Origin of the sequence: Actinokineospora sp. PR83, assembly GCF_021056305.1 — a bacterium.
Taxonomy (GTDB): domain Bacteria; phylum Actinomycetota; class Actinomycetes; order Mycobacteriales; family Pseudonocardiaceae; genus Actinokineospora; species Actinokineospora spheciospongiae.
This window is the reverse complement of sequence record NZ_JAJCXD010000044.1, coordinates 57,672-102,269: the sequence shown is the minus strand read 5'-3', so window position 1 is coordinate 102,269 and position 44,598 is coordinate 57,672. Positions and strand designations below refer to the sequence as shown.

The 44,598-nt window shown below is 71.9% G+C and carries 47 protein-coding genes and 2 pseudogenes (1 of these 49 cut by a window edge); 22 read left to right on the top strand and 27 right to left on the bottom strand.

The genetic code is table 11. The features are described 5' to 3' along the window. Nucleotides 1-129 precede the first annotated feature (129 nt). Nucleotides 130-1,032: pseudogene (locus L6E12_RS16855) on the bottom strand (ABC transporter ATP-binding protein); the annotation flags it as partial. 180 nt (nucleotides 1,033-1,212) lie between these two features. Between L6E12_RS16855 and L6E12_RS16850 the strand changes: the two are divergent. The 3 genes from L6E12_RS16850 to L6E12_RS16840 are packed head-to-tail and all read left to right on the top strand — an operon-like array spanning nucleotide 1,213 to nucleotide 3,618. Continuing rightward, on the top strand, nucleotides 1,213-1,650 hold the full coding sequence (locus tag L6E12_RS16850; protein WP_236228869.1) for a YbaB/EbfC family nucleoid-associated protein: 438 nt from the start codon (nucleotides 1,213-1,215) through the stop codon (nucleotides 1,648-1,650). Nucleotides 1,651-1,666: 16 nt separating this feature from the next. Next, nucleotides 1,667-1,966, top strand: a complete 300-nt coding sequence (locus tag L6E12_RS16845) for a type VII secretion target (protein ID WP_035288383.1) — start codon at nucleotides 1,667-1,669, stop codon at nucleotides 1,964-1,966. Between the two features lie 8 nt (nucleotides 1,967-1,974). Further along, nucleotides 1,975-3,618, top strand: a complete 1,644-nt coding sequence (locus tag L6E12_RS16840; RefSeq protein WP_236228868.1) for an EspA/EspE family type VII secretion system effector — start codon at nucleotides 1,975-1,977, stop codon at nucleotides 3,616-3,618. Nucleotides 3,619-3,672: 54 nt separating this feature from the next. Here the strand turns inward: L6E12_RS16840 and L6E12_RS16835 are convergent, their stop codons facing one another. Both L6E12_RS16835 and L6E12_RS16830 read right to left on the bottom strand, forming a co-directional pair. Further along, a complete protein-coding gene (locus tag L6E12_RS16835) occupies nucleotides 3,673-5,214 on the bottom strand; it encodes an FAD-dependent oxidoreductase (RefSeq protein WP_236228867.1) in 1,542 nt (513 codons plus the stop codon). 47 nt (nucleotides 5,215-5,261) lie between these two features. Further along, entirely contained in the window at nucleotides 5,262-5,861 is a 600-nt protein-coding gene (locus L6E12_RS16830; RefSeq protein ID WP_236228866.1) for a TetR/AcrR family transcriptional regulator, read from the bottom strand. 29 nt (nucleotides 5,862-5,890) lie between these two features. On the opposite strand from L6E12_RS16830, the gene L6E12_RS16825 reads away from it, so the two are divergent. Continuing rightward, nucleotides 5,891-7,537, top strand: a complete 1,647-nt coding sequence (locus L6E12_RS16825) for an FAD-binding oxidoreductase (RefSeq protein WP_236228876.1) — start codon at nucleotides 5,891-5,893, stop codon at nucleotides 7,535-7,537. Here L6E12_RS16825 and L6E12_RS16820 read toward each other — a convergent pair. Next, the gene (locus L6E12_RS16820) at nucleotides 7,506-7,883 is read right to left on the bottom strand and encodes a hypothetical protein (protein WP_236228865.1); all 378 of its coding nucleotides are present in this window, start codon (nucleotides 7,881-7,883) and stop codon (nucleotides 7,506-7,508) included. The genes L6E12_RS16825 and L6E12_RS16820 overlap by 32 nt on opposite strands. A 243-nt stretch (nucleotides 7,884-8,126) precedes the next feature. Between L6E12_RS16820 and L6E12_RS16815 the strand changes: the two genes are divergently transcribed. Continuing rightward, complete coding sequence (locus L6E12_RS16815; RefSeq protein WP_236228864.1) at nucleotides 8,127-8,408, top strand: type II toxin-antitoxin system HicB family antitoxin; 282 nt, start codon at nucleotides 8,127-8,129, stop codon at nucleotides 8,406-8,408. A 185-nt stretch (nucleotides 8,409-8,593) separates the two neighbouring features. Here L6E12_RS16815 and L6E12_RS16810 read toward each other — a convergent pair whose 3' ends face one another. Then, the gene (locus L6E12_RS16810) at nucleotides 8,594-9,403 is read right to left on the bottom strand and encodes an SDR family oxidoreductase (RefSeq protein ID WP_236228863.1); all 810 of its coding nucleotides are present in this window, start codon (nucleotides 9,401-9,403) and stop codon (nucleotides 8,594-8,596) included. Nucleotides 9,404-9,521: 118 nt separating this feature from the next. Between L6E12_RS16810 and L6E12_RS16805 the strand changes: the two genes are divergently transcribed. The 3 genes from L6E12_RS16805 to L6E12_RS16795 are packed head-to-tail and all read left to right on the top strand — an operon-like array spanning nucleotide 9,522 to nucleotide 11,395. Next, nucleotides 9,522-9,911, top strand: coding sequence for a helix-turn-helix domain-containing protein (locus tag L6E12_RS16805; RefSeq protein WP_236228862.1), 390 nt, complete (start codon nucleotides 9,522-9,524; stop codon nucleotides 9,909-9,911). Continuing rightward, nucleotides 9,912-10,970, top strand: a complete 1,059-nt coding sequence (locus L6E12_RS35435; RefSeq protein WP_236228861.1) for a gamma-glutamylcyclotransferase — start codon at nucleotides 9,912-9,914, stop codon at nucleotides 10,968-10,970. 41 nt (nucleotides 10,971-11,011) lie between these two features. Next, the gene (locus tag L6E12_RS16795) at nucleotides 11,012-11,395 is read left to right on the top strand and encodes a PRC-barrel domain-containing protein (protein WP_236228860.1); all 384 of its coding nucleotides are present in this window, start codon (nucleotides 11,012-11,014) and stop codon (nucleotides 11,393-11,395) included. Here L6E12_RS16795 and L6E12_RS16790 read toward each other — a convergent pair. The 3 genes from L6E12_RS16790 to L6E12_RS16780 all read right to left on the bottom strand — a co-directional run bounded on the left by L6E12_RS16790 (nucleotide 11,385) and on the right by L6E12_RS16780 (nucleotide 15,082). Beyond that, nucleotides 11,385-12,635, bottom strand: a complete 1,251-nt coding sequence (locus L6E12_RS16790; protein WP_236228859.1) for a C39 family peptidase — start codon at nucleotides 12,633-12,635, stop codon at nucleotides 11,385-11,387. The genes L6E12_RS16795 and L6E12_RS16790 overlap by 11 nt on opposite strands. 61 nt (nucleotides 12,636-12,696) lie before the next feature. Further along, nucleotides 12,697-13,305, bottom strand: coding sequence for a helix-turn-helix transcriptional regulator (locus tag L6E12_RS16785; protein ID WP_236228858.1), 609 nt, complete (start codon nucleotides 13,303-13,305; stop codon nucleotides 12,697-12,699). A gap of 118 nt (nucleotides 13,306-13,423) precedes the next feature. After that, nucleotides 13,424-15,082 carry a long-chain fatty acid--CoA ligase gene (locus L6E12_RS16780; protein ID WP_236228857.1) on the bottom strand — a complete coding sequence of 553 codons (1,659 nt, stop codon included), beginning with the start codon at nucleotides 15,080-15,082 and terminating at the stop codon, nucleotides 13,424-13,426. 380 nt (nucleotides 15,083-15,462) lie between these two features. On the opposite strand from L6E12_RS16780, the gene mihF reads away from it, so the two are divergent. From mihF to L6E12_RS16765, 3 genes are all read left to right on the top strand, one after another. Continuing rightward, entirely contained in the window at nucleotides 15,463-15,774 is a 312-nt protein-coding gene (gene mihF, locus L6E12_RS16775) for an integration host factor, actinobacterial type (RefSeq protein WP_181399859.1), read from the top strand. A 69-nt stretch (nucleotides 15,775-15,843) separates the two neighbouring features. Continuing rightward, complete coding sequence (locus L6E12_RS16770) at nucleotides 15,844-17,016, top strand: isochorismate synthase (protein WP_374201891.1); 1,173 nt, start codon at nucleotides 15,844-15,846, stop codon at nucleotides 17,014-17,016. 847 nt (nucleotides 17,017-17,863) lie between these two features. Next, the gene (locus L6E12_RS16765) at nucleotides 17,864-18,679 is read left to right on the top strand and encodes a CdaR family transcriptional regulator (RefSeq protein ID WP_236228855.1); all 816 of its coding nucleotides are present in this window, start codon (nucleotides 17,864-17,866) and stop codon (nucleotides 18,677-18,679) included. 4 nt (nucleotides 18,680-18,683) lie between these two features. Here L6E12_RS16765 and L6E12_RS16760 read toward each other — a convergent pair whose 3' ends face one another. The 10 genes and pseudogenes from L6E12_RS16760 to L6E12_RS16715 form a co-directional block, all read right to left on the bottom strand. Further along, nucleotides 18,684-19,763 (bottom strand): hypothetical protein, encoded by a 1,080-nt coding sequence (locus L6E12_RS16760; protein ID WP_236228854.1) that lies wholly within the window; start codon nucleotides 19,761-19,763, stop codon nucleotides 18,684-18,686. A gap of 33 nt (nucleotides 19,764-19,796) precedes the next feature. Then, complete coding sequence (locus L6E12_RS16755; RefSeq protein ID WP_236228853.1) at nucleotides 19,797-20,936, bottom strand: hypothetical protein; 1,140 nt, start codon at nucleotides 20,934-20,936, stop codon at nucleotides 19,797-19,799. Between the two features lie 253 nt (nucleotides 20,937-21,189). Then, nucleotides 21,190-22,125, bottom strand: coding sequence for a prolyl aminopeptidase (gene pip / locus L6E12_RS16750; RefSeq protein WP_308074925.1), 936 nt, complete (start codon nucleotides 22,123-22,125; stop codon nucleotides 21,190-21,192). Between the two features lies 1 nt (nucleotide 22,126). Beyond that, nucleotides 22,127-23,779, bottom strand: coding sequence for a substrate-binding domain-containing protein (locus L6E12_RS16745; RefSeq protein WP_236228852.1), 1,653 nt, complete (start codon nucleotides 23,777-23,779; stop codon nucleotides 22,127-22,129). A 145-nt stretch (nucleotides 23,780-23,924) separates the two neighbouring features. After that, nucleotides 23,925-25,724, bottom strand: coding sequence for a long-chain fatty acid--CoA ligase (locus L6E12_RS16740; protein ID WP_236228874.1), 1,800 nt, complete (start codon nucleotides 25,722-25,724; stop codon nucleotides 23,925-23,927). Between the two features lie 239 nt (nucleotides 25,725-25,963). Further along, the gene (locus L6E12_RS35430) at nucleotides 25,964-26,194 is read right to left on the bottom strand and encodes a proprotein convertase P-domain-containing protein (protein ID WP_308074926.1); all 231 of its coding nucleotides are present in this window, start codon (nucleotides 26,192-26,194) and stop codon (nucleotides 25,964-25,966) included. Nucleotides 26,195-26,341: 147 nt separating this feature from the next. Next, nucleotides 26,342-27,139: pseudogene (locus L6E12_RS16730) on the bottom strand (trypsin-like serine protease); the annotation flags it as partial. A 177-nt stretch (nucleotides 27,140-27,316) separates the two neighbouring features. Next, entirely contained in the window at nucleotides 27,317-28,126 is an 810-nt protein-coding gene (locus L6E12_RS16725) for a trypsin-like serine protease (protein WP_236228851.1), read from the bottom strand. Between the two features lie 134 nt (nucleotides 28,127-28,260). Next, entirely contained in the window at nucleotides 28,261-29,916 is a 1,656-nt protein-coding gene (locus L6E12_RS16720; protein ID WP_236228850.1) for a M14 family zinc carboxypeptidase, read from the bottom strand. A gap of 477 nt (nucleotides 29,917-30,393) precedes the next feature. Next, the gene (locus tag L6E12_RS16715; RefSeq protein WP_236228849.1) at nucleotides 30,394-31,179 is read right to left on the bottom strand and encodes a Scr1 family TA system antitoxin-like transcriptional regulator; all 786 of its coding nucleotides are present in this window, start codon (nucleotides 31,177-31,179) and stop codon (nucleotides 30,394-30,396) included. A 369-nt stretch (nucleotides 31,180-31,548) separates the two neighbouring features. Between L6E12_RS16715 and L6E12_RS16710 the strand changes: the two genes are divergently transcribed. The 7 genes from L6E12_RS16710 to L6E12_RS16680 all read left to right on the top strand — a co-directional run bounded on the left by L6E12_RS16710 (nucleotide 31,549) and on the right by L6E12_RS16680 (nucleotide 34,850). Further along, entirely contained in the window at nucleotides 31,549-32,379 is an 831-nt protein-coding gene (locus tag L6E12_RS16710) for a helix-turn-helix transcriptional regulator (protein WP_308074924.1), read from the top strand. 2 nt (nucleotides 32,380-32,381) lie between these two features. Continuing rightward, on the top strand, nucleotides 32,382-32,537 hold the full coding sequence (locus tag L6E12_RS16705; RefSeq protein ID WP_236228847.1) for a DUF397 domain-containing protein: 156 nt from the start codon (nucleotides 32,382-32,384) through the stop codon (nucleotides 32,535-32,537). A 149-nt stretch (nucleotides 32,538-32,686) separates the two neighbouring features. Next, nucleotides 32,687-33,205 carry a hypothetical protein gene (locus L6E12_RS16700; RefSeq protein WP_236228846.1) on the top strand — a complete coding sequence of 173 codons (519 nt, stop codon included), beginning with the start codon at nucleotides 32,687-32,689 and terminating at the stop codon, nucleotides 33,203-33,205. A 26-nt stretch (nucleotides 33,206-33,231) separates the two neighbouring features. Further along, the gene (locus tag L6E12_RS16695) at nucleotides 33,232-33,387 is read left to right on the top strand and encodes a DUF397 domain-containing protein (RefSeq protein WP_236228845.1); all 156 of its coding nucleotides are present in this window, start codon (nucleotides 33,232-33,234) and stop codon (nucleotides 33,385-33,387) included. Nucleotides 33,388-33,476: 89 nt separating this feature from the next. Then, entirely contained in the window at nucleotides 33,477-34,091 is a 615-nt protein-coding gene (locus tag L6E12_RS16690) for a NucA/NucB deoxyribonuclease domain-containing protein (protein ID WP_236228844.1), read from the top strand. Continuing rightward, the gene (locus L6E12_RS16685; protein ID WP_236228843.1) at nucleotides 34,085-34,708 is read left to right on the top strand and encodes a DUF6461 domain-containing protein; all 624 of its coding nucleotides are present in this window, start codon (nucleotides 34,085-34,087) and stop codon (nucleotides 34,706-34,708) included. The genes L6E12_RS16690 and L6E12_RS16685 overlap by 7 nt, the downstream gene beginning before the upstream one ends. Continuing rightward, entirely contained in the window at nucleotides 34,695-34,850 is a 156-nt protein-coding gene (locus L6E12_RS16680) for a DUF397 domain-containing protein (RefSeq protein WP_236228842.1), read from the top strand. The genes L6E12_RS16685 and L6E12_RS16680 overlap by 14 nt, the downstream gene beginning before the upstream one ends. A 33-nt stretch (nucleotides 34,851-34,883) precedes the next feature. Here L6E12_RS16680 and L6E12_RS16675 read toward each other — a convergent pair whose 3' ends face one another. From L6E12_RS16675 to L6E12_RS16665, 3 genes are read right to left on the bottom strand one after another with little or no spacing between them, the layout of a single operon-like run. Then, nucleotides 34,884-35,354, bottom strand: a complete 471-nt coding sequence (locus L6E12_RS16675) for a hypothetical protein (RefSeq protein ID WP_236228841.1) — start codon at nucleotides 35,352-35,354, stop codon at nucleotides 34,884-34,886. Then, nucleotides 35,351-36,628 carry a hypothetical protein gene (locus L6E12_RS16670; RefSeq protein ID WP_236228840.1) on the bottom strand — a complete coding sequence of 426 codons (1,278 nt, stop codon included), beginning with the start codon at nucleotides 36,626-36,628 and terminating at the stop codon, nucleotides 35,351-35,353. The genes L6E12_RS16675 and L6E12_RS16670 overlap by 4 nt, the downstream gene beginning before the upstream one ends. Continuing rightward, nucleotides 36,625-36,954 carry a hypothetical protein gene (locus tag L6E12_RS16665; protein WP_236228839.1) on the bottom strand — a complete coding sequence of 110 codons (330 nt, stop codon included), beginning with the start codon at nucleotides 36,952-36,954 and terminating at the stop codon, nucleotides 36,625-36,627. Before L6E12_RS16665 ends, L6E12_RS16670 begins: the two co-directional genes overlap by 4 nt. Before the next feature lie 367 nt (nucleotides 36,955-37,321). Between L6E12_RS16665 and L6E12_RS16660 the strand changes: the two genes are divergently transcribed. Continuing rightward, nucleotides 37,322-37,696, top strand: a complete 375-nt coding sequence (locus L6E12_RS16660) for a very short patch repair endonuclease (RefSeq protein WP_236228872.1) — start codon at nucleotides 37,322-37,324, stop codon at nucleotides 37,694-37,696. Here L6E12_RS16660 and L6E12_RS16655 read toward each other — a convergent pair. Beyond that, complete coding sequence (locus L6E12_RS16655) at nucleotides 37,650-38,819, bottom strand: MFS transporter (RefSeq protein WP_236228838.1); 1,170 nt, start codon at nucleotides 38,817-38,819, stop codon at nucleotides 37,650-37,652. The genes L6E12_RS16660 and L6E12_RS16655 overlap by 47 nt on opposite strands. A 142-nt stretch (nucleotides 38,820-38,961) precedes the next feature. On the opposite strand from L6E12_RS16655, the gene L6E12_RS16650 reads away from it, so the two are divergent. From L6E12_RS16650 to L6E12_RS16640, 3 genes are all read left to right on the top strand, one after another. Further along, nucleotides 38,962-39,468, top strand: coding sequence for a SigE family RNA polymerase sigma factor (locus tag L6E12_RS16650; RefSeq protein ID WP_236228837.1), 507 nt, complete (start codon nucleotides 38,962-38,964; stop codon nucleotides 39,466-39,468). Then, nucleotides 39,465-40,538, top strand: coding sequence for an LCP family protein (locus L6E12_RS16645; protein ID WP_236228836.1), 1,074 nt, complete (start codon nucleotides 39,465-39,467; stop codon nucleotides 40,536-40,538). The genes L6E12_RS16650 and L6E12_RS16645 overlap by 4 nt, the downstream gene beginning before the upstream one ends. A gap of 149 nt (nucleotides 40,539-40,687) precedes the next feature. After that, a complete protein-coding gene (locus tag L6E12_RS16640; protein ID WP_236228835.1) occupies nucleotides 40,688-40,942 on the top strand; it encodes a hypothetical protein in 255 nt (84 codons plus the stop codon). On the opposite strand, the gene L6E12_RS16635 is transcribed toward L6E12_RS16640, so the two are convergent. The 5 genes from L6E12_RS16635 to urtC all read right to left on the bottom strand — a co-directional run. After that, on the bottom strand, nucleotides 40,939-41,388 hold the full coding sequence (locus L6E12_RS16635) for a helix-turn-helix transcriptional regulator (protein ID WP_236228834.1): 450 nt from the start codon (nucleotides 41,386-41,388) through the stop codon (nucleotides 40,939-40,941). The two genes, L6E12_RS16640 and L6E12_RS16635, sit on opposite strands and share 4 nt — an antisense overlap. 476 nt (nucleotides 41,389-41,864) lie before the next feature. After that, nucleotides 41,865-42,536, bottom strand: coding sequence for a GntR family transcriptional regulator (locus L6E12_RS16630; protein WP_236228833.1), 672 nt, complete (start codon nucleotides 42,534-42,536; stop codon nucleotides 41,865-41,867). Nucleotides 42,537-42,539: 3 nt separating this feature from the next. Continuing rightward, nucleotides 42,540-43,232, bottom strand: a complete 693-nt coding sequence (urtE, locus tag L6E12_RS16625; RefSeq protein WP_236228832.1) for an urea ABC transporter ATP-binding subunit UrtE — start codon at nucleotides 43,230-43,232, stop codon at nucleotides 42,540-42,542. Further along, nucleotides 43,233-43,994, bottom strand: a complete 762-nt coding sequence (urtD, locus tag L6E12_RS16620; protein WP_236228831.1) for an urea ABC transporter ATP-binding protein UrtD — start codon at nucleotides 43,992-43,994, stop codon at nucleotides 43,233-43,235. Next, a protein-coding gene (urtC, locus tag L6E12_RS16615; protein ID WP_236228830.1) for an urea ABC transporter permease subunit UrtC crosses the window boundary here: on the bottom strand, nucleotides 43,991-44,598 show its 3' portion. It continues 484 nt past the right edge of the window; the window shows 608 of its 1,092 coding nt (coding positions 485-1,092); its start codon lies beyond the right edge, outside the window — the gene reads right to left on this strand; the stop codon is at nucleotides 43,991-43,993. The genes urtD and urtC overlap by 4 nt, the downstream gene beginning before the upstream one ends.

Genomic DNA, 44,598 nt, shown 5'->3' with positions numbered 1-44,598 from the left:
TGTCGCGCCGCCGGCGCCTGCCGCGCTCGCCACGCGGCCCGCGCCCATTCCGGCACCCGCGCCCGCGCCGCCTGCTGCGCTGCCCGCGCCCACCGACCCGGCGAGCGCGCCCGCCGGGTCGGTTCGCTCCAGCACGTCCCGGTACAGCTCCGCCAGGCCCGGGCGGTCCCGGCGAAACTCGCGGACCGGTCCGGTGGCCAGTGCCGCGGCCAGGACCGGCTGCTCGTCGGCCCCCTCAGCCAGCCGCAGCGTCGTCCGGCTGCCCGCCACCGCCAGCACCCGCACCCCCGGCAGCCGGTCGGCCCAGCCCGCCGCCGCGCCGGGGGCGTCCACGACCAGGGTGGTGCCGCTGCCCGCGCGCAGTTCCCCGACCGCCCCCGCGGCCACCAGCCTGCCCGCGCGGATGATGCCCACCCGGTCGCACAGCCGCTCCACCAGGTCGAGCTGGTGGCTGGAGAACAGCACCGCCACCCCGCGCGCCGCCTGGTCGCGCAGCACCCCCGCCAGGACGTCCACCGCGGCCGGGTCCAGGCCGGAGAACGGTTCGTCGAGGACCAGCAGCTCCGGGCCGTGCACCAGCGCGGCGGCCAGTTGCACGCGCTGCTGGTTGCCCAGGCTCAGCCGCTGGACCTCCTGCTCGCGGTGCTGGCGCAGGCCGAGGCGGGCGATCCAGTACTCGGCGGCGCGGTGGGCGTCGTCGACCGGCAGTCCGTGCAGTTCGGCCAGGTAGACGAGGTGGTCGAGGACGCGCATGCGCGGGTAGAGGCCGCGCTCCTCCGGGAGGTAGCCGAAGCGGGCGCGGCGGGCCGGGGTGACCGGTTCGCCCGCCCAGGTGACCCGGCCGGAGTCGGCGGGCAGCACGCCCAGCACGATCCGCATGGCGGTGGTCTTGCCCGCGCCGTTGCCGCCGACGAAGCCGAACACCTCGCCGCGGTCGACCCGGAGGCTGAGGTCGTCGCAGGCGGTGCGGGTGCCGAAGCGCTTGCGCACGCGGTCGACCACGAGGCCGGTGGCGCCGTCGGCTGCGAGCACTGGCGACCCCTTCCCACCCGGTCCGTCCTGCTCCAGTATCCCCGTTGCGGGCGGGTGGGCACCGGTCGGCCGGTGCGACCGCAAACGAGTTGGGCGTTTCCCTCCCGGCCGGGAACCGATCAGAGGATGCTCCGTCAAAGATGGGCGGATGATCCGGGTAGGACCATTGGAGAGATCAGGATGAATCCTGAACAGTGGCTCGCGCAGTACAACGACGAGCTGCAGGAGGTGGCGGCGCGGGCGGCCAAGACCGAGAAGGCGCTGCGCGAGGTGGGCGGTGCGGCCACCTCCTCGGACGGGGAGATCTCCGTGCGGGTCAGCGCCAACGGGGTCACCACCGGCCTCGTCCTGCGCCAGGGGGTCCGCGAGCTGGAGCCCGAGCACCTCGCCAGGCAGATCCTGGAGGTCACCCGGCAGGCGCAGCGCGACGCGAGCGCGCAGGTGCTGGCGGCCATGGAGGGCCTGGTGGGCGACAGCCCGGCGCTCGACGTCGTGAAGGCGAGCATGCCCGAGGGCTACGCCGGGGACGCCGAGGACACCGGTCGGCCGGTCCGCCGCAGGCGCGACGACCGGTCCGACGACGAGTACTTCGACAACCCACCCGAAGTCGTCAACTAGAACGGGGCGGAATCCGATGGGCACAGGTTTCAACGTCAACGTGCAGGAGCTGGTGAAGCACGCCGCGACCGTGGCGACCATCTCCTCCCAGGTGAACGCCGCCACCGGGTCGGCGCAGGCCGTCTCCGGGGACGCCTTCGGGATGATCGGGCAGTTCTTCGCCCAGGCCATCCTCGGTGCCTGCGGTGACGTGGTGCAGGGCATCACCAAGGTCGCCACCGCGGTCGACGACGTCCGCAAGGGCATCGAGGCCGTCGCCAAGGAGTACCAGGACATCGACTCGGCGAACGCGAACACGTTCGCCGGAAGGCTGTGAGGCGCGCGATGACCACGACCAGCACCACCCCGACCGCCTCCGGCCCGCGCACCGCCGAGCAGGGCGCGCAGAACATCACCAACGACATCACCAGCGTGAAGTCGGCCATCGAGCGCGGGGACTGGCTTGAGGCGGGCATGTCCATCACCAACGTGGCGATGGACGTCATCGGCATCGCGGGCGACCCGCTCTCGGCCGCGGGCAGCGCCGGGTTCGGCTGGATCATCCAGCACATCTCGTTCCTGCGGAAGCCGTTCGAGGCGCTGTTCGGCAGCGCCGAGTCGATCCTGGGCAGCTCGTCGGGCTGGGGCAAAACCGGCTCGCAGCTCACCCAGACCGCCGAGCAGCTCCGGCAGGCGTCGGTGAAGGAGACCGGCAACTGGACCGGTGTCGCCGCTGACGGCTACCGCAAGGCCGCCGCCACCCAGGCGCAGGGGCTCGACGCGCTCGCCGAGGTCAGCAAGGCCATCGGCGAGACCATCAAGGGCGCGGGCCAACTGCTCGCCGAGGTCCGCAAGACGGTGCTGGACTTCATCAACAAGTGCGTCACGAAGGTCATCCAGATCATCATCGAGGCGCTGGCCAAGGCGTGGCTGAGCTTCGGCGCCAGCATCGCCGAGGGCATCGCCCGCTCGGTCGCCGAGGCCGTGCAGACCGCGCAGAAGATCGCCTCGAAGATCCAGAAGTTCGTCTCCTCGCTGCAGAAGATCATGCAGGCCGTGCAGAAGATCGTGCAGCTCGCCAAGGCGGTCAAGCAGCTCCTGGCGACCATCGGCGGCAAGGCGGCGGGCACCGCCCCGGCCACCACCACGCAGGCGCCGCAGGTCAACCCCGGTCAGCTCGACACCGCGGCGAACACCCAGTACAGCAACAACGGGCAGACCAACCAGGCCAACTACAACCAGGGCCAGGTCCCCGGCTACGGCGGCTACCAGCCGCTGCCGGGTGGTCAGCAGAACACCGCGAACTACGGCCGGCGGCCCGCCCCGGGCTACGGCGGGTACCAGCAGCCGGGGGGCGGGCAGACCAACGCCGCCAACTACGGCCAGGCCCCCGCGCCCTCGTACGGCGGCTACCAGCAGCCCACCGGCGGCGGCTCCCACCAGCAGCCGAGCTACGGGCAGCAGCCGAACACCCCGTCCTACGGCGGTTACCAGCAGCCGACCGGTGGTTCGCCGTACACCAACCCGGGCGTGCCGACCACCGGTGTCCCCGGCCAGGTGTCGCAGGTGACCCCGCCCGGCGGCTGGGGCCCGTCCGGCCCGCCGCCCACCCCTGGCGCCCCGGCGTCCATGGTGGACCGGGCCCGCTGGATCGGCTCGGCGGTGGAGATCCTGATCAACCACGGCGTCGACCCGTCGAAGATCGACGCGGGTCAGATCGCGCAGATCGTCGACCGCACCTCCGGCGGCAACCCGCACGCGGTCGACCTGTCCGGCCCCGGCGCCACCGACGGCAACCCGCCCAAGGGGATGCTCCAGGTGACCGACTCGCAGTTCCAGCAGCACCGGGTCCCCGGCTACGACAACATCTGGGAGCCGATCGACAACATGCTGGCGGGTGTCCGGCACATCCTCCAGGAGTGGGGCTCGATCATGGTCCTGCTGGAGGCGCTGAACCCCGGCGACGACAAGATGACCATCCAGGCCTGAGGGCCGCAGCACGCCGAAGGGGCCGCTTCCGCTGGGGGGCGGCCCCTTCTGCGTTCAGACCGCGGTGGTGAGGCCCGCCAGGGCGCGGTCGACGAGCGAGGTGACCGCGGGGGCGGCGGCCTCGGCGTCGGCGGGGACGAGGGCCAGGCGGGTGCGGCGTTCCAGGACGTCGGCGGCGGTGAGGGCGCCCTCGTTGCGGACGGCCCAGACGACCTCGGCGGCGGTGGTGCGGTGCGCGATCGGCGCGGCCAGGTCGGGGTCCAGCTCACCCAGGGCGTGCACGACCGGGGCCTCGGTGCCGTACCGCTCGACCAGGTGCCTCGGTGCGTCCAGTGTGGACAGCACGGGGCGCGGGGCGGCGCCGACCAGCGGGAGGGTCGCGGTGGTGCTGGGACCGGCGTTGAGGCCCGCGTGCGCGATCGCGCGGTCGACCGCGTCGGCGGCCATCCTGCGGTAGGTGGTCAGCTTGCCGCCCACCACCGTGATCACCCCGCCGCGGGAGGTCAGCACGGCGTGGTGGCGCGACAGGTCGGCGCTGCGGCCGGTGGCGGGCAGCAGCGGGCGCAGCCCGGCGAACGACCCGAGGACGTCGGCGCGGCTCAACGGGGTGGCCAGGGCGGAGCCTGCGACGTCGAGCAGGAGGTCCACATCGGACTCGGGGACCGTCGGCACGTCCGGGATCGGGCCGTCCACCGGCTCGTCGGTCAGCCCCAGGTAGGCGCGGCCGTCGGGCTGGGGCAGCAGCAGCGCGTACCGGCCCAGGGAGATCGGCACCATCAGCGCCGACCCGGTCAGGCCCGCCGCCCGCGCGTCGAGCACCAGGTGGGTGCCGCGCGAGGGGCGCAGGGTGACCTCGTCGACGAGCGTGCCCGCCCAGACGCCCGTCGCGTTGACCACCGCGCGGGCGCGCACCTCGAACGGCGAATCGGTGAGCGCGTCGGTCACCGCGGCGCCGGTGCCGGTCAGCGCGCTCACCCGCGCCCGGGTGAGCACCCGCGCGCCCAGGCCCGCCGCGGTCCTGGCCAGCGCCACCACCAGCCGGGCGTCGTCGACGAGCTGCCCGTCGAACAACAGCAGCCCGCCGCGCAGGCCGTCGCGGCGCAGGCCCGGCACCAGGGCCAGCGCCTCCGGGGCCGACACCCGGCGCGGGCGGGGCAGCAGCGCCGACGGGGTGCGCGCCGAGCGGCGCAGCGCGTCGCCCGCCAGCAGGCCGGACAGGGTCAGCGCCGCGTCCCGGCCGGTGGTGCAGCGGTGCAGCGGGATGAGCTGCGGCAGCGCCCTGGTCAGGTGCGGGGCGGTGGTGGTCATCAGCACCCCGCGCTCGACCGCGCTCTCCCTGGCCAGCCCGACGTCGCCCTTCGCCAGGTAGCGCAGGCCGCCGTGGACGAGCTTGCTCGACCAGCGGGAGGTCCCGTGCGCGAGGTCCTGGGCCTCCAGCAGGGCCACGCTCAGCCCGCGCGCCGCCGCGTCCAGCGCCACCCCGGCCCCGGTGACCCCGCCGCCGACCACCAGCAGGTCGACCACCTCGCCCCCGGCGAGCGCGGCCAGGTCGGCGGCGCGGCGGGCGGCGTTGAGGGCGGTGCGGGGCTCGGGCACGGGAACTCCCTGGTCGGGGTCGGGGGCTGGTCGGGTGCGGAGGCCGGTCAGGGGCGCAGGGCGGTCTCCAGCAGGTGGGCCAGTTCGGCGAGCAGGTCCTCGGGGTCGAGGTCGGCGGTGGCCGGGATGTGCGAGAGCACGAACGACTGCACCACCAGCAGCAGCGCCCTGGCCTGCACCAGCGGGTCGGCCCGGCGCACGGTGCCGTCGGCGTGGCCCGCTTCGAGCTGCGCGCGCAGGAACCGCTCGGCGATCTGCTGCGTGCTGCCCAGCCGGGACACCACGTAGGGCAGCACCAGTTCGCCGTCGCGGTCGAGCACGGTCCGCATCAGCGGGTCGTTGGCGATGGCCCGGACCCCCGCGACCGCGCCGCTCACCAGCCGGTCCCTGGCCGAGGGCCGGTCGGCGACCGAGTCCTGGGTGCGGGCCAGCGCCTGGCCGAACTCCCTGGTCATCAGGGCTGCCAGCAGGCTGCGCACGTCCGGGAACCGCCGGTAGAGCGTCATCCGGCTGACCTCGGCCCGGCGGGCGACGTCGGTCAGCGTCGTGCGCCGCACGCCGGTGGCCAGCACGCAGTCGCGGGCGGCGTCGAGCAGGACGTCGTCCGCCACCCGCGTCGGCGCGTTGCTGTGACGTTTAGACGTCATATGTCACACTCTATCCCGTGAGCGCTGAGATGGACCACCTCGACCACCTGGTGCGGAGCGGTTGGACGCCGGGCGGAGCGGCGGACGCGGACCTGCCCGCCCACGCGAGCAGGTGGCTGGCCGCCCGCACCGGCCTGCGACCGGCGAGCACGCCGGTCGCCCCGGACTCGCCGGCCCCGGTGCCCGACTCCACCCTGCCCGCCGCGGTGCGGGCCGTCCTGGGGTCCATTGTCGGGGCCGAGCACGTCCTGGTCGAATCGCCCGACCGGCTCGGCCGCGCGGGCGGACTGTCCTACTTGGACCTGCTGCGCCGCCGGGGCGCCGGGGACCTCGCCGTCCCGGACGCCGTGGTCGTCCCCGCCGACCCGGCCGAGGTGCTCCGGGTGCTCGCCGCCTGCGCCGAGCACGGGGTCGCGGTGGTCCCCTTCGGCGGCGGCACGTCCGTGGTCGGCGGGGTGTCGGCGCTGCGCGGCGGCTTCGACTCGGTGATCGCCCTCGACCTGGCCCGCCTCGACCGGCTGGTCACCGTCGACCCGGTGTCGCGGCTCGCGGTCTTCCAGGCGGGCGTCCCCGCCCCGGTCGCGGAGCGGCTGCTGGCCCGGCACGGGTTCACCCTCGGGCACTTCCCGCAGTCCTACGAGCGCGCCACCATCGGCGGCTTCGCCGCCACCCGCTCCTCCGGCCAGGCCTCCGCGGGCTACGGCCGCTTCGAGGACATGGTGGCGGGCGTGCGCGTCGCCACCCCGCGCGGCGACTGGCGGCTGGGCGCCGCCCCGGCCAGCGCCGCGGGCCCGGACCTGCGCCAGCTCGTGGTCGGCAGCGAGGGCGCGTTCGGCGTGATCACCGAGGTCACCCTGCGGGTGCGGCCCAAACCGGTGGTCTCCCGGCACGAGGGCTTTGTCCTCGACGGCTGGGAGGCGGGCGCCGAGGCGGTGCGCGCGCTCACCCAGGAGGACGTGCGCGGCGCGGTCACCCGCCTGTCGGACCCGGAGGAGACCGAGGTCGGCTTCACCATGAGGGGCGGCTGGAAGACCCGGGCCGTCCGCGCGTACCTGCGCGCGCGCGGCGTGCGCGAACCGTGCCTGCTGGTCGTCGGCTGGGAGGCGTCGTCGTCGGCGGCGCTGCGGGCCAAGCGCGCGGCCACGCTGCGGGCGCTGCGGGGCGCGGTCCGCCTCGGCCGCCCGGTCGGCGAAGCCTGGCGCCGCGGCCGCTTCGCCGGACCCCGCCAACGCGACGCCCTGATGGACGCGGGCGTGTGCGTCGAGACCCTGGAGACCGCCGCCCACTGGTCCGGGCTGTCCGCCCTGCGCACGGCGGTGACGGCGGCGCTGACCGGGTCGCTGACCCGCGACGGCCGCCGCCCCGTCGTCGCCTGCCACATCTCCCACACCTACGAGACGGGCGCGTCGCTCTACTTCACCGTCCTGGTCCCCCGCGACCCCGCCGACCCGGTCGGGCAGTGGCAGCGCGCCAAGCACGCCGCCAGCACCGCCATCGCCACCCTCGGCACCATCACCCACCACCACGCCGTGGGCGTCGACCACGCCCCCTACCTGCGCGCCGAGATCGGCGACCTGGGCGTGGACGTGCTGCGCGCGGTGAAAGCGGAACTGGACCCGGCGGGCGTGCTGAACCCCGGCAAGCTCATCCCCGGACCCGCCACCGGACAACGGTGAGCGCCAAGCCCCCGACCACCCCGGCGGCGAGCAGGGGGAAGGTCATCGCCGCGCGGTCGCCGATCGCCTCCTCGCAGATCCCGACGTAAGCGACCACGGTCGACCGGTCGGTGGACCGCAGGTCGTCGGTCACCCACCGCGTCTCCACCCCACCGACGACGTTCCCGCAGTTCACCGACCCGGCACTCGGATCGGTGTTCGCGACGTGCACGGGGACCAGCAGGAGGGTCAGGCCGAGCAGCAGCGCGGCCACCGCCAGCACGGCCGCGAAGCGGCGCGGGGTCAGCGTGATCTGCGCGAGCGGGTCCGCCGCCGGACGGGGTTCGCGGGGGTCCTCAGCGGTCATGCCACGAGCGTGGCCCATCGGCGGCGGAAAAGCCCGGGGTTTCGCGGAGAAGAGAGCGCTCGGAGGGACTGGCCACAGCGCCGCGCACGGCGGCGGGGGCGTACCCCGGGCTGAAAGTGGCACGGACCGGTCGAGTCGCAACCGCCACCCGGGCGAGTGCTACCGGATGCTGCCGCACTTCGTGGACGTGTTGCGACGGTGAGGTGAGACCATTCTCAGGTCGTTTCGATCGAAGGTGAACGCATGCGCCATTTCCTGGAATCCACGAGTTCGTCCAAGGTTGAAGTGGTGAATGAGGGTGGTGGTTGGTCGGTCTTCATCCCGGGGCTTCCCGTCGCCGCGGATGGGGCCACTTTCGATGATGCGATCGACGAGATGATCGATGCTCTGCGAGAGTATGCCGAAGATTGGCAGGAGCGGCTTTCGGTTGCGCCCGACCACCAGGAGAACTGGATGCTCGTGCAGTTGGTCAGCCGCAACGACGACCTCGGGCTCCGGGACTGGCTGGTGGGATCTCCTCGGTGAATCGGTCCCGGGTGATTTGGCGAGATCATGAACTTCCTGCCGCATCGGAGGTTGGCAATGCGAGGTTGCGTCGATGGCAGACGGGAGGTGGCGGCTCGGGTGAACCGCCACCGGGCAGAGGTGGCTGACCGGGTCGACCGGTTATTCGGTGGCCGGGTTGATCCAGAGCTGCAGTGAACGGGGGATCAGGCCAGGGTGGTCTTGACCGCGTCCTCGATGGGGGTCGGGGTGCGGCCGAGGAGGGTGGCCAGGTCGGGGCGGACCTCGGCGAAGACGCCGGTGGCGATGTTGGCCTCGATGTCGGTCAGCAGGTCCGCGACCGGCTCGGGGAGGCCGAAGCCGATCAGGGCCGCCCGGCGCTGCGCCGGGGTGACCGCCGTGTGCGTGGTGCCCGCGAGGGCGGCCAGCTCGTCGAAGGTCCAGGCGGTGGGGCCGGTCAGCTCGTAGGTCTTGCCGTGGTGGCCGGGTTCGGTGAGGACGATTGCGGCGGCCTGGGCGAGGTCGTCGCGGGCGGCGGTGGCGATGCGGCCGGTGCCCGCCGCGGTGGTGAGGGGGCCCTGGAGCAGGGCCGGGGTGTAGTTCTCGTGGTACATGCCGTTGCGCAGGAAGGTGTGGGCGACGCCCGTGGCGCGGATGGCTTCCTCGGTGGCCTTGTGGTCGGCGGCGAGGGCGACCGGGGAGGTGTCGGCGTCGGTGACGCTGGTGTAGGCGATGTGCCGGACGCCCGCGGCGACCGCCGCTTCCACGGTGGCCCGCTGCGTCGCCGCGCGGTCGGGGCCGTCGGCGGAGATCAGCAGCAGGGAATCGATGCCGGTGAAGTCGAGGCCCGTGGCGAAGTCGCCCCGGCGGACCTCGATGCCCTGGGCGGCGAGGGGTTCGGCCTTGTGCGGGTCGCGGACGGAGACGGCGATGTCCGCGGCGGGGACGCGGTCGCGGAGGTGGTGGACGACGCGGGTGCCGAGGTGGCCGGTGGCGCCGGTGACCAGGTACTTCACGGTGGACTCCTTCGGGTGGCGGGTGTTGGGATTACCGTAGGGGTGTTACTTTCTCTTCGTAAGTACCTACCTCTGGGTGCTGTACTTACCTCAAGGGAAGAAATGAGGTCAGCGGGGTATGGGCGTGACTGAGACCACATCGTTCCGGGCCAACGTGTTCGACCCGAACTGCCCCGGGCGGGGCGTGATGGAGCACGTCGCCAGCCGGTGGGGGGTGCTCGTGCTCGGCGTGCTGCTCGACGGGACCCTGCGCTTCGGCGAGGTCCGGCAGGCCGTCGGCGGGGTCAGCGAGAAGATGCTGGCGCAGACCCTCCAGGCGCTGGAGCGCGACGGGCTCGTGCACCGGGAGGTGCGGCCGGTGATCCCGCCGCACGTCGACTACTCCCTGACCGACCTCGGGCGGCCGATCGCGGAGGGCGTGCGCGAGCTCTACCGGCTCATCGAGGAGTCCACGGCGTCCGTGCTGGTGGCGCAGGCCGCCTTCGACGAGCGCAAGGCCGCCCGCTAGGTGTTCGTCGACGCCGAGTTCCCCGCCGTCCCCTACCCGGGCGCCCGGCCGCCGTACTCCTACGCGCACGACGGCGGGCGCGGTGTCCGGCTCACCGCCGACCCCGCCGCGCTGTCCGGGTGGCGGGCGGGCGGTGTCGACCTCGACGAGTGGCTGGGTGCGCGCGGGGGTGCGCCGATGGCCGGGCGGGTACCCGTGCTGTCCTACGGCTCGAACCCGTGCCCGTCGAAGCTGACCTGGTTGCGGGACGCGCTCGGGCTGGTGGGGCCGGTGGTGGTGCTGCGGGCCCGGTGCACCGGGCTGGCCGCGGTGTGGGCGGCCGGGTTGCGCGTGGTCGACGACCAGCGGCCGGTGGTGCTCGCCGCGCTGGGCGGGGTGGAGGACCACGCGGTGCTGATGCTGGCACCGGAGCAGGTGGCGGTGCTCGACGTGTGCGAGGGGCGCGGCCACCGGTACGCCCTGGCCCGGGTGCGCACCGGCACCGTGGAACTCTTGGACAGCACCGACGACGGCACCTCGATCGACGGCGTGCTCGCCTACGTGGGTGCCGCGGTGATCCGCAGGCCGCTGCTGGTGTCCGGCGCCCCGGTGCGCTGCGCGGACGTCCCGCAGGCCGAGGCGGTGGGGCTGATCGGCGAACCCGCGGCGGGCGACGGGCTCGACGTCGAGGTCGTCAGCGGTCCGCCCGCCCCGGAGGCGTTCCCCGGCAGGCTCTTCGTCTACGGCACGCTGCAACCCGGCGCCCCGATGTGGCCCCTGTTGGCCGGGGTGGCCTGCGGTGAGCCCCGGCCCGGCAGGCTGGCGGGGTCGCTGTACGACACCGGTTTGGGCTACCCGGCGCTGCGCCTCGGCGACGGGCCGGGGGTGTCGGGCTGGACGGTGCCGCTGCGCGCGGGGGTGTCGCTGGCGGCGCTCGACGAGTACGAGGGGCCGGAGTACGCGCGGGTCCGGGTGGTCGTCGACGGGGCGTGGGCGTGGACCTACGTGTGGCTGGAACCGGTCGAGGGGATGTCGGTGCTGTCCGCGCCCTGGCCCGTGCACGGCCACACGGACGGGTGAACTCCGGGTTGGGGCGGGCGGGCGCCGGGAACGGTTGGGGTGTGGAACTGTCCGGACTCGACGCCTACGACCCCGCGGGCAACAGGATCGGCCGCATCGGCGGCGTCTACCTCAACCGGGGCACCGGGGAACCCGAGTGGGCCGTCGTCCACACCGGACTGCTCGGCCTCCGGGAGAGCTACCTGCCGCTGGTGGGTGCCCGCCCCGTCGGCGACGGTGTGCAGGTGGGTGTGGGCAAGGGTGCCGTCCGGGGCGCCCCGCGCGCAGACGGGCCGCTGACCGACACCGCGCCGCTGTGCGCCCACTACGGCCTCCCGCCCGGTGCCGTGCCGATCCCGGCGCCGCGCCCGCCCTCGGACGTGCCGCGGCGCCGGTACGTCGTGGCGCCCGACCTCACCGTGACCGCGGAGTGCTCTACCGCGTGATGACGTAGGCGATCCCACCCGAACCGCTCGCGACCGCGCCGGAGGCGGTGTACCGCTTGGTGCGCAACCAGATGTTCTCGAACTGCGCCCGCTTGTACACGTGCCGCACCGCGGCGTTGTTCGGCGACGCCGGGTCGTTGGCGATCACGTCGCCCTCGGCGGTGAAGCCGACGACGACCATCAGGTGCCCCGCGGTGCCGTAGCCCGCGCCGTCGAGTTCGTCCGCGCGGAAGGACTGCGAGGTGATCACCGGGATGCCGCGGGCGATGTGGGCCTCCAGCTCGGTCAGCGACCGCAGCCGGGTCACGTGCGCCGACAGGCCGTAGGACGCGGCGTAGGCGGTGTTGAACGGCCAGTTGCCGGTGCCGTCGTAGTCGTGGTCGTAGGTGGCGCGGGCCGCGTGGTCGACCGATCGGTCGGCGTAGGTCGGGTCCACCCAGGCCAGGTCCTCGGCCGAGGGCCGCTTGCCCCAGTACTCGACCACCATCTGCGTCGAGGTGGGGCTGCACCACGCCTCGCCGCCGCCGCCGTACTGCGGGTACTGCCCGATGTGGACGTTCTGCGAGTACGCGGGCACCGGCAGCTCCACCGCCCGCCCGAGCGAAGGCGTGCTGGCCGGGACGGTGAACCGGTCCGGGATGGCCGAGGTCATCGCCCCGATGGTGCGCAGCGTCGGCGTGGCCTGGGTGCCCGTGGCCCGGAACAGGGTGACCCGGAGCTGGTAGGCGCGCAGTGGCCTGCCCTGGGCGGCGACGAAGGTGTCCACGTCGACGTACCCGGTGTCGTCGGACTGGTCGGGGACGCTGCTGCGGATGATGTCCTGGTCGCCCAGGGCCCAGCGGCCCAGGGTGAACCAGGTGGGGCCGTCGCCGCGCACCTCCACCCGCAGCCAGGTGCCCGCGGGGGTGGTGGCGTTCCAGGAGGCGACCAGTTGGGTGGCGTCGAAGCCGGGCCGGTGGACCGGGGAGGTCCAGGTGCCGTAGTCGTAGCGGCGGGTGGTGCCCAGTTCGGGCTCGGTGTGCTCGACGCTGCCCGCGGGCCTGCCGATGCGCAGCCCGCCCGGACCGGGGAGCAGGCCGTCGGAACGACCGCTCGCCAGGTCGCGCGGGAGGGTCCACTGGTGGTAGTCGACCGGTGCGTCACCGGGGCGGTGTGCGGTGGTCGCGGACGCGGGTGGGGTGGCGACCGCGGTGGCGGCCAGTACGGCGACCCCGGCGGTGAGCAGGCGCAACGGTCTCATGTCGAGAATTTTCGCGCCACGCGGCCAGCATGTAAACAGCCGTCACCGGCTTGCCGCGCGGTCAGCCCGCGGGTGGCGCCTGTTCGGTCGGACCGGCGTCGAGTTCGGCGAGGAAGTCCGCCCAGAACTCCTCCACGCAGCGCTCGAACCGGATGCCCAGTTCCAGGGACTTGAGCTGCCACGGGTCCGCCACCCCGGCGACCTGCCCGTACTGCACGACGTAGTTGTCCCCGCGCGCCTTGTGCGACTCGTAGCGGTCCCTGGCCAGGCCGCGCAGGGTCCGCGGGTTGCCGTGCGCGGCGAAGAACAGCTTGAGCAGGCCCAGGTCGCGGACCTCGGTCTCCTCCGGCGTGGGGGCGACCAGCCACTCGCGCAGCGCCTCGCGGCCCGCCTCGGTGATCGAGTAGGTGCGCCTGCGCCTGCCGCCGTCCTCGACCGCGGAGACCACCAGGCCGTCCTCGGCCAGCCTGCTCGGCTCGTCGTAGAGCTGGGAGTGGGCGAAGGCCCAGAAGTGGCCGATGGTGTAGCCGACCCGCTGCTTGAGGTCGTAGCTGGTCGCCGGACCCGCGGAGAGCATTCCCAGGACGACGTAGGACGTCGCGTTGAGCTTGCGACCGCGTGCGCTGGACTCGCCTGACAGCCCGGTCACCTCCCCGTTCGCGCCGCCCACAGTGCGAACCATACCCATCCCGGGAGCGGCCGGGGCGGGCGGACGCGCCTCGCCCCGGCCGGGCCGAGCGGGTCCGCGGGACCGGGGGACCGGTCGCGCGAACCCGCCCGGGCGGTGCTCAGCCCAGGTGCTTGACGTCGAGCCTGCCCTCGGCGTGCGCGGCCCGCAGCACCTTCTTGTCGAACTTGCCGACGCTGGTCTTCGGGACCTCCTCGACGAAGGCCCAGTTCTCCGGGAGCTGCCACTTGGCGACCTTGTCGCCGAGGAAGTCGCGCAGCTCCTCGGGCGCGGCCTCGGCGCCGGGGCGCAGCACGACCGCGACCAGCGGGCGCTCGTCCCACTTCTGGTCCGGGATGCCGATGACCGCGGCCTCGGCCACCGCCGGGTGGCCCATGACGGCGTTCTCCAGGTCGACCGAGGAGATCCACTCGCCACCGGACTTGATGATGTCCTTGGAGCGGTCGGTCAGGGTGAGGAAGCCGTCCGGGGTGAGCGTGCCGACGTCCCCGGTGCGCAGCCAGCCGTCGCGGAACTTCTCCGCGCCTGCTTGATCAATGCCACCGTCCGCTGTTTCGTCGCCCAACCGGTAGTAGGAAGCGGCGATCCACGGTCCGCGGACCTCCAGCTCGCCGACGCTCTCGCCGTCCCACGGCATCTCGGCGCCGTCGTCGTCGATGAGCCGGGCCTGCACGCTCGCCGGGAGGCGGCCCTGCGTGTAGCGGTACTTCCACCCCTGCTCCTCGGTGAGGCCCGCGGGCGGGCGGCACACGGTGCCCAGCGGCGAGGTCTCGGTCATGCCCCAGGCGTGCACGATGTGCACGCCATACTTCTCGGCGAAGGCGTGCATCAGCGCGGGCGGGCAGGACGAGCCGCCCACGACGACCTCGCGCAGCGAGCTGAGGTCGGCCGGGTTCTGCTCCAGGTGGGCCAGCACCGCCTGCCAGATGGTCGGCACCGCCGCGGAGTGCGTCGGCCCCAGCTCGGTGATCATCCGGACCAGCGGCTCCGGCTGCAGGAAGCGGTCCGGCATGATCAGCGACGCGCCGGTCATGAACGCCGCGTAGGGCATGCCCCAGGACATGGCGTGGAACTGCGGCACGATCACCAGCGAGCGGTCGGTGGAGGCCAGTCCGATGCCGTCGGCCATGCAGACCTGCATCGAGTGCAGCCAGATCGAGCGGTGGGAGTAGACGACGCCCTTGGGGTTGCCGGTGGTGCCGGAGGTGTAGCACATGGCCGCGGCGGTGCGCTCGTCCACGTCCGGCCAGTCGAACTCGTCGGACTGCTCGGCGAGCAGCGCGTCCCAGGAGTGCACCCGCACGCCCTCGGGGGCGGTCAGCGCCTCGGCCGGGCCGTTGGCCACGATCACGTGCTTGACCGTGGTGAACGTGGGGAGCTGCCGGGCCAGCAGGGGGGCCACCGTGGCGTCCACGATGACCACGTGGTCCTCGGCGTGGTTGGCGATGTAGGTGAGCTGCTCGGGGAACAGCCGCAGGTTGAGCGTGTGCAGCACGGCCCCCATCGCCGGGACGGCGAGGTAGGCGACCTGGTGCTCGGCGTTGTTCCACATGAACGTGGCGACCCGCTCGTCGCCGGTGACGCCCAGGCCGCGCAGCGCGTTGGCCAGGCGGGCGGCCTGCTTCCCGATCTCGGCGAAGGTGCTGCTGCGGCTGCCGTCACCGGTCCAGGTGATCACTTCGGCGGTCCCGTGCACCTTCGTGCCGTGCCGCAGCAGTGTGCCGATGGACAGGTTGCCGTCCTGCATGGTGCTCAACATGGTCGCTCAAGCTCCCTGGGGTTGACGGCCTCGGCCGTCGGTGGACATCGGCCCCGACCAAACTTACTCGCGGTAGGAAAGCCTAGTGGGCGAACGCCGTCGGCAACACTCCCGAAATGCCCGGTTCGCCGAACTTGATCATGCTGTCACGCTGCGTGCCGCCCCCGGACGTGATGGGCTCCGCAGGAGGTTTGCGCGTGTCGGGGGTATGTTGCCCCCCGAGGTGTCGTTTACTGGTGAAAGGCGTCGGGCGGCCGGGTCGCGCGGTGCGTCCGGGGTGGGTAGCTCTTTCCGCTCCGGTGACTGTCGGTAGTCACGATGCCCCGATGAGGCTGGGCCCGTCGCCACCGCGGCGGGTGATGAAGGAAAGGACAACCACGTTGGCTCTGCCCACGTTGACTCCCGAGCAGCGCGCGGATGCGCTCGCCAAGGCAGCCGAGGCGCGCAAGGCGCGCTCGGAGCTGCTGGCGTCGATCAAGTCCGGTGAGCGGACCATCGCGTCGGTGCTCGGCAAGGCCAAGGACGACAAGACGATCGGCAAGACCAAGGTCGCCGCCCTGCTCAAGGCCGTTCCCGGCCTCGGTGCGGTGAAGGTCGCCGCCCTGCTGGAGCAGGCCGGGATCGACCCCGACCGCCGCGCGGCGGGCCTCGGCGACCGGCAGCGCTCCGCGCTGATCGACGCGCTCGGCTGATCACGACCACGACAGCGGGCGGGTGGCCGGACGGCCACCCGCCCGCTGTCGTCCGTGGGCAAACCCACGATGCTCGTCAGCCCCCGATCGGGTGGCGGTAGGCAGAATGGAGGGGTGGCTGAACACGTGGTGCGGGACTACCGCCCGGGGGCGTTCCTGCTCGCCGGACCGACGTCGACGCTGCTCGCGGAGGGTGAGCGAGCGGTCGTCACCGAGTCCGACCCGGAGGAGCTGTCCGCCAGGGTGGAGAAGGCCCTGGCCGACAGCGGCGCCCAGGTCGCGGTCGGCGCGCTGCCGTTCGCCCCGGGGGCACCCGCCCACGTGGTCGTGCCCGCCGCGGTCAGCCGCGCCGGGTCGGCGCACCCCTCCTCCGTCGCCCCCGCCGCCGGGGCCGCGCCCGTGTCGGTGACGCCGGTGCCGTCCGGGGCGGGGTACGAGGCCGCGGTCGCCGCGGCGGTCGCGCTCCTGCGCGGCCCCGGTGAGCTGCGCAAGGTCGTCCTCGCCCGCACCCTGCGGCTCGGGTTCGCCGCCCCCGTCGACCTCGCCGCCCTGCTGCCCGGCCTGGTCGCGGCCAACCCGCAGGGCCACACCTTCGCCGCGCCGCTGCCCGGCGGGCGCACCCTGCTGGGGGCCACCCCCGAACTGCTGGTCTCGCGCACCGGCACCCGCGTGGTGTCGAACCCGCTGGCCGGGTCGCTGCCGCGCGGGGTGACCCCGGAGCAGGACCGCGCCCTGGCCGACGAGCTGCTGGCCTCGGGCAAGGACCAGGCCGAGCACCGGGTGGTGGTGGAGGCGGTCGAGGAGGTGCTGCGCCCGTTCTGCCGCAGCCTGCACGTGCCCGCCGGTCCGTCGCTGGTGGCCACGCCCACCGTGTGGCACCTGTCCACCCGCATCACCGGCGAACTGGCCGACCCGGGGGTGTCCGCGCTGCGGCTGGCCGCCGCGCTGCACCCGACCCCGGCCGTCTGCGGCGCCCCCGCCGCCGCGGCGGCGGCGGCGATCGCCGAGCTGGAGCCGTTCGAGCGCGGCTTCTACAGCGGGGCCGTCGGCTGGACCGGCGCCGATGGTGACGGTGAGTGGGTGGTGTCGCTGCGCTGCGCGGAGGTCTTCGACCGGGAGATGCTGCTCTACGCGGGCGCGGGGATCATGCCCGCCTCGGTCCCGGCCGCGGAGCTGGCGGAGACCTCGGCGAAGTTCGCCACCCTGCTGCGCGGCCTGGGCATCGACCTGCCGGGCGCGTGACTGGACACCTGCGACGCGTTGCCGAGTGATCCCAGGCGGGCGGGAGGTCGGTACCAGTGCTCGGGGCGTTCGACGCTCAGTCCGCCGGAAAGCTGCACCTTGTCCGGCAGCAGCGATTGGCGGATTCGGGCGTCGGCGATGGTGTAGTACCCGTCCACCGCAGTTCGCAAGTCGAAGGAGAAGCGCTGGGGTGGGAAGGCCGCGATGACCGTCCTGTGTGGCTCCAGCCGCTTCAACACCCGCACCGCGGGACAGAGGTCGCTGTCCGCCGAAACAATGATCGCCACGTCGTAGGTGTCGATCACGACGGCCCCCCACTGGGGGGCCGTTTGTTTTTGGGCCGGGTCTCACCTCTGTGGCGAGATCAGATCCAACACTTCGTGGGCGAACCTTGTCGAGGTCCCGCATGCGGGTCGGAGGCTCGGGTTCCACTGTCTGATCGCAAGTTCACCCAGCGGACCCAAGTGTCGTCGCTGCTTGCGCGGAGTGCGACACGCAACGTGGCTGCTGGTCGAGTTGTCCACACGGTTTGCCCCACAGTTGCACCTGTGCAATTCACCCATATGGTGTATGTAGCACCTCCTGATACGTCCGTTCGATTGTCTTGCCGCTTCCGCTTGTGCAGAGCAGCCTGCACAAGTGATCGCCTGGAACCGCGTAATCGTGCTCGGCGCGCACCGGGAGTCCACGCTGTGGCAGGTATTCGGTGGAGGAACGCTGCGACTCGGCCACGCACGGGCGTGTGGCAACCCCGCCCGGTCCGGTGCGCGGCGGCGCCGGAAGGTGCTGAAAATTTCTCACGGATAGGGGAGTGCCCCGGATCCGCTGCTCGGGTTACCCTCCACCGGTGGTCGATCTGGTATCGGAACCGGGGGTCGCGGACGTGTCGGTGTACCGCGACACCGGGGGTACCGGGGTGCCCCCGGACGAGAAGGTGCGCCGCGAGCTGATCGACCGGCTCCTGGAGGGCCGGTTCACCCGCCGCTCCGAGCTGTCCGACGCCGCCCGCGTGCTGGAGCTGCCCGAGGACGGCCTGTTCGTCGTCCTCTACGGCGACGGCAGCACCGACGAGGCCCGACCGGAGGTCAGCGCCACCGCCGTCGACCCCAGCCGCAGGCGGGTGATCGTCTGGCGCAGCCTGCCGGACGCGGAGATCGGCATCGTGTCGGTGGAGCGGGTGGAGGACTTCGACGGCCTGCGCGCCGCCCTGGCGGCCAGCGGCCAGGTCATCGGCGTCAGCCGCCCGGTGTCCGGCCTGGCCAGGGTCCCCGCCGCGCTGCGCCGCGCCCGCATCGCCCGCCGCTGCCTGCCGCCGGGGGAGACCGGGGTCGCCGTGTTCGGCGAGCGCCCGGTCACCACGCTGGTCGCGGGCGCCCCGAACCTGGCCCGTGAACTCGCCATCGAGGTGCTCGCCGGTCTGGACGTGCTCGGCGTCGAGGAGCGGGCCGAGCTGCTCACCACCCTGCGCCTGTGGTTCGCCCACGGCGGCGCGGTGAAGGCGGTCGCGGAGCTGATGTCGACGCACCCCAACACCGTCCGCTACCGCCTCCGCCGCGCCGCCGAGGTCACCGGCCGGGACATGGAGGACCCGCGCGACGTGGGCGAGCTGTACCTCGCCGTCGAGGCCACCCGCCTCACACCCGACGGGCCGCCTGCGGGGTGAGCGCTCAGCGCCACTCGTAGGCGGCCGACTCCGGCGCGGTGGTGCTCACGATCGTCCCGCCGGTCCACGGCAGGGACGGGTGCAGCGCCGAGCCGAACGGGTTCCCGCCCGTGGGCAGCGGCAGCGCCGTGGTCGTCCCCCGCCGCCAGAGCGACAGCTTCGGCACCGGGGCGAACTCGGTGGCGGTGACCGTGCCGGTGCGGTTCACCGCGAACGCCGCGCCGCTGTCCGCGCCCGGGGTCAGGTCCGTCATCACCCCGCGCTGCCAGGAGAAGGCGTGGCTGCGGCCGTCCGCCGTGCTGGACTGGCCGACGACCTGACCGGAGTCGCTGAGCCACGGCCCCGAACCCTCCTGGCTGACGGGGACGTGGGTCTGGCCGCCGCCGAGGGAACCGATGTCGGTGGTGCTGCCCGCGCTCCACAGCAGCAGCTTGCCGTCGGCGGCGATGAGGACCTGCCCGGAGGCGTTGACGTCCACCGGGGTGCCCGCGCCGATGGCGACCGGCGCCCGGCCGGGGCGGGCCAGGTGGGCGGTGCCGTCGGCGGTGTAGGTGACGTCGCCACCCGCGCCGAGGCTGCCGGAGTGCGCTGACGGGCTCTCCACGACCGTGCGCCAGGTGCCCGCCCGCCACAGCGACAGCCGCCGGTCCTCGTCGGCGTCCACGCTGCTCACCAGGACCTCGCCGCGGTTGTTGACGTCGACCGCCGCGCTGTCGACCGCCCCGGGCGGGGTGAGGTCGACGCGGCGCCCTGCCGACCACAGCACGGCGTGCCGCACCCCGTCGACCTCGCGGTACCCGACGACCTGGTCGAGGTCGTTGCCCTCGTACACCAGGCTGTTCACCCCCGCGGGTTCGAGGTCGACGCGCTCGCCGCCGCGCCAGGTGACGGCCCGCGGGCCCGCATCGGTGAGCACCACGCCGTGGATCAGCCCACTGGCGCTCATGCCGATCCCGGCCGCCTGGAGCGATCCGGCGGGGGCGGGAAGCTGCCGCACCCCGGTGTCCGCGTCCGCTTCCGCGGTGGCGCCGACCAGGATGACCAGGGCGGCGGCGGTGGCCGAAACGGTTGTCCTGACACGCATCGGTGTGTGTCCTTCCTTCGGGAGTGGATCGTCCTATTGGGACGTGAAGAGGGAGGTGGCGGAATTGCCCGGGGCCGCGTCCGTGCCCGCGACCTGCGGCAGGCGGGGGTGCAGGGCGGTCGGCATGGTCAGGTTGCCCGGGGTCGCGGCGCCCAGGTCGGTGGTGCTGCGGCGCTTCCAGAGCAGCGCGTGCGTGCCCGCCGTCCCGGGGACGGGCACTTCTCCTGCGATGTCGCCGCGTTCGTTGATGGCGTAGCTGGTGCTGTACGGGGCGTGCGGGGTCAGGTCGGTCATCACCCCGCGCCGCCAGCGGAAGGCGTGGTAGCGGCCGTCGCGGGTCTCCGAGAGGCCGGTGACCTCGCCGGAGGCATTGAGCCACGGGCCGTGGCGCGGGCCGGTGCCGACGAAGCGGGTGTCGCCGCCGCCCAGCGAACCGAGGTCGGTCAGGCCCCCGTCGCGCCACAGCGCCGCCCGGCCGCGGCCGTCGTCCTCGCAGGCCAGCAGGACGGCGCCACCGGCGTTGATGCCCATCGGCACCGGCGGGCCGCCGCCGAGGCCCACCAGCCGGATGCCCGGGCCCCGGCCGCGCGGGAACAGCAGCGCCCGGTCGTCGACCAGGACCGCGACGTCACCGGCCGCGCCCAGCACCGGGTCGTGGAACCGGCCGCCCTCCAGCAGGGTGCGCCACCCGCCCGGCCGCCACAGCGACAGCCGCCGCGCGGTGCCGAGGGTGTCCTGGCTGATGTGGTGGCTCACCACCAGCACCTCGGCGCGGTTGGTGATCCCCACCGCGGCGCTGCGGAAGGCCCCGCGCGGGTGCAGGTCGACCCGGCGCCCCCCGGTCCACAGCACCGCCCGCTCCTCCTCGCCGGGGCGGCGGGTGTAGGAGCCGACGACCTGGTCGTGGTCGTTCGCCGCGGTCGGGGTGCTCGGCCCGGTCCGCTCCAGCGGGGTCAGCTTCCCGTCGCGCCACACCGCGGCCCGCGCGGGCTCGCCGCGCCCGCGCACGAACCCGTGCACCATGCCGGTCGCGGTCATCCCGGTCAGCCCGGCCTCGGTGTCGGGGCCGGGCAGCGGCAGCGGGCGCAGCCGGGGGGTTCCGGATCCGGTCTCGGTGGCCGCGGCGACGGTCACGGTCGCCAGGAGGGCGGCGGTCAGCACCAGGGCGCGCATGACGCACCTTCCGGTCGGGAGCGGTGAGCGGTACGCCGAGACTGTAGCGATAACGCCACTATTCAAACAATGACGTTATATGGGCTAATCTCGGCGTAGCCTCGGCCATTCGGACCAGTGGGTGCAGCACAATCGGCCGAGTGGCCGGTGAGGTCTTCCCGTGTTGGATCTCCGGGCATGAAAAAGAGCACGCGAGCCGCCGCTACTTCAACCGGGTGTGCCGAATACCGGCCGGATGAGGTTCCGGTCGCGGTCAGGCGAAGCGGAGCAGCGCCCGGCTCAGGGCCGCGTCGGACGTCGCCGTGGACTGGTGGCCGGAGCCCTCCAGCACCACCAGTTCGGCGTCCGGCCAGTTCTTGACGAGTTCCCACGCCGTCTCCAGCGGCCCCGCCAGGTCCACCCGCCCGTGGATGAGCACGGCCGGGATGCCCGCGAGCTTCCCCGCCTCCCGGATGAGCACGCCCTCGTCGAGCCAGGCGCCGTGGGAGAAGTAGTGCGCGCAGATCCGCACCAGCGCAAGCTGTTCGGCGGAAGTGCTGCCGCTGAACGGTTTCGCGGGTCCGGCCTCGTGGGAGAGGACCGCGTCCTCCCAGGCGCACCAGTCGTGCGCGGCGCGGGCGCGGACCTCCGGGTCCGGGTCGTCCATCAGCCGCGAATAAGCGGCCAGCACGTCCTCTTGGCAGGTGCCCGCGGGCACGCCCGCGCGGAAGCGCTCCGCCGCCTCGGGGAAGATGCGGCCCAGTCCGAAGTAGAGCCAGTCGATCTCGCGGCGGCGGGTGGTGGTGACCGCGAGCAGCACGATCGCGCTGACCCGCTCCGGGTGCGCCTGCGCGTACGCCAGCCCCAGCGTCGACCCCCAGGAGCCGCCGGTCACCACCCAGCGCTCGATGCCCAGGTGCGCGCGCAACCGCTCCATGTCGGCGATCAGGTGCGCGGTGGTGTTGACCGACAGGTCGGTGGTCGGGTCCGCCGCGTTCGGCGTGCTGCGACCGCAGCCGCGCTGGTGGAAGAACACCGCCCGGTGCCCGTGCGCGGTCAGCCTGTCCCGCCAGCGCTCGGTCATCGCCATGCCCGGGCCGCCGTGCACCCACACCAGCGGTGTGCCCGCCGGGTCGCCGCAGGTCTCCCAGTAGACCCGGTTGCCGTCGCCGACGTCGAGCATCCCGCTCGCGGTGGGGGTGGTGCGCACGTCAGTTCGCCGGTGCCTTGCAGTTGGGCGGCTGGCACAGGAACTTGCCCAGGGCGGCGTAGAAGATGTCGCCGATCTTCGTGGGGTCCGCGGTGGTGAACGCCGTGCCGCCGGTGGCCGCCGACAGCGCGTCCAGCTCGGCCTTGTCCACGTCCGGCCCGATGCCGACGCCGACGATGGGCAGCGGCCTGCGCGGGTCTTGGAGCCCGCCCAGTTCCGCCAGCAGGTCCGCCCGGCTGATGCCGTCGCTGTCCTCGTTGCGGCCGTCGGTCAGGATGATCACCAGGTTGAGCCTGCCAGGCTCCCAGTCCGCCCGCCCGGACCGGTAGGCGGCGAGCACGGTGTCGTAGAGCCCGGTGGCCCCGTCCGGCACCGCCCTGATGGCCGCCACCTGCTCCTTCGCGCCCGCGGCGAGGTGGTCGCGGACCGGCTTCATGGGCAGCAGTTCCCGGTAGTCCCTGTCCCCGTCGAGCTTGGTGGAGAACAGGGTGTAGCTCAGCTTGGTGTCCGGTTTGAACAGACCGAGGCCGAGCACGGCGGCCCTGGTGGTGACGGTCATCCGGTCCAGGTCCGTGCCGGGCACCTCCTGCGCCATCGAGCCGGACACGTCCATCAGCACCCGCACCCGGGCGGCCAGGTTCGCCCCCGCCCACTGGTTGAGCAGCGCGTCGACCGCGTCGTTGTCCGGGACCCCGGTGCGGTCGACCCGGTCGGCCCGGGTGCGCCGGTCCTGCGACCGGTCGCGCAGCACCCGGCCGTCGGCGGTCCGGTACCCGGCGTCGGCCAGCGCTCGCGCCGTCGTCTCGTCGAGCAGCCTGCCGAGGAACTCCAGCGCGGCGTCCCGCTCGGCCGGGGCGGTCCTGGGCAGCACCGTGTACGGGTAGTCCATCGACGGCACGGCCGGTTCGCCGTAGGTGGCGACGAGCTTGTGGCCGGACTCGGCCGCGTTGTGCTTGAGCAGGTCGTGCTCGGTGGTGGCGATGACGTCGATCGGCTCGTCCGCGCCGCCCGCGCCGGGCAGCCGGGCGTAGAGGTCCGCGACCAGCGGCCGGGTCTCGGCCGAGATCCGGCGCAGCGTGCTGGTCAGCGCCGCGTCCGGGTCGGGGGCGGTCTGGGTGGTGGTGCGGACGCCGAACACGGCCGAGGTGCCGACCGGGTCGCGCGCCGGGTCCGGGACGCCGATGGCGGTCTCGGCCGGGGTGGCGAGGACCTCCGCCCAGGTGGGGGTCCTGTCCGGCCAGCCGAGCGCGCCCGCGGTGTCGTCGGTCAGCGCCAGCACCACCGGCGACGAGGCGATCGAGGTGCCGCTGACCTGCCCGTCGAACGCCCCCTTGGCCTGCGCCCGGCGCAGCAGCATCGTGCTCTCCGGGATCCACACGTCCGGCAGGGCGCCGCTGTCGGAGACGGCCAGCGCCTCGGCCACCGACGTCGAGCCCTCGGCGGCGACGGCGACCCGGTAGCAGGCGTTCTCGTCCCCGGCGGCCTGGTCGTCGGCCACCCGCTTGCCGACCTGCTGCACCAGCGGCGCGATGTCCGGCGCGGCGGCCACGTCCACGGTCACCGGGTTCTCGCAGGACGGTCCGACCCAGCCCCGGACCAGGGTGACCCCGAGCCAGCCCACCAGGGCGACCACCACCAGGAGGCCGATGAGCACCACGGGACGGGGCCGACCCCTGCCCGACGAGTGTCGTCCCACGGTTGCGACCCTCCCCCGAGATGAGTTTCCGTCAGGTTAAGCGAAACCCCAGGCCCGGGGGAGGGCCGCCGAGATGTGAATCACTGTCATGAATCAGCTTCGCCTACGAGTACAGCGCGTCCACCTCGGCGCCGAAGTCCTTCATGATCACCCGGCGCTTGAGCTTCAGCGACGGCGTGAGGTGCCCGGTCTCCGGGGTGAACTCGGTGGCCAGCACCCGGAACTTGCGCACCGACTCCGCCTTCGACACCGCCGCGTTGCCCTCGTCGACGGCCTTCTGCACCTCGGCGAGCAGCTGCGGGTCGTCCACCAGGTCGGCCACGGTCGCCGACGCGGGCTTGCCGACGGTGGTCTTCCAGTGGGTGAAGTAGTCCGGGTCGATGGTCACCAGCGCGGCGATGTACTTCTTGCCGTCGCCGACCACCATGGCCTGCCCGACCAGCGGGTGCGCGGCGATCCGGTCCTCGATGACCGCCGGGGCGACGTTCTTGCCGCCGCTGGTCACCAGGATCTCCTTCTTCCGGCCGGTGATCGACAGGAAGCCGTCCGCGTCGAGCTGCCCCAGGTCGCCGGTGGCGAACCAGCCGTCGGCGTCGAGGACCTCGGCGGTGGCGGCGTCGTTCTTCCAGTAGCCGCCGAACACCTGCCCGCCCTTGAGCAGGATCTCGCCGTCCTCGGAGATCTTCACCGAGGTGCCCGGCAGCGGCTGCCCGACGGTCCCCGCCTTGAAGTTGTCCGGGGCGTTGGTCGTGGCCGCCGCGGTGGTCTCGGTCAGGCCGTAGCCCTCCAGCACCACCAGGCCGATGCCGCGGAAGAAGTGCGTCAGCCGCAGGCCCAGCGCGGCGCCGCCGGAGATGGCGTACCCGGTCTTGCCGCCCATGGCCGCGCGCAGCTTCGAGTAGACCAGCCTGTCGAACACCGCGTGCCTGATCTTGAGGCCCAGCCCGGCCTTGCCCTCGGCCTCGCTGTAGGCGATCGCGGTGGCCGCGGCGGCGTCGAAGATCTTGCCCTTGCCGTCGGCGTGCGCCTTCTGCCGGGCGCCGTTGTAGACCTTCTCCAGCACGTAGGGCACCGACAGGATGAACGTCGGCTGGAAGGTCGCCAGGTCGGGCAGCAGGTTCTTGGCGTCCGGGCCGTGGCCCATGGTGGTCTGCGAGTACACGCAGCCCACCTGCACCATCCGGCCGAAGACGTGCGCGATCGGCAGGAACAGCAGGGTGGAGGCGTCGCCGGGCATCCCGGTGCCCTTGAACAGCCGGGTCAGCACCTCGCCGCCGTAGCCGACCTCGGCGAAGAAGTTGTCGTGGGTCAGCGCCACGCCCTTGGGGTTGCCGGTGGTGCCGGAGGTGTAGATGATCGTGGCCAGGTCCGACGCGGACACCGCGGTCCGGCGCGCGTGCACCTCGGCCTCGTCGACGTCCTTGCCCGCCTCGACGATCTGCTCGACGGCACCGGTCTCGATCCGCCACACGTGCCGGAGCGTGGGCACGTCGTCGCGCACGTCGGCGACGCGCTTCTCGTGCTCCTCGGTCTCCACGACCGCCGCGACGCACCCGGAGTCGGACAGGATCCACTGGATCTGCTCGGCGGAGGAGGTCACGTAGATCGGCACCGGCACCGCGCCCGCGGCCCAGATGGCGAAGTCCAGCAGCGTCCACTCGTAGCGGGTGGCGGCGAGGATGGCGACCCGCTCGCCCGGGCCGATGCCCGAGCCGATCAGGCCCCTGGCCACCGCGGTCACCTCGTCGGCGAACGCCTTCGCGGTCACGTCCGCCCAGCCGCCGCCGGACTTGCGCTTGAACTGCACGTGCTCCGGGGTCTTGGTGGCGTTGGTGTACACCAGGTCGGCGAGTCCGCCCGCCTCTTCACGCTTGGCGACGGGCGGCACGGCGAACTCGCGCATGGTCTTCTCCTCCGAACGGCGCACGGCGGTCGACACCTGGTCACCACGGGTGCGCACCAGGCGGCTACCTGACAGTAACTTTGCCCGTATCTTGCCCGGAACTACTCCGAACGGCCAGAGTTCGCACTCAACTGATACCGACCTGCGTGACAAAACCGCCGTCGACCCCCGTCTCCCGGTGGACGAAGGCCCCGGCCGAGACCTGGGCGGTCTCGGTCGGGGCCCTCGATCCGGTCGACCTAGAAGGTCAACTTGACGCTGTCGATGTAACCGGTGTCACTGCTGTAGACGTCCTGGACCTTGAGCTTCCAGGTGCCGTTGGCCGGGGCCGCCGAGGCGTTGACGGTGTAGGTGGTGATCACGTTGTCGGCCGAGTCGCTGGAACTGGAGTTCTTCAGCCGGAACGCGGTGCCGTTCGGCGCGACCAGGTCGATCACCAGGTCACCGCGGTAGGTGTGCTTGATGTCCACGCCCACCGACAGCGCCGACGGGGCGTTGCCGGAGAGCCCGCTGACGGCGACGTCGCTGGTCACGGCCGCGCCCGCGTCGGTGATGGTCACGTTGTTGGCGTTCTCGAACACCTTGCCCACGGGCGGGGTCGTCGGCCCGCCGATGACCGCGGCCTGCTGGGCGATCGCCGCGGACAGGGCGCTGACCTGGGCGTACACGCCCGGGTAGTTCGGCCGGGCGCAACCCTGCCCGTAGGAGACGATGCCGACCTGGATCCAGTTGTTGCTCGCGTCGCGGCGCACCATCGGCCCACCGGAGTCGCCCTGGCAGGTGTCGACCCCGCCCTGCGGGTAGCCCGCGCAGATCTCCACCGCGGTCTTCATGCTCGGGTAGGCGGACTTGCAGCTCGCGTCGTCGACGAACGGCACGGTGGCCTTGAGCAGGTAGCGCTGCTGGGCGCCGCCCTCGGTCGCCGCACCCCAGCCGACGACGGTGAAGGTGCCGGAGTCGTAGGCGGTGCTGGTGGCCAGGGGAAGGGTCGCCGCGCCGGTGATCGGGGACGAGAGCTTGATCAGCGCCCAGTCGCCGCCCGCCGAGGTCGAGTAGCCCGGGTTGCGGTACACGTACGACGACGTCCGGGTCACCTTGCTGCTGCTCTGCAGGTCGACCACGCCGTAGGTGGCGGTGATGCTCGTGTTGTCACCCGTGCCGTTCACGCAGTGCGCGGCGGTCAGCACCAACTGGGTGGTGTACATCGCCCCGCCGCAGCCCATCGACAGCCGCACCATCCAGGGGAACTCGCCCTGCGCGGCCTGGGTGCCGCCGACGACCTGCGGGGTGATCGGCCCGTCGTCGGTGGGCGGTGCTGCGCTCGCGTGCGCCGCGGTCCCCGCAGCCAGGGTGGCGGCGCCCGCGGCGACCAACACCGCCCGGCGGAGCCTGCTGTACCACTTGCCCTCGGTCACTGTGTCTTCCTTTCCCGGACCCTGTCGGCAGGGAGGCCCGGTGCGTTGCGCTGTGGACTCCGTCGGTGCGGACTCCAGTGTGGACGGGATGGCACGGCCACGCCTCGGGCCCGGCGGAGCGGGCCCGAGGCGTGGCGGTGACCGGCGCCGGGTGCCCCCGGGGGTGCCGGTGTGGGTCTACAGCGTCGCGGCCTTCGCGGCGATCGCCGCGGACAGGGCGCTGACCTGGGCGTACACGCCCGGGTAGTTCGGCCGGGCGCAACCCTGCCCGTAGGAGACGATGCCGACCTGGATCCAGTTGTTGCTCGCGTCGCGGCGCACCATCGGCCCACCGGAGTCACCCTGACAGGTGTCGACCCCACCTTGCGGGTAGCCCGCGCAGATCTCCACCGCGGTCTTCATGCTGGGGTACGCCACCCGGCAGCTCGTGTCGCTGACGAACGGCACGTTCGCCTTGAGCAGGTAGCGCTGCTGGGCGCCGCCCTCGGTCGCCGAACCCCAGCCCATGACGGTGAACGTGCCGGAGTCGTAGGCGGTGCTGGTGGCCAGCGGCAGGGTCGCCGCCCCGGTGATGGGCGAGGCCAGCTTGATCAGCGCCCAGTCACCGCCGGTCGAGGTCGAGTAACCCGGGTTGCGGTACACGTAGGTCGACTTGCGGGTGATCCGGCTGCTGCTCTGCAGGTCGACCACCCCGTAGGTGGCGGTGATGCTGGAGTTGTTGCCGGTCCCGTTCACGCAGTGCGCGGCGGTGAGCACCAACTGGGTGGTGTACATCGCGCCACCGCAGCCCATCGACAGCCGCACCATCCAGGGGAACTCGCCCTGGGCGGCCCGGCTCCCGCCGACCACCTGCGGGCTGAACGTGCCGCCGTCCGACGGCGGCGGGGCCGCGCTCGCGTGCGCCGTCGTGCCCGCCGCCAGGGTGAGCGCGCCCGCGGCGACGAGCACCGCTCGGCGGATCCTGCTGTACCACTTGCCCTCGGTCACTGGTTCTTTCCTTTCCCGGGCCCGATCGGCAGGGGTGGCCCGGTGGTGTGGAGCGGACTCCGTGGGACGGATCTCCGTGGGGGTTGGAACGCCCCGGACCCGCGGCAGGGGTCAGCGGGCCCGGGGCGCGAGTCCTAGAAGGTGAGCTTGAAGCTGTCGACGTAACCGGTGTCGGAGCTGTAGACGTCCTGCACCTTGAGCCGCCAGGTGCCGTTGGCCGGGATCGCCGAGGCGTTGACGGTGTAGGTGGCGATGACGTTGTCGGCCGAATCCGACGAACTGGAGTTCTTCAACCGGAAGGTGGTCCCGTTGGGCGCCACCAGGTCGATCACCAGGTCACCGCGGTAGGTGTGCTTGATGTCCACGCCCACCGACAGCGCCGACGGGGCGTTGCCGGTGACCCCGCTGACGGCGAGGTTGCTGAACACCGCCGCACCCGCGTCGGTGATGGTCACGTTGGTGGCGTTCTCGAACACCTTGCCCGCCGGGGGAGGCGTGCCGTCGCAGGACAGGCCCGCCGCGCGCCGCGGGCAGTCCGCGTAGTCCAGCAGGTAGAACACCGCGTCCCGGTTGCGGGCGGTCTGGGCGGCGATCACCTCGTCGGGCGGGTAGAAGCCACCGAGGCCGCCGCCGCCCGAGGGGTACATCTCGAAGGTGTAGGCGTAGATCTTGTACTTGCCCCACAGGTAGTCGTCGATCGACCCGTCGGTGATGTAGAGGTCCGAGGACTGCTCGGGGGTGTAGCCGTTGGACGCCGCCATGGCCCGCCCGATGGTGGACAGCACCCGCTGGTCCTCCGCGGTCAGGTCCGGGGTGGTGTCGGCGGTGGTGTAGCCGTAGGGCCACAGCACCAGCTCGGAGTAGGTGTGGAAGTCGATGCCCGCGGTGATCTGCTGCTTGCCGCCGACCACCCGGCTCGCCAACCAGTTCTGCAACGCGGCCACCTCGGGGCTGCTCGCAGGCGACGGGCCGCGGTAGGTCTCACTGCTCGCGCTGCCGGAGGAACCGCCGCAGCAGCCCCACTTGAAGTCCCAGTTGCGGTTCAGGTCGGTGCCCACACTGGACGATCCCGGCGTCGGCTGCCGGTTCTTGCGCCACCCCGCGTACGACCCGGTGCTGATGTCGTACTCACCGCCGTCGGGGTTGACGTCCGGGATGATCCACACCTCGCGCGAGTCCACCAGCCCCTTGACCCGCGCGTCACCGGCGTACCCGTCGGTGAGGGTGCGGATCAGGTACAGCGCCATCTCGACGGTCAGGTGCTCCCGCGCGTGCTGGTGCGCGGTGAACAGCACCTCCGGCTCGTTCTCGTCGGTCCCGGCGTTGTCGGAGATCTTGATCGCGACGATGTCCCGGTTCTGGTACGACTTGCCGATCACCGTCTTGGTGATGATCCCCGGGTGGTCGGCCACCGCCTGGTTGATCTCCGCCGTCATCTCGGCGAAGTTGTGGTAGTTCGAGTCGGCACCCGGGAAGTCGTTGGGGGACACCGCTCCCCGGCTCTGCGCCAGCGGCGCGTCGGCCACCACGGTCAGCCCCAGCGCCCGGATCCGCGCCACCTCCTCCGGTGTCGCTGTCACCATCAACCGGCTGTCCTCGAAGCCGTACAGCGCGGCCCCGGTCGCCGCCACGGCGTTGCGCTGCTCAGCGGACCGGACCCCGCTGACCTGGTACTCGGCCGTCCCCCGACCGGGCTCCGGCTTGGCCCCGGCACCGACCGGGCTCATCGAACTGATCAGGGCGAGGGCGACCAGCGCCCCACCCACGACGGACAGGCGTTTGCGTCTCACGCGGCGGTTCCTCCTGCAGGGGGCGGCCGGGGCCGCCGGAGGTGGTCTTCAGTTGTGACCGGACCTGGCGCGGACGAACCCGAAGGTGCCCTCCCGCCCGACGCCCACCCGGTACTGGTCGAATAGTGACCGGTCGGTCGCGGCTGTCACAAGGCTGCACGCGGTGGGCGTCGTTCCCGTTTCATTCCCACTTCGGACGGGGATCGTGGCACGTCAGAGCGGGTGCCCGGCAATCTTTCACCCGTTTGCCGCTGACCCCGCCAACTCCGGTGCGGTCGGTGACGAACCCCCTCGGCGAATGTTTCAACGAGCCGCACCCGCCGCGAATGCCTATCGCCGGTCAGTCCTCATCAACCGTCGAGCGGAGCACTTCCCAAGCCAGAAGGGCGTCCTCTGCGGCATCGCCCGCTGCCGACCAGGCGTGGTGGCCGGGATCGTCGAGCACGTGAGCCTGTGCCGGTGAGCGTGCGCACAGGTTCAGCGGATGAGGTTCCGCAGCGCCGCACCCGTGTGGGAGCCGGACAGCGCCACGTCGGTGAGGTGCCGCAGGAAGGCGGTGTGCGCCCCGGTGGCGGCGGGTTCCTCCAGCAGGACATCGGTGCCGTGGTGTTCGATGTGGACGACCGGCGGGAAGTGGCCGACCTCCAAGACCCGGAACCCGGGCTCGCGGGCCACCCCGATGGGCAGCAGCCGGATCCGCTGCCCGTGGTTCTCCACCAGGTGCAGCAGTTGGTCGCGCATGGTCTCGGCCGAGACCGCCGGGTGGCTCAACGCGGACGGGTGCAGGAAGAACCGGCTGATCCGCAGCAGCGCCGGGTCGGCGCGACCCCGGTCCGACCCGATCGCCCGCTCGTAGGCCGGGGTGCGCAGCGGGCGGGGGATCAGCGCGGGGTCGAACCCGGTGATGCCGTCGGCCACCGCCTCCACGTCGCCGATCGGGTCGTCGCCGGTGCCGGGGTGCACCACCCACCCGGTCAGGTCGGTCGCCGCCGCCCGCCGGTAGAGCAGCGGCCGCCGGGCGGCGGGCACGTCGAGCACCGCGCACAACCCGCCGATCTCCAACGCGGTCGGCACCCGCCTGCCGGTCATCACCCGGTTCACCATCGCCGGGGACATCGACATCGCCGAGGCCAGTTCCCGGGTGGTGAACCCCCGCGCCACCCGGGCGCTGTCGAGTTCCCGCGCCAGCAGCAACCCGCGCAGGGTCTTCGCGCGGACACCGCTGTCGTCCGTTCCCGGTGGGGTCGTGGTGGGTGCTGACATCCGTGGTTCCTACCGTGAGTGGTCGATGTGCTGGTGGCTGACGGCGTAGTGCACCTTCACCACCGACACCCCGTCGTACGGGGAGTCGGCGGGAATGGCGAAGCCGCACGTGGGTATCGAACAGGTGAACCACGCACCATTTCCCCGCCTGTCCCGGCAAAGGTCGCAGAATGGGGACATCGGGGTCCGTAGGATGAAGTCCGGCGGGCCCGGCGGTTCGACGGCGGGGCTGCGGCCCAGCACCGGTCCTCTGCCCATTGCCGCCCCCTCCTGATCGGTTTCCCCTAATGTAGGCTCATTCCCGCAAGTGCGCTTGCGATTGCAAGTGCGGAAAAAGCACGAGGCAATTGCAGGTGCGGAAAGGAAGTCGTGTCCGGTCAGAGAAAGACACCGCAGGCGCGGGACAGAACCATAGGCGCCCAACTGCGGGCAGTGCGACTGGAGCAGACCACGCTGAACCTGGAGGCCGCCGCCAGGGCGGTCGGCTGGTCGGCGGCCACGCTCAGCCGAACGGAGAACGGCAAGCGCCACATCACCAGCGAGGACGTCTCCGCCGTGCTGGCGGTCTACGGCGTCCCGGTCGCGCAACGGGACGAGTTGATCGAAAGCGCCAGAGCAGGCGCCCAGGCAGGCTGGTGGTCTCGCCCGCTACCAGGGGTGGTGCCGGATCTCGGAACCCTGGCCAGCTACGAGTCCACAGCCACTGCGCTGACGGACTGGTCTCTGGCGGTGGTTCCCGGGCTGCTCCAGACCGAGCGCTACGCCGCAGGTTTCATGCTGGCCGACGGCGCTGTGCAGAAGGACGTTGAGACTCGATGGATGGCCCGCTTGCGACGGCAGCAAGTATTGCCCAGGGTCGACTACGTGGCGTTCATCCACGAGACTGCACTCCGAACTCCCTTCGGAGGCGTTGATGCGCTCAAGGAGCAACTTGCCCACCTGCTGGAGGCATCCCATCGGGGTCGCGGCGTGCGGGTTGTCCGGGAACATGTGCCGCACCGCGCACTGCTGCACTCCTGGCTGATGTTGCACTTCCCGCAAGCGGCCACGGTCCTCCACGTCGAGCTTTATCGAAGCGGTTTGTTCCTGCACGACTCTGAGGTTCGCGTCTATGAGGATGTGCGCTCAGAGCTGGATGACCTGGCACTTTCAGGTGCGGAAAGTCGCAGTATGATCGGGCGACTACTAGAAGGGTTGTGATCATGGAGTGGCGCAAGTCGTCCCGTTCGGGCAACGCTACCAACTGTGTTGAATTTCGGCAGGACCTCACGGCTGTTCGGGACAGCAAGCGACCCGGTGTGTCACTGCCGGTGTCCCGCGACGCCGTGCGCGAGCTGATCACCAAGCTCGCCCGCTAGCCCCGCAGCACCACCTGCTGTTCGGCGGGGATGGGACGCAGGACGCGTCGGTGCCCCATCCCCGCCGAACAGGGCCGCGCTTCACCCGGACAGCGGGTGTCCGTAACGGGCGGCAACGGGCAACATCTCGCAAAGGACCAGACCTGCGGATGAGCCAACCGAACAGCGCGGTCGACTTGACCGTCGAGATCAACCACGGCCAGGTCCACCTCTACGACGAGGCCCCCTGGGTTGACGATCCCGACAACAACGCCGTTCTGCGCGCACTGGACGACGCGCGGCAGTCCGGTCGTTTCGTCGGCGAGTCCAACGGCCTGGTCGATCTCGTGAGCCCGGCCCAGTGGAACTCCAACGCCCCCATGCGGGTCGAAGTCTGGCCACAAGAACCGCCCCCCGGCGACGACGAATGGGACCACGTGGTCGACATCGACCTCGACGCACCGAACGGCCGGTTGTGGTTCGAGGGCTCCGGAGGCCGCGACCCGATCCCCTGCGACGTCCCGCCCGGCAGGTACCGCGCCCGCGTCTCGGGACGCGGCTACACCGAGGTCGCCGCGGGCGTCGAGGGCGTGGACTCCTACCGACTCCGGTTGTGGCCACGAGGCCGAAAGACCGCACCGCTGGGCCGAAAAGCCTGGCACGGTTGGCGGGACGGCACGATCAACTGAACCCGACCACCGAAAGGGTTGTGATCATGGAGTGGCGTAAGTCTTCTCGTTCGGGCAGCGCGAGCAACTGTGTCGAGTTGCGGCAGGACCTCTCGGCTGTCCGGGACAGCAAGCGGCCTGGTGTGTCACTGCCGGTGTCCCGCGACGCCGTGCGCGAGCTGATCACCAAGCTCGCCCGCTAGTCGCCTCCGGTGCCCCCGTCCGACGGCGGGGGCACCGGAGTGTCGGGGCCACCCGGTGGGCGTCACCTGAGAACAGGAACGAGGGTCGGATGGCGACACGCACCAAGGGTGGCGTACTGCTGCCGGTGATCATCCTGGTTGCGGCCGTGGCCGTGTTCGGCGGTGACAAGGTCGTCGACACCATGACCGGCTTGTTCACCGGCGGCGGGAGGACGATCCTCGGCGAGGGGAACTCGCGGGTGATGGTCGCCACCGCCGCCGAGTCGGAGGCCAAGCAGTGTGAAACATCCCAGATGTTGGTCGACAGGTGGTGCGGAGACCTGCACGTTCTCCTTGTCGATGCCAACAAGATCCCCTTCATCGCGCGGAACACCCGACTCGCCTGGGAGTCCGGACACCCCGGGGTCCTCACCATGAACAGGGCCAAGCAGGACGAGAACCGCCGCATCGCGTGCCCGCGCAGTTTCTCCAAGAAATACGGTGGGCAGTGCGACGAATACCCCATGGCGTCAACAAGTGAAGGCGGGGGAGGTGCGCGTACCGAGGAGGTGCCCGGTCGGGAGAACAGTTGTCAGGGTGGGATGTACGGCGCTCAGTACCCCAAAGACGGGCAGCGGTTTCTTGTTGTCATCGTTCATCCTGATCGGATAGCGGCAGAGGCGTTTTCGGGAACGGACATCGCAAAGGACAAAGGACTGTGCTAGAAGAGAACGTCCCGCTTGACGACTTGGTGCGCAAATACGATTGGGTGAGAGAGATCGAAGCGTGGACCGTCGCGGTGATCTCCGACAGGACTACCGCGGACGTGGCTGCCGTCTACGGTGCCCGGGAGGACAGCCTGCTCGGCGACCACAGCTTCGGCCAGTTGGGTGGCCTGCAAGGTCAAGACCCGCTCACGCTCCGACACCACGTCCAAGTGTTCGAGCACGATCACCATGTCGTGACCGTCGAGAACAACGGGTGGAGCGGGAGTCACCCGGAGGTGGCTCGACGGTGCTCAACTGGAGGCGGACACTTCTTCAGCGTGTACTGGAACGTCAACGCGTTCGGACTCGTCACCGAAGCGAAAGACGGTGTGGTCACGGCACGGTTCGAAATGCTCTACCCCGTCGCGCCGAGTCAAGAACCAGGCGAGATTCGTCCGGCGTGGGCGATTGGTCCTGAGCTGGAAACGGCAGTGGCACGTCAAGCCTGTCTCGCGCTCATGGAACAACAGACCGGCGTGGCCTTCGATCCCTATTGGCTGGGGCAACAGTTTCCCACCTACCACATCTCCGAGTCCCATGTGCTGTATCCGGATGCGGATCATGGAATGGTGTAAGTCTTGTCGTTCGGGCAACGCGAGCAACTGTGTTGAGCTGCGGCAGGACCTCTCGGCTGTCCGGGACAGCAAGCGACCCGGTGTGTCGCTGCCGGTGGCCCGCGACGCCGTGCGCGAGCTGATCACCAAGCTCTGCCGCTAGTTCCCACCGGTGCTCAGGCCAGTGGCCTCGCGCCTACTGCCCCATGGTCACGAGGACGACCGTGTTGGTGTTCTTGGCCAGGTAGGCCGTCGCGGACCAGCCCTGGCCGCTGAAAGCCTCGTCGAGGGACTCGCCGGTCAGGAAGGGGCCTTCGGGGAGGTGGTCCTGGAGGCCCTCGACGACCGCCGGTGTGGTGGTGTCCTCCCGGGTGCCCTCGCTGATCTCGGCGACCACCGCCCCCGGGAGGGTGACGATCGCGTCGATCCAATACGTGGAGGGGCCGGGGACGCGGTCGTCGCCGAGGGTGCCGGACATCCACTCCGCTGTCTCCGCCTTGGTGAGCAGCGGGAAGCGCTTGGTGAGGGGTTCGAGGTCGGTGCGGAGTTCGCCGGTGCCCGACTTGGTGGGCATGGTGGTTCCCTTCTGCGGCTGGGTGCTGCCGCAGGCGGTCGTGGTCAGCAGCACGAGGGCTGCCGCGGTGAGTCGGCGGGTGGTGGGGGTCACCGGGCGCGGTTCCTTCCGGGTTCCCGGGGGTTGTCCGGTGTCGGGCCGCGGTCGCGGTCGGTGCCGCGGACCGTGCCGTCGTCGGGGGCGGGGCCGTCGGTGAGGCCCGCGGGTGGGTGGCCGAGTTCCCAGGTGATGGTCTTGGTCATGCTGCCGTGGGTGTCGAACGGTTTGGCCCAGCCTATTTCGGTGAAGCGGCCGTTGCCGTTGTCGGAGGCCCCGGTGGCGATGTCGGTTTGGCCCCGGTTGAAGTTGTAGCGGTCCTGGCCCTCGACGGTGACGACCATGGTGACCCTGTTGCCCTCGACCTTGACGTCGCCGTGGCTCCAGATCTGGTGGCCGCCGACGGCCTTCTGCCAGTTCTCGGTCTTCGGGTAGGGCTCCGCGCCGCTGGGGGCGCCGGTCATCGAGAAGTCGGTGCGGCCGGAGCGGATCAGCTCCTCCGCGGCCCGGGCGGCGCGGGTGACCTCCGAGTCCACGCTCTGGCGGATGCCGGAGTCCTCTTTGTACGCCTTCTCGTAGTCCCATTCCTTGGGCGCACCGGTGTTGGCCCAGTAGTGCTCGTACATCTCCGTCGCGTCGGGCATGAGGCCGAGGGCTTGCGCGCCGCGCAGCTGGGCCAGCCACTTCGCCTTCGCGAGGTGGTCGGAGAGCTCGGAGTCCGCGGAGTCGTAGGCGAAGTCCTCGTCGAACGTGAAGGTCGGCTTCTCCGGTGGACCGGTGTGGTACTTGCCGTCGGCCGTGGTGGTGACGTCGGCGTCGGCGAGGGTGGTGGCGCCGTGGTCGTCCACGGTGCCACCCGCGGCGGCGGCCAGGGCAGCGGCGAGGCGGGAGTCGACCTCGCCCGCGATCCCCAGCACCTGGCCCACGCGCTCGGCGAGGAGTTGGGCGGTGCGCGGGCGGTCCGGGTCGGCCGCGGCCGCGGGGTCGTCGTCGTGGACCGAGCCGTCCGGGCCGATGGTGAACCGGTTGGCCCTGGCGGTGGTCTCCAGCTCCTCCACCTGGCGGCGCAGGTCGTCCACGGCGTCGGCGGCGTCCTGCAGCGCCTTCTGCACGTGGGCGGCCTCGGCGACGATGTGCTCGGCGCGGTCGCGCAGCCCGCTGAGCGCACCGCGCGCGCCGGTGGCGTTCTCCCCGTGCCAGAACAGCGGGCCGAACGACATGTCGAGTTCGTCCTGGAGGCCCAGGATCTGCTCCTTGCGGCCGCGCACGGCCTGCGCAACCCCCTCCAGGGCTTCGGAGTTCCACGACCGCACGTCGGCGTAGGAGGTCATCCGCCCAGCCTGCCGAGGATGCCGCCCAGGACGTCGAAGTCCTCCGCCGCGGCCGACTCGTCCTCCTGGTAGCCATCGGCCGAGGTGGCGAGGTTGCCGCTGAACGCGGTGATGTCCGCCGACCAGCCGCGCAGCCGCTCGCCCCACGCGGTGGCCAGTGCCTGGGCCTGCCCCGCGGACGCCGAGCCCGGCATGGCCTCCGCGGCTGGGGCCACGGCCTCGCCCAGTCTGATCTGACCGGCTTGTTCCCCGGCGGAGCCCGCCGCCCTCGCCGCTTTGCGCAGGCCCTCGATGTCGACCTCGTAGCCGTCCACTGTCCCCCCCACGGATGCGTGAGGCGAGGATAAGGGGGCAAGCGAAAGCTGTCCGGCCTTCGCCTGCGAATCACCCGGATGGAGTTCCCGCTCCCGGGCGGGCGCGCGGGAAGTGGCGTCAGTGCGCCCGTTCCCAGAGCGGCAGGCGGAAGGCCGCGTAGGTGAACTTGCCGGTGATCTGCCCGGCGGTGTTGAAGTGGAAGACGTCCAAGCCGTGCCACTGCACGCGGCCGCTGTAGCGGATCCGGGCGAACCACCGCGGCCGGGTTGCCCGCCACGCGGTGACCACCGGTGGGCGACCGCGGTGATCCGGAAGCAGGCACAAGAGCATGATGTGGCCGTGGGTTCCTTGGAGACGACGGACGCGGTCCGGGGGCGGATGAGCAGGCAGCGCTCACGGGACACCGGGACCGAGATCGCGCTGCGGAAAGCGCTGCACGCCCTGGGTTTGCGCTACCGGGTGCACCGGCGGCCGGTGCGCGCGGTGCGCCGGGAGGCCGACGTGGTGTTCGGCCCGGTGAAGGTGGCGGTGTTCGTCGACGGGTGCTTCTGGCACGGCTGCCCGGAGCACGTGACCTGGCCGAAGAACAACGCCGACTTCTGGCGCTCGAAGATCGAGACCAACCGGTCCCGCGACCGCGACACCGACCGCAAGCTCGCCGACGACGGGTGGGCGGTCGTGCGGGTGTGGGAGCACGAGGACCCGCTCAGCGCCGCTCAGCGGGTGCGCGACCTCGTCGCCGAGCGGCGCTGAGCCAGGCGACCGCGGCGAGGGCGGCCACCAGCGCGCACACCCACGGCCACCCCGGCAGCGCCGTCGCCGCCCAGGAACCCGCCGCGCCGCCGAGGAAGGCGCAGGTCATGTAGGCCGTGTTGAGCCTGCTGCGGACCTGGGGGCCCAGCGCGAAGATCCGCACCTGGTTCGCCACCATCCCCGACTGCATGGCCACGTCCAGCAGCAACGTCCCCGCCACCACCGCGCCCAACCCCGCGACCCCGCCCAGCCCACCCAGGGCGAGCACCGCCGCGGCCACGAGCACCGCGCCGAAGCACACCGCGTTCACCGCGTCCGGCCCCCACCGGTCCGCGAACCGCCCCGCGACCGGCGTGCACAGCATCGTCACCGCGTTGACCAGCGCCAACGCCCCCACCGCCCGCGCGTCCAACCCGTAGCGCCCACCGGTCAGCAGGAGCGCCACGGCGGTCCACACCGCCGAGAACCCCCCGAACACGCACGCCTGGTTGAGGCATGACCGCCGCAGCGCCGCCTCCGCCCACAGCAACCGCACCGACTCCGCCACCAACGCCGGGTACCGCTGCCGCGACGGTGCCTCCGACGACGGCAGCAGCCGCGCCAGCACGACCGCGGCGACCGCGCACAGCCCCGCCGCCAGCAGGTACAGCGCGCGCCACCCCAGCCACTCGCCGAGCACCCCGCCGAACGCCCGGGACAGCAGCATCCCGCCGATCGACCCGCTGAGCACCGTGCCGGTCACCGCCCCGCGCCGCTCCGGGGCGACCATCCCGGCCACCATGGGCGCGACCAGCGGCGCCACCACCGTCGTCACCCCGGCCAGGCCGCCGCCGACGACCAGTGCGGGGAGGCTGGTGGCGGTGCCCGCCACCAGCAGGAACACCGAGGTCAGCCCGAGCAGCGCCACGACCAGGGTCCGGTACGGCACCCGGTCGCCCAGTGGCACCAGGAAGAAGATGCCGACCGCGTACCCGAGCTGGGCCACGGTCACCACCAGCGCGGCGGCCGTGGGCGACACCCCGAGCCCGGAGGCGACCAAGGGGCTCACGACCTGCGGGAAGTACAGGTTGCCGACGGCGATCCCGCAGGTCAGCGCGAGCACGAACACCAGGCGACCGGTCATCGCCGCCAGTGTCACCGGGGGAGACTGGGGACGGCAATCGAATACTCGACGTGACCGGGATCACGGCGAGTGGCTTCAACGTTCCGGTGCTCCCGCGGTGTTCCCCGGACGCACTCGATACTTCACGCGGAGAGGGGCCACGGTGCGCGAAAGCTTCGACCAGTTCGTGGCGGAACGGCTGGACCGCTTGCTGCGCTACGCGACGGCGATGACCTGCGACCGGCACCTGGCCCAGGACATCGTGCAGGAGGTGTTGCTCAGGGCGCAGCGCAGGTGGTCGCGCATCGGCGACATGGAGGCTTCCTACCTCTACGTCAAGAAGATGGTCACCAACGAGTACCTGTCCTGGCGCAGGCGCAAAGCGGCCCGGGACATCACCGCCACCCGAGCCGCCCTGGAAGCGGCGTCCGCGCCGGTCGGCGACTTCGCCCACGACTACGTGGAGCGCGACGCCATGCGAGCCCGGATAGCGGCCCTCCCGCGCAGACAGCGCGCGGCGATAGTCCTGCGCTACTACGAGGACTGCACCACGGCCCAGATCGCGCACGTCCTCGGCTGCACCGAAGGCACCGCCCGCAGCCACCTCTCCCACGCCCTGTCCACGCTCCGCGCCGACACCACCGCGACCGCATCGGAGGCCCTGCGATGACCGAGCACGAATCCCTGATCCGCCAGGCCATCGCCGCCGAAGCCGACCAGGCGGCGCACCCGGAGGCGGTGCTCGCCCGGCTGCGCAACGGCCACCACCGCCGCGCCTGGCCGACGTTCGCGGCCATCGCCGCCGCTGTGGTCGCCGTCGTGGCGGGCGCGGTGGTCCTGCCGTCCCTGCTGCGCAACGACAACGCAGGCACCGCCGCCCAGGTCGCCACCCAGCCGCCCCAGTCCCGCCAGACCCAGAACGTCCTCCTCGCGGGCAGCGACGCGAACGGCTACCTCGACACCGTCGTCCTGGTCCGGGTGGGCGCCGACGGCTCCCTGCGCGGGGTCTCCCTGCCGCGCGACGCGTACACCGCGGTCCCGGGCGCGGGGAACAAGAAGCTCAGCCACTCCTACAACGCCCTCTACACCCAGGCGAAGGAAAGCGGCGCCGACGACCAGACCGCCGCCACCGCGGGCCGCAACGGCCTGATCGCCACCGTCGAACACCTCACCGGCGTCCGCGCCGATCACGTCGCCATCGCCGACGTGGCGGGCTTCGCCGCCCTCGCCGACACCCTCGGCGGCGTCGAGGTCTGCCTCAACCGCGCCACCAAGGACCCCTACTCCGGCGCCGACTTCCAAGCGGGCCCCACCACCCTCACCGGCCAGCGCAGCCTCGCCTTCCTGCGCCAGCGCCACGGCCTCCCCAACGGCGACCTCGACCGCATCACCAGGGCACAGGTATTCCTCCGCAACCTCTCCACCAAGCTCCTGGCCGACGACACCCTCACGAACCTGAACGGCCTGGCGACCCTGGTGGACGCGGTGAACCGCACCGTCCGCACCGACCCGGGCTGGGACCTGATCGCCTTCGCGGCCACCCTCGTCGGCAGCACCCCCCTGGTCACCGCCACCATCCCCGTCGTCGGCGAGGTGGACACCGCCGACAGCGGCATGGCGCTGGAAGTGGACCCGGCGGCGGTGCAGCGGTTCACCGCGCAGCAGTTCGCCGTGCAGCCGCCCGCCCCGGAGGTCCCCATGACCGCCACTGCTCAGACCTCTTCCCAGTGCGTCAACTGAATGCGTGAGGAGGTCCCGGCCACTGGGGGGTGGTCGGGACCTCTTGCGCTGTGGGTGCGCTGAGCCTGTCCACAACCCTCTTGGCGCGCAGCGGTTTCTGACAGTCCCCCGTGGTGGACTTGTCGGAACCTACTGGAGAGGGGCGTGCGGTGTCGGAGGTCGAGCACGGTGCGGTGGGTGCTGTACTGCGGGCGTTCCTGGCGCAGGAGGGTGAGCTGCCCGCAGGCCGGGTGCTGACCCACGCGGTGATCGTGTTCCGCACCTACGAGGTCCGCGAGGACGGCCGGGCTGTCACCAGGCGGGGGCGGGTCTACCCGCTGGGGGAGATGGACGCCACCCTGGAGCGGGGGATGCTCGACGACGCGCTGTTCGACGCGCGCAGGGACCGGGGCAGGCCCGGCTAGTCGTCCTCGTGTTCCGGTTGGGCCCGTTGGACCTCGGTGTCGAGCGGGCTGAGCACGGGCTTCGCCTCCGCCAGACCCCGGAGCGCGCCCACCGTCAGGGGGAGCTTCTCCTCCGGCATGTGGGTGACCAGGTCGAGTGCCTGCTGGCGCAGCGCGGACGGCGTCTCCGTCACCGCGGGGAGGGGGCGGGGGGCGTAGCCCGCCAGCGCCAGGATGTCCGCCTGGGGGAGGCCGATCGCCCGGCCCGTTTTGACGATGTTCTTCGCCAGCGGGAAGGACTGGGTGCCGTTGTAGCGGAGTCCGCCGCGCTCGATGTTCTGCCAGGTGGTCTTGGAGACGTCCGCCACCTTGGCGGCCTCGGCGTGCGACAGCGTCCTGGCCAGCCTCCATTCTTCCAGGCTGCGGCCGAACGCCTGGAGTTTCGCCACATCCGGTCGGCCGGTCATGCCACGGATGATCTACCACCGCCGCCGGAGGGAAGGGTGGCAAAACTCCGAAAGCCAACTGTTGCCGACTATTGCTATACTATTGCCACAACGGCGGATCTTCTGTGATCGGTGAACGGTTGTTTCATGGTTGAAACCGTCGGCGGGCACAGGGAAGCCCGCCGCACGGATGTGCGGCGGGCTTCTGGGGAATTGTCAGAGAGTGGGCAGTGCCACGGACGCGGCGGCCAGAACCACAGCAAAAGTGACCATCAACAGGGCCATTCTCAGCGTGGTCGGCCAGCCTGCGCGGGCCACCCTGGCCAGGGTGGTCAGGCAGTGCGTGCGGACGTCAGTCACAGGACTCCTTTGACTCGAATGGTGATTCGGTGAAACAACGGCGTGGTTTCCTTCCCGGCCGTTGCCCATCGATAACCGAATTCGGTCGGCGGTGTCCTGTCGGTTGCGAAAAGCGGTGGGAAATCGTCGGTGAGCGGTCAGGTGGTCGTGTGCCGGGCGGCCAGTGCGCGGCTCGCGCGTTCGACCAGTACCTCCAGCGTGGCGCCCATGTGCTCGTGCAGCAGCGCCAGCGCCTTCCGCAGGTCCGCCGCGTGGACGCGTTCCATGATCTCGATGTGCTCGGCGATGGACCTCTCGATGCGGCCCTCGACGGTGAAGTCGTACATCCGCACGTGGCGGATGCGCCGGTTCACCCCGACCAGCGCCTCCACCAGCGCCGCGTTGCCCGACGCCGCGAGCAGGGTGGCGTGGTAGCGCTCGTCCTCCAGGACGAAGTCGGGGGTCGGGGGCGGTGGGGCGGCGCGGAGGGCGTACCAGTGCTCCAGTTCGGCCTCCAGCGCCGCCCGGTCGTGGCGGACGGTGGGGTTCTCCAGGGACCGGGTGATGCCGCGCAGTTCCACCGCGATGCGGACCTCGTACAGGTCCCGGATGCCGGGCATGTCCGGGACGACGATCGAGTAGCCGTAGTCCTGGCGCCGCACCAGGCCGTCGGCCATGAGGCGGGTCAGGGCCTCGCGGACGGGGGTCCGGGAGACCCCGAGGGCGCGGGCCAGTTTGGGTTCGGTGAACCGGTCCGCGACCGACCAGCGGGTGCTCAGCACCTCCTCCCGCAGTCGCAGGTACACCTGGTCGCGCAGGGAATCGGTCACGGCCTAGATCGCCATGGCGGTGCGGACGTGCTCGACGGCCCCGGGACCGCCGTCGCCGGTTGCGGTGACCCGGCCTGCCTCCAGGACGTAGTAGCGGTCGGCGGCGGAGAGGGCGAAGCCGATGTGCTGTTCCACCAGCAGCACCGACAGGCCGCCACCGGTCGCCAGGGTGCGGATGGTCTCCTCGATCTCGGCGACGACCGACGGCTGGATGCCCTCGGTGGGTTCGTCGAGGATGAGCAGGCGGGGTTGGGTGATCAGCGCCCTGGCGATGGCGAGCTGCTGGCGTTGACCGCCCGACAGCAGGCCCGCGCGCCTGCCCAGCATCGGGACCAGGGCGGGGAACATGTCCAGGGCCTCGCGGATCAGGCGCTTGCCGTCGCGGCGGGTGTCGGCGACCAGGCGCAGGTTGTCCTCCGCGGTGAGCTGCGGGAAGCACTGCTGGCCCTGCGGCACGTACGCCAGGCCGCGCTTGACCCGCTCGTTCGGCCGCATCCGCGTGACGTCCACACCGTCCAGCAGGATCTTCCCGGAGGTGGGGCGCAGCAGGCCCGCGGCGGCGCGCAGCAGGGTGGTCTTGCCCGCGCCGTTGTGGCCGGTGACGGCGACCACCGCCTCGGCCGGGACCGCCACGGTGGCGCCGTGGACGACGGTCGTGCGGCCGTAGCCGACGTGGACGTCGATCATCTCCAGCATCTACGACTGCACCTCCTCTGCGGGGGCCGCGTGCGCGCGGCCCAGGTAGACCTCTTGCACCCGCGGGTCGGCCTGCACCTCGGCGACCGTGCCCTCGCTGAGCACCCGCCCGGCGTGCAGCACGGTGACCGAGGTGGCGAACGAGCGCATGAAGTCCATGTCGTGCTCGACCACCACCACCGTGCGCTCCGCGCCGATCCGCCGCAGCAACTGCCCGGTCTCGTCGCGCTCGTGGGCGCTCATGCCCGCGACCGGTTCGTCCAGCAGCAGCACCCGCGCGTTCTGCACCAGCAGCATCCCGATCTCCAGCCACTGCTTCTGCCCGTGCGCGAGCACCCCGGCCTGCTTGTCCCGCAGGTCGCCCAGCCCGATGATCTCCAGCGCCTCCTCGACCTCCTCCGGCACCGCCGACCGCCTGCGCAGCAGCGTCAGCGGCCCGCGACCGGCGCCCGCGGCGATGTCGAGGTTCTGCAACACGGTCAGCTCCTCGAACACGCTGGCCGTCTGGAAGGTGCGGCCGACACCCAGCCGGGCGATCTTGTGCACCTTCTGGTTCAGCAACTGGGTCGCGCCGAAGGTGGCCGACCCGGACGCCGCGACCAAGCCGGTGATGGCGTCCACCAGGGTCGTCTTGCCCGCGCCGTTGGGTCCGATGAGGAACCGCAGGTCGCCCTGCAACACCGTCATGGACACGCTGTCGACGGCCACGAACCCGTCGAAGGTGACCCGGACGTCGGTCAGCTCCAGGTAGTCGCCGTTCACGCCGTCTTCTCCTTGCGCCGGTTGAGGAGCGCGCCCACACCCGCGAACCCGCGCGGGAGGAACGCCACCACGAGCACGAACATGGCCCCCTGGAAGTAGGTCCAGAACGACGGGAAGCTCTCCGACAGCGACGTCTGCGCCCACGCCACCGCGATGGCCCCGACGACCGGCCCGAACAGCGTCGACCGCCCGCCGATGGCCACCCCGATCAGGAACGCGATGGACGGCACCACGCCCACGCTGGCCGGGGAGATGATCCCGACGATCGGCACGAACAGCGCCCCCGCGATCCCCGCCATGGCCGCGGCCACCACGTACGCCACGATCTTGATGTTGGCCGGGTCGTAGCCGAGGAAGCGCACCCGCTCCTCCTGGTCGCGCACCGCGATCAGCAGTTCGCCGTAGCGGGAGCGGTAGAGCTGCCAGACCACCAGCACCATCAGCAGCAGGGTGGCCGAGGCGATGTAGAACAGCATCCGCTTGTTCACCGGGTCGTAGAGGTTGAACCCGAAGAACGACTTGAAGCCGTTGAGCCCGTTGGTGCCGCCGATCGTGGCCTGCTGCCCGACGAGCAGGATCGCGAACGCCGCCGCCAGCGCCTGGG

What these genes read in the sequence shown, in the direction of transcription:
- L6E12_RS16850 (WP_236228869.1), top strand. Translation starts at nt 1,213, where the DNA reads ATGAATCCTGAACAGTGGCTCGCGCAGTACAACGACGAGCTGCAGGAG.
- L6E12_RS16845 (WP_035288383.1), top strand. Translation starts at nt 1,667, where the DNA reads ATGGGCACAGGTTTCAACGTCAACGTGCAGGAGCTGGTGAAGCACGCC.
- L6E12_RS16840 (WP_236228868.1), top strand. Translation starts at nt 1,975, where the DNA reads ATGACCACGACCAGCACCACCCCGACCGCCTCCGGCCCGCGCACCGCC.
- L6E12_RS16830 (WP_236228866.1), bottom strand. Translation starts at nt 5,861, where the DNA reads ATGACGTCTAAACGTCACAGCAACGCGCCGACGCGGGTGGCGGACGAC.
- L6E12_RS16825 (WP_236228876.1), top strand. Translation starts at nt 5,891, where the DNA reads ATGGACCACCTCGACCACCTGGTGCGGAGCGGTTGGACGCCGGGCGGA.
- L6E12_RS16820 (WP_236228865.1), bottom strand. Translation starts at nt 7,883, where the DNA reads ATGACCGCTGAGGACCCCCGCGAACCCCGTCCGGCGGCGGACCCGCTC.
- L6E12_RS16815 (WP_236228864.1), top strand. Translation starts at nt 8,127, where the DNA reads ATGCGCCATTTCCTGGAATCCACGAGTTCGTCCAAGGTTGAAGTGGTG.
- L6E12_RS16805 (WP_236228862.1), top strand. Translation starts at nt 9,522, where the DNA reads ATGGGCGTGACTGAGACCACATCGTTCCGGGCCAACGTGTTCGACCCG.
- L6E12_RS16790 (WP_236228859.1), bottom strand. Translation starts at nt 12,635, where the DNA reads ATGAGACCGTTGCGCCTGCTCACCGCCGGGGTCGCCGTACTGGCCGCC.
- L6E12_RS16780 (WP_236228857.1), bottom strand. Translation starts at nt 15,082, where the DNA reads ATGTTGAGCACCATGCAGGACGGCAACCTGTCCATCGGCACACTGCTG.
- L6E12_RS16770 (WP_374201891.1), top strand. Translation starts at nt 15,844, where the DNA reads ATGCTCGTCAGCCCCCGATCGGGTGGCGGTAGGCAGAATGGAGGGGTG.
- L6E12_RS16760 (WP_236228854.1), bottom strand. Translation starts at nt 19,763, where the DNA reads ATGCGTGTCAGGACAACCGTTTCGGCCACCGCCGCCGCCCTGGTCATC.
- L6E12_RS16755 (WP_236228853.1), bottom strand. Translation starts at nt 20,936, where the DNA reads ATGCGCGCCCTGGTGCTGACCGCCGCCCTCCTGGCGACCGTGACCGTC.
- L6E12_RS16740 (WP_236228874.1), bottom strand. Translation starts at nt 25,724, where the DNA reads ATGCGCGAGTTCGCCGTGCCGCCCGTCGCCAAGCGTGAAGAGGCGGGC.
- L6E12_RS16715 (WP_236228849.1), bottom strand. Translation starts at nt 31,179, where the DNA reads ATGTCAGCACCCACCACGACCCCACCGGGAACGGACGACAGCGGTGTC.
- L6E12_RS16705 (WP_236228847.1), top strand. Translation starts at nt 32,382, where the DNA reads ATGGAGTGGCGCAAGTCGTCCCGTTCGGGCAACGCTACCAACTGTGTT.
- L6E12_RS16700 (WP_236228846.1), top strand. Translation starts at nt 32,687, where the DNA reads ATGAGCCAACCGAACAGCGCGGTCGACTTGACCGTCGAGATCAACCAC.
- L6E12_RS16695 (WP_236228845.1), top strand. Translation starts at nt 33,232, where the DNA reads ATGGAGTGGCGTAAGTCTTCTCGTTCGGGCAGCGCGAGCAACTGTGTC.
- L6E12_RS16690 (WP_236228844.1), top strand. Translation starts at nt 33,477, where the DNA reads ATGGCGACACGCACCAAGGGTGGCGTACTGCTGCCGGTGATCATCCTG.
- L6E12_RS16680 (WP_236228842.1), top strand. Translation starts at nt 34,695, where the DNA reads ATGGAATGGTGTAAGTCTTGTCGTTCGGGCAACGCGAGCAACTGTGTT.
- L6E12_RS16670 (WP_236228840.1), bottom strand. Translation starts at nt 36,628, where the DNA reads ATGACCTCCTACGCCGACGTGCGGTCGTGGAACTCCGAAGCCCTGGAG.
- L6E12_RS16660 (WP_236228872.1), top strand. Translation starts at nt 37,322, where the DNA reads ATGAGCAGGCAGCGCTCACGGGACACCGGGACCGAGATCGCGCTGCGG.
- L6E12_RS16655 (WP_236228838.1), bottom strand. Translation starts at nt 38,819, where the DNA reads ATGACCGGTCGCCTGGTGTTCGTGCTCGCGCTGACCTGCGGGATCGCC.
- L6E12_RS16645 (WP_236228836.1), top strand. Translation starts at nt 39,465, where the DNA reads ATGACCGAGCACGAATCCCTGATCCGCCAGGCCATCGCCGCCGAAGCC.
- L6E12_RS16635 (WP_236228834.1), bottom strand. Translation starts at nt 41,388, where the DNA reads ATGACCGGCCGACCGGATGTGGCGAAACTCCAGGCGTTCGGCCGCAGC.
- urtE (WP_236228832.1), bottom strand. Translation starts at nt 43,232, where the DNA reads ATGCTGGAGATGATCGACGTCCACGTCGGCTACGGCCGCACGACCGTC.